This is a genomic window from Larkinella terrae (assembly GCF_009668025.1).
In the GTDB taxonomy this organism is placed as follows: Bacteria; Bacteroidota; Bacteroidia; order Cytophagales; family Spirosomataceae; genus Larkinella; species Larkinella terrae.
This window is the reverse complement of sequence record NZ_WJXZ01000009.1, coordinates 403,074-460,744: the sequence shown is the minus strand read 5'-3', so window position 1 is coordinate 460,744 and position 57,671 is coordinate 403,074. Positions and strand designations below refer to the sequence as shown.

Annotated in this window: 46 protein-coding genes (2 of these 46 cut by a window edge); 32 read left to right on the top strand and 14 right to left on the bottom strand. The window is 50.5% G+C overall.

All coding sequences use genetic code 11. The features are described 5' to 3' along the window. Positions 1-810, bottom strand: partial view of a sensor histidine kinase gene (locus GJJ30_RS16435; protein ID WP_154176249.1) — the 5' portion only. It extends 243 nt beyond the left edge of the window; the window shows 810 of its 1,053 coding nt (coding positions 1-810); it begins with the start codon at positions 808-810; its stop codon lies beyond the left edge, outside the window. Between the two features lie 192 nt (positions 811-1,002). On the opposite strand from GJJ30_RS16435, the gene GJJ30_RS16430 reads away from it, so the two are divergent. The 10 genes from GJJ30_RS16430 to GJJ30_RS16385 all read left to right on the top strand — a co-directional run bounded on the left by GJJ30_RS16430 (position 1,003) and on the right by GJJ30_RS16385 (position 15,372). Beyond that, the gene (locus GJJ30_RS16430; protein WP_154176248.1) at positions 1,003-1,863 is read left to right on the top strand and encodes a hypothetical protein; all 861 of its coding nucleotides are present in this window, start codon (positions 1,003-1,005) and stop codon (positions 1,861-1,863) included. Further along, on the top strand, positions 1,850-3,007 hold the full coding sequence (locus GJJ30_RS16425; RefSeq protein ID WP_154176247.1) for an acetyltransferase domain-containing protein: 1,158 nt from the start codon (positions 1,850-1,852) through the stop codon (positions 3,005-3,007). The genes GJJ30_RS16430 and GJJ30_RS16425 overlap by 14 nt, the downstream gene beginning before the upstream one ends. A 194-nt stretch (positions 3,008-3,201) precedes the next feature. After that, positions 3,202-3,660 (top strand): hypothetical protein, encoded by a 459-nt coding sequence (locus GJJ30_RS16420; RefSeq protein ID WP_154176246.1) that lies wholly within the window; start codon positions 3,202-3,204, stop codon positions 3,658-3,660. Positions 3,661-3,902: 242 nt separating this feature from the next. Continuing rightward, entirely contained in the window at positions 3,903-4,511 is a 609-nt protein-coding gene (locus tag GJJ30_RS16415) for an RNA polymerase sigma factor (protein ID WP_154176245.1), read from the top strand. A 256-nt stretch (positions 4,512-4,767) separates the two neighbouring features. Continuing rightward, positions 4,768-5,844, top strand: coding sequence for a FecR family protein (locus GJJ30_RS16410; protein ID WP_154176244.1), 1,077 nt, complete (start codon positions 4,768-4,770; stop codon positions 5,842-5,844). A gap of 175 nt (positions 5,845-6,019) precedes the next feature. Continuing rightward, entirely contained in the window at positions 6,020-9,448 is a 3,429-nt protein-coding gene (locus GJJ30_RS16405) for a SusC/RagA family TonB-linked outer membrane protein (RefSeq protein ID WP_170299206.1), read from the top strand. A gap of 16 nt (positions 9,449-9,464) precedes the next feature. Then, positions 9,465-10,919 carry a SusD/RagB family nutrient-binding outer membrane lipoprotein gene (locus GJJ30_RS16400; RefSeq protein ID WP_154176242.1) on the top strand — a complete coding sequence of 485 codons (1,455 nt, stop codon included), beginning with the start codon at positions 9,465-9,467 and terminating at the stop codon, positions 10,917-10,919. Positions 10,920-11,031: 112 nt separating this feature from the next. Then, the gene (locus GJJ30_RS16395; protein WP_154176241.1) at positions 11,032-12,273 is read left to right on the top strand and encodes a Gfo/Idh/MocA family protein; all 1,242 of its coding nucleotides are present in this window, start codon (positions 11,032-11,034) and stop codon (positions 12,271-12,273) included. A gap of 13 nt (positions 12,274-12,286) precedes the next feature. Beyond that, positions 12,287-13,657 (top strand): FAD-dependent oxidoreductase, encoded by a 1,371-nt coding sequence (locus GJJ30_RS16390; RefSeq protein WP_154176240.1) that lies wholly within the window; start codon positions 12,287-12,289, stop codon positions 13,655-13,657. Between the two features lie 605 nt (positions 13,658-14,262). Next, a complete protein-coding gene (locus GJJ30_RS16385; protein ID WP_154176239.1) occupies positions 14,263-15,372 on the top strand; it encodes a serine hydrolase domain-containing protein in 1,110 nt (369 codons plus the stop codon). A 54-nt stretch (positions 15,373-15,426) separates the two neighbouring features. On the opposite strand, the gene GJJ30_RS16380 is transcribed toward GJJ30_RS16385, so the two are convergent. Further along, positions 15,427-15,813, bottom strand: a complete 387-nt coding sequence (locus tag GJJ30_RS16380) for a hypothetical protein (RefSeq protein WP_154176238.1) — start codon at positions 15,811-15,813, stop codon at positions 15,427-15,429. A 674-nt stretch (positions 15,814-16,487) separates the two neighbouring features. Here GJJ30_RS16380 and GJJ30_RS16375 point away from each other — a divergent pair. Continuing rightward, positions 16,488-17,057 carry a DJ-1/PfpI family protein gene (locus GJJ30_RS16375; RefSeq protein ID WP_154176237.1) on the top strand — a complete coding sequence of 190 codons (570 nt, stop codon included), beginning with the start codon at positions 16,488-16,490 and terminating at the stop codon, positions 17,055-17,057. 202 nt (positions 17,058-17,259) lie between these two features. Here GJJ30_RS16375 and GJJ30_RS16365 read toward each other — a convergent pair whose 3' ends face one another. After that, complete coding sequence (locus GJJ30_RS16365) at positions 17,260-17,544, bottom strand: hypothetical protein (protein ID WP_154176236.1); 285 nt, start codon at positions 17,542-17,544, stop codon at positions 17,260-17,262. A gap of 301 nt (positions 17,545-17,845) precedes the next feature. Here GJJ30_RS16365 and GJJ30_RS16360 point away from each other — a divergent pair, with 301 nt between their 5' ends. Together GJJ30_RS16360 and GJJ30_RS16355 are read left to right on the top strand one after the other, a co-directional pair. Beyond that, positions 17,846-18,064, top strand: a complete 219-nt coding sequence (locus tag GJJ30_RS16360) for a hypothetical protein (protein ID WP_154176235.1) — start codon at positions 17,846-17,848, stop codon at positions 18,062-18,064. 184 nt (positions 18,065-18,248) lie between these two features. Then, positions 18,249-18,923, top strand: a complete 675-nt coding sequence (locus GJJ30_RS16355) for a DUF2461 domain-containing protein (protein ID WP_154176234.1) — start codon at positions 18,249-18,251, stop codon at positions 18,921-18,923. 118 nt (positions 18,924-19,041) lie between these two features. On the opposite strand, the gene GJJ30_RS16350 is transcribed toward GJJ30_RS16355, so the two are convergent. Continuing rightward, positions 19,042-19,446 carry a VOC family protein gene (locus tag GJJ30_RS16350; protein WP_154176233.1) on the bottom strand — a complete coding sequence of 135 codons (405 nt, stop codon included), beginning with the start codon at positions 19,444-19,446 and terminating at the stop codon, positions 19,042-19,044. Positions 19,447-19,857: 411 nt separating this feature from the next. Then, complete coding sequence (locus GJJ30_RS16345) at positions 19,858-21,162, bottom strand: serine hydrolase domain-containing protein (protein ID WP_154176232.1); 1,305 nt, start codon at positions 21,160-21,162, stop codon at positions 19,858-19,860. Between the two features lie 357 nt (positions 21,163-21,519). On the opposite strand from GJJ30_RS16345, the gene GJJ30_RS16340 reads away from it, so the two are divergent. Together GJJ30_RS16340 and GJJ30_RS16335 are read left to right on the top strand one after the other, a co-directional pair. Beyond that, a complete protein-coding gene (locus GJJ30_RS16340) occupies positions 21,520-22,074 on the top strand; it encodes an alpha/beta hydrolase (RefSeq protein ID WP_154176231.1) in 555 nt (184 codons plus the stop codon). Between the two features lie 192 nt (positions 22,075-22,266). Then, positions 22,267-22,782 (top strand): dihydrofolate reductase family protein, encoded by a 516-nt coding sequence (locus tag GJJ30_RS16335; protein ID WP_154176230.1) that lies wholly within the window; start codon positions 22,267-22,269, stop codon positions 22,780-22,782. Between the two features lie 182 nt (positions 22,783-22,964). Here GJJ30_RS16335 and GJJ30_RS16330 read toward each other — a convergent pair whose 3' ends face one another. Continuing rightward, positions 22,965-23,351: a hypothetical protein gene (locus tag GJJ30_RS16330; protein ID WP_154176229.1), complete on the bottom strand. Its 387-nt coding sequence runs from the start codon at positions 23,349-23,351 to the stop codon at positions 22,965-22,967. A gap of 83 nt (positions 23,352-23,434) precedes the next feature. Next, the gene (locus GJJ30_RS16325; RefSeq protein ID WP_154176228.1) at positions 23,435-23,773 is read right to left on the bottom strand and encodes a hypothetical protein; all 339 of its coding nucleotides are present in this window, start codon (positions 23,771-23,773) and stop codon (positions 23,435-23,437) included. 809 nt (positions 23,774-24,582) lie between these two features. Here GJJ30_RS16325 and GJJ30_RS16320 point away from each other — a divergent pair. The 14 genes from GJJ30_RS16320 (at position 24,583) to GJJ30_RS16255 (ending at position 45,294) form a co-directional block, all read left to right on the top strand. Further along, the gene (locus GJJ30_RS16320; protein ID WP_154176227.1) at positions 24,583-25,164 is read left to right on the top strand and encodes an RNA polymerase sigma factor; all 582 of its coding nucleotides are present in this window, start codon (positions 24,583-24,585) and stop codon (positions 25,162-25,164) included. 73 nt (positions 25,165-25,237) lie between these two features. Further along, positions 25,238-26,308 (top strand): FecR family protein, encoded by a 1,071-nt coding sequence (locus GJJ30_RS16315; RefSeq protein WP_154176226.1) that lies wholly within the window; start codon positions 25,238-25,240, stop codon positions 26,306-26,308. Between the two features lie 185 nt (positions 26,309-26,493). Next, the gene (locus GJJ30_RS16310; RefSeq protein WP_229313172.1) at positions 26,494-30,000 is read left to right on the top strand and encodes a TonB-dependent receptor; all 3,507 of its coding nucleotides are present in this window, start codon (positions 26,494-26,496) and stop codon (positions 29,998-30,000) included. Between the two features lie 14 nt (positions 30,001-30,014). Continuing rightward, positions 30,015-31,829, top strand: a complete 1,815-nt coding sequence (locus GJJ30_RS16305; protein WP_154176225.1) for a RagB/SusD family nutrient uptake outer membrane protein — start codon at positions 30,015-30,017, stop codon at positions 31,827-31,829. A 224-nt stretch (positions 31,830-32,053) separates the two neighbouring features. After that, complete coding sequence (locus tag GJJ30_RS16300; RefSeq protein WP_229313170.1) at positions 32,054-33,670, top strand: glycoside hydrolase family 43 protein; 1,617 nt, start codon at positions 32,054-32,056, stop codon at positions 33,668-33,670. A 78-nt stretch (positions 33,671-33,748) separates the two neighbouring features. Then, complete coding sequence (locus GJJ30_RS16295; protein WP_438821604.1) at positions 33,749-35,284, top strand: glycoside hydrolase family 43 protein; 1,536 nt, start codon at positions 33,749-33,751, stop codon at positions 35,282-35,284. A gap of 95 nt (positions 35,285-35,379) precedes the next feature. Continuing rightward, a complete protein-coding gene (locus tag GJJ30_RS16290) occupies positions 35,380-36,234 on the top strand; it encodes a sialate O-acetylesterase (RefSeq protein ID WP_154176461.1) in 855 nt (284 codons plus the stop codon). Positions 36,235-36,285: 51 nt separating this feature from the next. Beyond that, positions 36,286-37,446 (top strand): esterase, encoded by a 1,161-nt coding sequence (locus tag GJJ30_RS16285; protein WP_154176222.1) that lies wholly within the window; start codon positions 36,286-36,288, stop codon positions 37,444-37,446. A gap of 13 nt (positions 37,447-37,459) precedes the next feature. After that, positions 37,460-38,536 carry an esterase gene (locus tag GJJ30_RS16280; protein ID WP_154176221.1) on the top strand — a complete coding sequence of 359 codons (1,077 nt, stop codon included), beginning with the start codon at positions 37,460-37,462 and terminating at the stop codon, positions 38,534-38,536. 130 nt (positions 38,537-38,666) lie between these two features. Further along, entirely contained in the window at positions 38,667-39,782 is a 1,116-nt protein-coding gene (locus GJJ30_RS16275; RefSeq protein ID WP_154176220.1) for an alpha/beta hydrolase-fold protein, read from the top strand. A gap of 379 nt (positions 39,783-40,161) precedes the next feature. Continuing rightward, complete coding sequence (locus GJJ30_RS16270) at positions 40,162-42,009, top strand: alpha/beta hydrolase-fold protein (RefSeq protein WP_438821603.1); 1,848 nt, start codon at positions 40,162-40,164, stop codon at positions 42,007-42,009. A gap of 59 nt (positions 42,010-42,068) precedes the next feature. Continuing rightward, positions 42,069-43,121 (top strand): glycoside hydrolase family 43 protein, encoded by a 1,053-nt coding sequence (locus GJJ30_RS16265; RefSeq protein WP_154176218.1) that lies wholly within the window; start codon positions 42,069-42,071, stop codon positions 43,119-43,121. Between the two features lie 205 nt (positions 43,122-43,326). After that, the gene (locus GJJ30_RS16260) at positions 43,327-44,388 is read left to right on the top strand and encodes an endo-1,4-beta-xylanase (RefSeq protein WP_154176217.1); all 1,062 of its coding nucleotides are present in this window, start codon (positions 43,327-43,329) and stop codon (positions 44,386-44,388) included. Between the two features lie 168 nt (positions 44,389-44,556). Further along, a complete protein-coding gene (locus tag GJJ30_RS16255) occupies positions 44,557-45,294 on the top strand; it encodes a phytanoyl-CoA dioxygenase family protein (RefSeq protein ID WP_154176216.1) in 738 nt (245 codons plus the stop codon). Between the two features lie 50 nt (positions 45,295-45,344). Here GJJ30_RS16255 and GJJ30_RS16250 read toward each other — a convergent pair whose 3' ends face one another. Continuing rightward, the gene (locus tag GJJ30_RS16250; RefSeq protein WP_154176215.1) at positions 45,345-46,418 is read right to left on the bottom strand and encodes a sensor histidine kinase; all 1,074 of its coding nucleotides are present in this window, start codon (positions 46,416-46,418) and stop codon (positions 45,345-45,347) included. 179 nt (positions 46,419-46,597) lie between these two features. On the opposite strand from GJJ30_RS16250, the gene GJJ30_RS16245 reads away from it, so the two are divergent. After that, a complete protein-coding gene (locus GJJ30_RS16245) occupies positions 46,598-47,002 on the top strand; it encodes a hypothetical protein (RefSeq protein WP_154176214.1) in 405 nt (134 codons plus the stop codon). Then, positions 47,003-47,206 carry a helix-turn-helix transcriptional regulator gene (locus GJJ30_RS16240; protein WP_154176213.1) on the top strand — a complete coding sequence of 68 codons (204 nt, stop codon included), beginning with the start codon at positions 47,003-47,005 and terminating at the stop codon, positions 47,204-47,206. A gap of 135 nt (positions 47,207-47,341) precedes the next feature. On the opposite strand, the gene GJJ30_RS16235 is transcribed toward GJJ30_RS16240, so the two are convergent. The 6 genes from GJJ30_RS16235 to GJJ30_RS16210 form a co-directional block, all read right to left on the bottom strand. Further along, positions 47,342-49,114, bottom strand: coding sequence for a RagB/SusD family nutrient uptake outer membrane protein (locus tag GJJ30_RS16235; RefSeq protein WP_154176212.1), 1,773 nt, complete (start codon positions 49,112-49,114; stop codon positions 47,342-47,344). 16 nt (positions 49,115-49,130) lie between these two features. Beyond that, complete coding sequence (locus tag GJJ30_RS16230) at positions 49,131-52,697, bottom strand: TonB-dependent receptor (RefSeq protein ID WP_170299205.1); 3,567 nt, start codon at positions 52,695-52,697, stop codon at positions 49,131-49,133. A gap of 234 nt (positions 52,698-52,931) precedes the next feature. Continuing rightward, the gene (locus GJJ30_RS16225; protein ID WP_154176210.1) at positions 52,932-54,005 is read right to left on the bottom strand and encodes a FecR family protein; all 1,074 of its coding nucleotides are present in this window, start codon (positions 54,003-54,005) and stop codon (positions 52,932-52,934) included. 81 nt (positions 54,006-54,086) lie between these two features. Next, complete coding sequence (locus GJJ30_RS16220) at positions 54,087-54,698, bottom strand: RNA polymerase sigma factor (protein ID WP_154176209.1); 612 nt, start codon at positions 54,696-54,698, stop codon at positions 54,087-54,089. 82 nt (positions 54,699-54,780) lie between these two features. Continuing rightward, complete coding sequence (locus GJJ30_RS16215) at positions 54,781-55,503, bottom strand: 3-keto-disaccharide hydrolase (RefSeq protein ID WP_154176208.1); 723 nt, start codon at positions 55,501-55,503, stop codon at positions 54,781-54,783. 57 nt (positions 55,504-55,560) lie between these two features. Then, positions 55,561-56,931, bottom strand: a complete 1,371-nt coding sequence (locus GJJ30_RS16210; protein WP_154176207.1) for a Gfo/Idh/MocA family protein — start codon at positions 56,929-56,931, stop codon at positions 55,561-55,563. 394 nt (positions 56,932-57,325) lie between these two features. Between GJJ30_RS16210 and tkt the strand changes: the two genes are divergently transcribed. Further along, positions 57,326-57,671 carry the 5' portion of a transketolase gene (gene tkt, locus GJJ30_RS16205; RefSeq protein WP_154176206.1) on the top strand. Its footprint extends 1,664 nt past the window's final position, so only the first 346 of its 2,010 coding nucleotides appear in the window; its start codon is at positions 57,326-57,328; the stop codon falls past the right edge of the window.

Sequence of the window (57,671 nt, the reverse complement as noted above, 5' to 3'; positions counted from 1 at the left end):
GCTGAATCCCGGCGAGCTGGCTACGCCATGCTTAAAGCTGTTTTCCACCAAAGGCAACAGGAGTAATGGGGCGATCCGGAGATCATCGATGGGGGAATAAATATTAATGGCTACATCCAGTTTAGGACCAAACCTGTTTTTTTGGAGTTCGATGTAATGTTCAATATAGGAAACCTCCGTCGCTAAGGGCACCGTCACCTGATTGGATTCGTACAAATTGTACGCCAGAAAACCCGACAGATGAGCAATCAGCGATGCCATCTCCGGACTGGTTTTCAAAGCAGTTGCATACATGTTATTCAAGGTGTTGAACACAAAGTGGGGCTGAACCTGCGCTTTCAGCAGGTCTAGTTCCGCCTTGGTTGTCTGCTGTACCAACTGCTGAACCCGAAAACGTTCCTCATACCAGGACCGGATAAAATAGTACAAAGCATATAAACCGGTAATTGTGTAGAGGTTGACCAGCTCGACCAGCATTTTTCCCGCCGAAAGCAACGGCATATGCTGGGCCTGGGGAAAGTATTTCGGATAAATAAGATAATAATTGATACACCGCCTGATTGCCAGCAAAAAAAGAGAGCCGAGAACCAGATACACCCATTCGGTTGCTTTACCGGTTTGGGCCAACCGCTTCTTAATGAAAAAATGAACGGTCAGCCAGGAAAAGAGGAAGGCGACGGGCAGGGCCATGCAGGCGTTGATAAAGTAGCTGTCATAATCGCCATACAAAGACGCCAGACCTAGCCACTGGTAGAGAAAATACAGCAGCCAGAAAACGGTATTAAATGCAAGGTCCCGATTGAAGTTCATTTGTTCGCCATCTCGAACCAAGGTAAGCGTTTTAACGGTTGGAGAGCGGATGCGGTTCTCGATTTTCGATCAACGACCTTTTTTTTCGGTAAACGGTGAATACAGATGAATGGGGTTGTGTACAGACAATAAATCGGCGGGTGACGACTTGTGGCTATTTTTGAGCCTACCTCAATAACTACCCGAATCACCATGAGACTACTGGTACGGATCGGCCGGGCCTTCTATGCGATTGCTCTTTTTGTGTACGGTTGTCAACAAGTTTATTTTGGCAGCTTCCGGGATGTATTTTTTTCGGTCTATCAGCATCACCTTCCTTTCCTGCGTATGCTCGCTTCCCTTTTCGGACTCTATCTGATCATCACGGGCGCTTTCGTGGTTGGATCTGGAAGTGGAAAAAAAGCGGCTTTGCTGCTGGGGGCTGTCTGGCTGACGCTTTTCCTGGGAACCCATCTGACCTACGAGCTCATTTCGGAACCCAATAAACTGTATCACCTGGGCTTGTGGACGGCCCCGTTGAAGGAGCTGGCCCTGGCTGGTGGAGCCTTTGTGGTCGCCTATTCGTTTGAGACGCCATTAAATGGGCGGCTGGCAGTTTTAGAAAAAATCATGCCCTATGGCAATCTGTTTTTCCTCTATACCATGACCAGCTTCGGGGTCTCCCATATTATTTATGCGGAGTTTCTGGTCAAAACCGTTCCCGATTGGATGGCCAACCCCCTGTTCTGGGTCAACCTGACGGGAATAGCCTTAGTCGCTTCCGGCATAGCCATTATGTTGGGAATACGAATCCGGATCATCGCCCTGTTGCTCTCGCTGATGATCTTTTTATGGTTTTGGCTGGTGCATGTCCCCGGCGCTCATTCGGATCCGGTTGGTAACCGGGGCAATCTCCTGGCCAGTGCGTTTGATGCGCTGGCTTACAGCGGGGTGGCGCTCCTGATCGGCCTTACGATGAAGCGGCAGAAATGGGTAGAGGACATTGAACACTGGGGCAATGAATCTACCCATCGGATGGATCAACGAACTACCGGGAAACATGAAACGAAATAACAGCATTGATGTGATGCGCGGTCTGGTCATGATCATCATGGCATTGGATCACGTTCGGGATTTGTTGCATACAAGCTCGCTATCGCAGTCACCTACGGACCTGACCACCACCACACCGGCGTTATTTTTTACCCGCTGGGTCACCTATTTATGTGCGCCGACTTTTGTGTTCCTTTCCGGCACCTCGGCTTTTCTATCTATGAAGGCTAAAAATGATCGGGCCGGTACCAGGCGCTTCCTTCTTTCAAGGGGCATCTGGCTAATACTCCTGGAATTCAGTGTAGTCAATTTCGGCCTGTGGTTCGACCTGAACTTCAACGTTCTTATTTTTGAGGTAATTGCCGCGATTGGCGTAGGATTTCTGATTATCAGCATGTTATTGCCATTGCCTTCCCGGACAATTGGGTTGATGGGCGGTTTCATCGTCGCTCTTCATGGGTTAGTTACCTTGATCCCGGTTCCGGAAAACGTACTTTTAAAAGTGCTGCTTTCACTTTTCTCCCCCACGGTTTTTCCTTATGCAACCGGGAAACTCTTTCTGGTCGCCTATCCGCCGATACCCTGGCTCGGCATTCTGCTAATCGGATACGGAGCGGGCTATCTGTTCGCGTCACCCGAGAAGGTTCAACGAAGGGTTTTTCTAAAAACCGGTTTACTCTCATTGGGCTTATTTACTTTTTTACGGGTAGCTAACCTGTATGGTGATCCGATTAACTGGTCTGCCCAAAAAAATCCGGTTTTCACGTTATTATCGTTCGTCAACGTGACCAAATATCCTCCATCGCTGCAATTCTGCCTTCTTTTTCTGGGGATCATGTTTCTGCTACTTTCGGTGTTTCAGGGTCTGACAAATAAATGGGCGTTAATTTTGATTGTGTACGGAAAAACGCCACTGTTCTATTTTCTGCTGCACTGGTACCTGATCCATCCACTGGTTTTTGTGATGGTCTTTCTGCAGGGATTCAAACCTTCAGAGCTGGAATTCGGCGCAAACTTCGGTCGGCCCAAGACGGGCAGCGGTCTTGAGTTATGGTCTATTTATTTGATTTGGATTCTGATTGTCCTGGTGATGTACCCGATTTGTAAAAGGTACGGAGCCTACAAGGAGCGTCGTAAAGAGCAGGTTTGGCTCCGCTATATCTGAGCGGCCTCCCGTTGAGGTTTGTTCTCAAATAAAGCTTTTACGCGAGACGAAGGATTGTTCATGGCTCTTATCCACATAATTGGCCTAAAAAGAGACGGCAGATTCTGGCGTAAAATCATTAATTCGTTCAAAAAGTGTCGGTTTAAGGAAAGGTTTCCCTTGTTACCTTTAACTTTGAGAAAAACGACTCCTGTATGAAACGAATACTCGTCCTGTTCCTGGTAATGCTGGGCAGCTACCATGCCTTTGCCCAGATCGATACAACCAGCTATCCGAAAGAAAGGCAGGAAATCAGGGAACTCATGCGTCATCGCAAACCAGATGTTCCTATTGACTGCAATGACTTCATCGCGGTTGGCCCTAAAGGTGATATTTCGTTTTCCCATCAACAATGGCAGGGGGTACAGACGAAAGAAAAAGTGGTTTTTAAATCCGTTCGGCCAATACCCGGCCATGAATTTATCCGCATCTACGAGGGCAAAATGGCGGTGGTTAATTTTCTGGCCAACGTCCAACTGGTGGTAGACGGCCACGATGTGAATTTGAAGGTAAGACGATTGGAAGTTTATCACAAGATGGCGGGTGGTTGGTGTCGGGTAGCCGGTCAGGGTACCGAAGTAGACGAAAAGCTGTTTCCCATAAAAACGAATTGACCGGGTTTCAACGATCGCTTTCCTCGCCTAACACAAAAGATTAACCTGTTTTTGGTGAACAGACTCCTGATTTTTTACTTCTGAATACAGGAACCGCCTTAACCACATCTGGCAAATTAGCCGGCAGGTCATGCCGATGCAGCCGTTCCATTTTATTTCAATAAGTCAATTAAATTATATTTTATATAAATTTTATTTAATTTAGCGTTTTGCCGTTTGGCCAGCCCTAAACCGGAACGTGTATGCCTGCCTCTGATTCGTTTAAGAACGCCAATGAGAAAGCCCTTTGGGAAGCTTTGGCCCAGGGCGATCAGCAGGCATTTGAGATTCTTTACCGCCATTATTTTAAAATTCTGGTTAGCTACGGTTCCCGATTGACGCCCGATCCGCTCTTACTGGAAGATGCCATTCAGGACCTGTTTACGTACCTCTGGCGTCGGAAAGTTCAATTGGCCGCGATCACAGAACCGAAATTTTATTTATTAACTGCTTTACGCAATCAACTGAAGCGCAATACCCGCAACAGCATTTTCGACGAGGCCGAAGACATTGATGAATTTCTGGACTACCTGGTTCACCTCTCAGACGAGCAGGCGGCCGTTGAGCACGAAACCGCGCTGGACCGATCCCGCCAAATCCAGGGGGCCATTGCCCGATTGAGCCCACGGCAGCAGGAGGCTGTGAATCTTCGCTTTTATCACGGTATGAACCTGGATCAGTCGGCGGAGCTGATGGGTGTTTCCAAACAGGTCGTCAGCAATCTCCTCTTTAAAGCCTATTCGATGTTACGGATTATCCTGAAGGGGGTGTTTTCTCTCCTGATTTTTTTATTCCCTTTGCCCAACGCATAAGAGGCAGTCAAACCTGAAATTACACGCCCCCAACCCTCTGAAGGGGGCATTAATCGGTGGGCAAAAGCCCCCTTCAGGGGGTTGGGGCGTGTAATTTCAGGCAGAAAATGAGCTATTTATAGGCAGCCTCAAACCCCCGGCTTTTTTCGCGGCCAAAAAAGATTTTTATAAAAAAGCGAGAAATATTTCAATTTCACTGATTAATTTCAAAAAAAACGTGACTCTGTATTGTAGAGAGGGACCTAAAGGGTGAACGATGCAGTACAACGAGTTTACATTGCAGGATTTTTTGAACGATGACGCGTTTGTCCGGTGGGTTCTGTATCACGAACAGGATGCCTACTGGCAGCAGGTGCGGACGGATCATCCGGCCAAACGGCCAATCATTCAGGAAGCGGTTCAACTCATCCAGCAAATTCACCAGGCGGAGGCCAACCGAGCCTTACCCGTCGATGAAGAGAAGACCTGGCAACGAATCCGGTCAACGACCATCGAGGCAAATTCGCCGGTGGCATGGCCCCGAAAAAGACAGTGGACCAGCGTGGCGGTTTTGTGCGCCTTCGCCCTTTTCTTTATTGTCTGGAAATGGGTGGATCATTCCACTTCAAAAACCGTTTACACGAAGCTCGTCACGAAAGCTGCCGAAAAGAATTCGCTGATTGAGAAGGTCAATCGAAATGATACGCCCCTGGAAATCAGACTTGAAGACGGCAGTGTCGTGTACCTGAAAAAGAACAGCCGGTTCAGTTATCCCGCCCATTTTACGGCCCAATCGCGCGAAACGTTTTTAAGCGGGGAAGCCTTTTTTCAAATTGCGCCCAATCCCAAAAAACCGTTTTATGTCTACGCCAACGAGCTGGTGACCCAGGTTCTTGGAACAAGTTTTGACATTAAAGCCTTTGACGATGATCAGCAGGTGGAGGTCAAAGTACGCACCGGGCGTGTGTCGGTTTATAACCAGAAACCGATCCGGTTAGTCAGTGATGAACGGCAGAACCTTGTCCTGCTGCCTAATCAGCAGGTTATCTTCAATCGCCAGACTGAAAGTCTTTCGAAACAACTGGTCGCGGACCCCCTGCCCGTTCAACCCCTTGCTGCCAGTGAAAAGCAATATTTTGAGGAGGTACCGGCCACCACGGTTTTAAAGACCCTGGAGAAGCGGTATGGCGTCCATATTTTATACGATGAAGAACTGCTCTCGCACTGTATTATTACGACCACACTCAGTAACCAGTCCCTGAAAGACCAACTGGAAGTAATCTGTCAAACGATTGGGGCTACCTATAAAGAAATGGACGCTCAGTTAGTGATTGAGGCTACGGGCTGCCCGTAATTTTCCGTTTTTCCCATTGTATCCTAAATCCTGAAATCCTATGCAGTAAAGCATTCAAACCCCACGAACAAAAAAAGAGAAGATGCGCCAACACCTTCTCCCGAATTTAACCAGCACTGCTCCAGTAGCTGATCGAAATTGTCTTGTCCTGATCAGAACAAAACCAGTCAAAAGTATGTCAAAATCTTTTACCAAAAAAGAGGTTTTCGCGCTCATGAAAATCACTTTAACCCAATTGATCCTAGTGGGCGTGATTGTCGGCAATGCAGTAGCCTATCCCGTTGTGGCTCAGGAACTACTGAAGGAGCGCGTTAATCTAAGCCTGAAAAACAGCAACCTCCGCCTTTTTCTGCGTAGCCTCGAACAGCAGGTCGATGTCGTGTTTTCGTACCAGAAAGGTGTCATCGAATTAGACGAGAAACTAAACCTGACGATCCAGGGAGAAACCGTCGATAACGTCCTGAAACAGGTGTTGATTCCGCGACGTATACACTATAGGGTTATTAATTCCAACCAGATTATTTTAACTCGCATCGGCGACTTGAAAAGCGAGCAGGGGAAGGTAGAATCCATCAATCCACTTGAATTTCCGGACCACGAAAAGGGGGTGGATCGGGTCGTCACCGGGCGAGTGACGGACGAGAAAGGCGAATCTTTGCCCGGCGTCAGCATCCTGGTGAAAGGAAGCCAGCAGGGGACGACCACCGATTCGGAGGGTAAATTCCGGCAATCGGTGGTGGATGGCAACGCCGTTCTGGTGTTTTCGTACGTCGGGTATGTCAGTCAGGAAATAACCGTCGGCAATCAAACCGCCATCAACCTGACCCTGAAAGAAGACGCGAAATCGCTGGATGAGGTGGTGGTAACTTCCTTTGGGATCGAACGGGAAAAGAAAGCCTTGTTTTATGCCACGCAGGAGGTAAAGGGCGCCCAGCTCACCTCGGTGGGAAACCCCAACGTGCTAAATAGCCTGCAGGGTAAAGTGGCCGGTGTGTCGGTCCGGCTGAACAGCGGCATGCCCGGCAAAGCACCCCAGATCACCATCCGGGGAAACCGGTCCATCACGGGTAATAACCAGCCGCTGTACGTTATCGATGGGCTGCCCGTCGCGGGTGGAGTAAGGGTCAATGACCTGAATCCCAACGATATCGAATCCATGAATATTTTAAAAGGACCGGCGGCCTCGGCGCTCTACGGTCTGCGGGCTTCGAACGGTGTGGTGGTAATCAAAACGAAAAGCGGGGGGCGGTCGGGCAAACCAACCATCAGTTTCGACAGCCATTTCAATGTCGACGAGGTGGCCCGTTTGCCCAAAATGCAGGACGTGTACTCCCAGGGTTTGAACGGAAAATTCGATTTGAACCAGATCTGGACCTGGGGCGCTAAAATCAGCGACATCGGTACCTATACCAATGAATTCGGGGAACAGGAAGTGGCCCGGGCCTACGACAATGACCGGGACTTTTACCAGCGGGGGCATACGGTTTCCAACAACCTGTCGCTGGCCGACGGCGGGGAATACGGCCATTTCCTGATCGGAGCGGGGCAAACCAGCCAAACCGGGATTGTCGAGGGCTCCGGCCTGAAACGCTACAACATCAAGTTCAACGGGGAAATGACCAAAATCAAAAACGTAACGGTGGGACTTTCCCTGAATTATTCGGACTTGACGGTGGATGATTACCCGGAGCTGGGGGGCAACGACAACTATTTCCGGGGACTTACCGACGTGCCGCCTTCCTATAACCTGAAAGGAAAGCGCTATGCAAGCCCTGCCAATCCGTTCCAGCAGGTGTATTACCGGGCCGGGCAGAACAATCCCTACTGGGTGGTGAACCACAACTCGCGCCAGAACAAAACCAACCGGACCTTTGGTAACCTGCTGTTGCGGTACGACATCCGGCCGGAATTGTCGGTCACGTACCGGGTCGGAATCGATTATTTCAACAACAAAGAGGTTGATTTTCAGGAATTGGGAACGGCGACGCGGGGGCGCACCCTTCCGCCGAGCGGGGGTAGTCTGACCATTAATAATAGCAGCCAGAACCAGATCAACTCCAACCTGTTTGTGACCTACGACAAGAATATCGGCGAAAAGCTGAATCTGAATGCCATCGTGGGGAATGAACTGTACGATATCAACAGCAGCAATGACCGGACGGCAGGATCGGATTTTGTAACCGGTGGTTGGGCCAATCTCAACAACGCCACCAACGTGGTCGGTAGCAACTCGATTTCCAGACAACGGGTGGTGGGGTTCTATGGCAACCTGAGTCTAGGGTGGAACAAGATTCTTTTCCTGAATGCATCGGGCCGCAACGACGTAGCGTCCAACATGCCCACCGGCAATCGCTCGTTTTTTTATCCGTCCATCGGCGGCAGTTTCATCCTGTCGGATGCCCTGTCCTTTCAGAAACGCACGGTTTCGTTGATTAAATTACGGGCGTCCTACGCCGAAGTCGGGCAGGTAGGACCGGTGTATGTCAACAATGCCGGTTTTGTAAAAGGCAGCCCGGGCGGTTTTGTGTTTCCCTTCAACGGCCTGACGGGCCTTACGCAGAGTTCGACGCGAATTGACCCCAACCTGCGACCGGAGAATACGAAAACCATTGAGTTGGGGGCCGATCTGAAGTTTTTTAATGACCGGATTTCGCTGGAATACACCTACTTCAATTCCAAATCCGACGGACAGATTTACAGCGTTCCGGTGCCGCTTTCCACCGGTGCTTCGGCCGAAATCCGCAATGCCGGATCGATGCTATCCAAAGGCCATGAAGTGGTGCTGGGCATCACTCCGGTCACGACGGCGGCCTTCACCTGGGATTTGGGGATTAACTTTACGTCGTTTGATAATACGGTACAGAGTCTGGCGGAGGGTGTCAATCGGATCGTCTTATCCGACCCCATTGTGGCCGAAGCCGGGTATGCGTATCCCTCCATTTATGGCCGGTCGTACCTGAGAGATCCGGCCAGCGGCCAGCTCGTGATCAACAACGACACCAAATCATCGACCTACGGTTTTCCATTAACCGACAACAACCTGAAGGTAATTGGAAGCACGGTTCCGGATTTTGAACTGAATATTTCCAACAGCTTGCGGTACAAGAATTTATCCCTTAGTGCCCAGCTCGACTGGCGGCAGGGGGGCGTGTTCTGGAACCACGGTTTGGCCGAAGCCAACTGGCGGGGGCTTTCGGTCGGAACGCTGGATCGGGAGCAGGACGTCGTGCTGGAAGGTGTGCAGGGACGCTGGAACGGCACCCAATTGGTAGTGGAAGGCCCTAATACGATCAAGATCAAGAAGGAATATCCGTATTACAGCCAGTTGTGGACCAACTATGAGTCCCAGTTGTCGGATGCTTCCTTCGTGCGGTTGCGCGAGTTGACGCTGAATTACGCGGTACCGGTCTCAAAACTGGGCTTGAAATGGGCGAAATCCCTGTCGGTCTATTTGTCAGCCCGCAACGTATTCCTGATTTCCGACGCTTTCTCCGACCCTGAAGTGAATTACAGTGAGGGAGGAAACAATATCGCAGGATACGGTCGCAGCGGTATTACTCCGCAGACCAGAAGCTTCGGTGGCGGCCTTAAAATTTCTCTGTAATTAAAAACCGGACACCATGAAATTATACAGATTAGTGATCGCCCTTGCCATGTTACTGGCTACGATGGGTTCCTGTTCGGAGAGCATCATGAATGAGATCGACAGCAACCCCAATCAGGTGAACGATGCTCCGCTCAATACGCGTTTGCCGCAGGCCACGATGGGTTACGTCAAAGCCGTCGCGGGGAGTTCGTCCAACCGACTGACTTCCTATTACATCGAGCACCATACCAACGTTCTTGGCATGGGCGGCATTTATAACACCATGACCTCTTACAATTCGGGGGGCTGGTCGGGGGCGTACGCGGCCCTGAATGACATGAAACTGATGAAGGAGAAGGCCCTTGCCGCCGAAGCCTGGGGCTACGCGGGTATCGCGGACGTTCTAACGGCCTACTCTTACGCCAATCTGGTCGATTTGTACGGCGAAATTCCGATGAGCGAAGCATTGCAGGCGGGTGTCATCCGGCAGCCGAAGTTCGACAATGCGCAAGAAGTCTATAAAAACCTGCAAAGTATGCTGGACGAAGCCATCGGTAACCTAGACAAAGGAGCTACCGCAGCGGTCAAACCGGGCAGCGACGACCTGGTTTTTGCCGGTAACCTGGCCAACTGGAAAAAAAACGCCCATGCCTTAAAAATCAGGTTGTTCAATCGCCTGAGCAATGTTGACCCGGCCGGATCGGCGAACAATGTGCTGAGTCTTCTCGACAAGTCGTTTGCCAACGACACGGAAGGGTTTGTGTTTAAGCAGTATGCCGATAACCGCAACTACGAAAATCCTTATTCCGGGGCCCAGCAAGCCCAACCCGAATTTGCGATGGGCAACGGGATTTACAACGCGCTGGCGTGGTTCAGTTCGGGCACGAATGTGGAAGATGATCCGCGCACTGCGATCTGGTTTTCGCGAATCAGCGGAGCCATCAAACCGGCCCCGAACGGACTGGCCGGTGGCGATTTTGGAGAACCCCGGCTGGATGGGCGGTTTTATTCAAAGCCCGCCGTTTTAAAACTGCTGAATTCCCCGCAGCCGCTTGCCACCTACGCGGAACTGAAATTCATCGAAGCAGAAGCCCAGTTTCGCCTGAACAACCGGACAGCGGCTTATGCGGCTTACCAAACCGCCGTGCAGACGGCTCTGAAACAGGCCGCACTTTTCAATCCTGCTGTCGCTCTTTCAACCGAAAAGATCAATGCGTACCTGGCGTTGCCGAAGGTCTCGCCGACGGCCGCGCAATTGACGCTCCGGCACATCCTGTTGCAGAAGTACATTTACCTGTTTTACGACCAACCGCTGGAGGCCTATAACGACGTTCGCCGGGAGCTGTTCATCCCCATCACGGACCCCAGCGGTTTAGCCAACCGGGTGCCGTATCCGGATTCGGAAATTACCAGAAATCCGCAAGTGCCTAAGAATGTGACACTCACGACGCTTTTTGATCCAACTACCAAATTGTTCTGGGCCAAATGAGTCAAAGGGTTGGGATACGGTTTTGACCCGAAGCGTCGAGTGGGTCGTGTTCCAAAAACCGGTCGGTGAAACGGGCGGACACCTTTTGTCGAAAGGATAAAACAGCTTCACGATGGAATTGAACAGGCGATCATTTGTCAAAAAAATGGGTTTGGGGGCCGGGCTGTTGGCCCAACCGTGGCCGTCCGCTCACCCGTTCGTCGTTCCGATCGCGGACGATCCGATTCGGGTGGGGCTCATCGGCGCGGGCGCCCGGGGGAAGTGGCTGGCTAAAATCGCTTCAACTTTGCCCGTTTTCGACATCGTTGCCTGCTGCGATCTGCTGGAAACCAACAGCGCGGCTTGTCAGAACGAAATCGGGAAAAAGCTGGCGTTTTATGACGACTACCGCCGGTTGCTGGACGACAATCAGGTGCAGGCCGTGATCATCGCGACGCCCCTTTTTCTCCATTTCACTATGGCCAAAGCCGCTTTACAGGCCGGGAAACACGTGTATTGCGAAAAAACGATGACGCATAACCGGGCCGATTCGCGGGCCCTGCGACAACTGGCAACCAACTCGCGGAACGTCTTTCAGGTCGGTTATCAGCACCGATTCAACCCGATTTATACCGAGATCAAGTTCCTGCTGGAGAAGGAGTACTGTGGCCGGATCGAACGGGTGGAATGCACCTGGAACCGTCACGGCGACTGGCGACGGCCGTTGCCGACTGGCGTGACGTTTCGGGGCAATGCCGATTATCCGGACCTCGAACACCTGGTCAACTGGCGAATGTATCAAAAATACTCGGGAGGGCTGGTGGCGGAACTTTGCTCGCACCAACTGGACATTCTCAACTGGCTGCTCGACGACAAACCGGAGATGATAACCGGCCTGGGCGGCATCGATCATTGGAAAGATGGTCGCGACACCTACGATAATGTTCATTTGCTGGTGCAGTATGCAAAAGGGGTGAAAGCCAGCTTTACGGCCCTGACGACGAATGCCTGGCAGGGCTATTCCATCCGGATTCTGGGCGATAAAGGATCGGTGGAAGTGATGGGCGAGAATGGCCACCGGGCGAAGATTTATGCCGAAAATACTGAGACAGAAAAAGCCGTCGACGGGGTGTCGGGTGCTACCAAACTGGCCTGGGATAACCACGAGGGCGTGCCCATCCGGGTAAAAAATCCGGCCAAAGACGATGTGCTTCCAACGGAAGGCGCGTTGACGCACTTTGCAGCGTGCATCCGGGAGGACCGAAAACCGTTCTCCAACGCCGAAACCGGGCACCTGTCTGCGGTTTCGGTCGATATGGCCAATGAGGCCATTCAAAAAAAAGCAATGATAAACTGGTCTGATTCGTATAACTAAACAGCTTAAAAGCATGAAAAGAAGAGAATTGTTGGGCCTCGGAATCATGGGTTCAATCTTGCCGGTAGCCTCCTCAACCGGGCTAACCTGGGGCAACGAATCGAATAGACGCGGTGCGTCTGTTTTCCAGGAACCCGCCAAAAAACTGACCGTGGTGGAAGATGTCGACGTGATCGTCTGCGGGGGCGGACCGGCGGGTGTGGCTGCGGCCATTGCCTCGGCCCGGAACGGCGCAAAAACGCGGCTGATCGAGTTCCACGGTTGTCTGGGCGGGATCTGGACGGCGGGTTTGCTGTGCAACCTGATCGAACACGAGAACAAGGGCGGTATTATGCAGGAAATTCTCGACGCCCTGAACCGTTCCGGGGCGCAGGTGTCGGCCACCAATTACGACGCCGAAGCGATGAAGGTGATTCTGGACCAGCTTTGCAAGGATGCAGGAGTGGATGTCCGGTTGCACACGCGCGTCGTAGCGGCTTATACCAACAGCAAAAAACGGCTGGAAACGATCGTGACCGAAAGTCAGTCGGGGCGCGAAGCCTGGCGGGCCAAGACCTTCATCGACACCACCGGCAATGGCGACCTGGCAGCCCAGGCCGGTTGTAGCTTTGTGAAGGGGCATCCCACCACCGGTTTGGCGCAGCCCGCATCCATGATGGCCATTCTGACCGGAATTACCAAGTACGACATGGTGCGCCATAATCTGATTAGCCAGGCCGGGGTGAAGGGATCTCAGCACAAAATCAACCTTCGTGAAGAAATCCGGAGCGTTGGCATGGACCCCTCGTACGGTATGCCCACCCTGTTTTTGATTCGTGATGACCTGTTTGCGATGATGGCCAATCACCAGTACAACATGAATTCGCTGGATGCCCAGGATATTACGCAGGCCACGATGGAGTCGCGGTCGGAGGTCTATAACATGGTGGACAAGCTGCGAAAAAAAGGTGGAATCTGGAGTGACTTACGAATTGTGGCCACCTCGGAGCAAATTGGGCTGCGGGAAGGTCGGCGGATCAAGGGCTTGTATACGGTCAATCGGGAAGACCTTATTAAAGGATCACGGTTTGAGGATGCAGTTTGCCGGGTGAAGTTTGCCGTGGACATTCACTCAGTCGATGGCAAAGGCGATAAAGGCTATGGCAGCGAGGGCATTAAAGTTCAGCCTTACGACATCCCGTTGCGCTCACTGATTGCCAGTGAAGTTGGCGGTTTGATGATGGCCGGGCGCTGCATCAGCGGTGATTTTTTTGCCCATGCGAGCTACCGCGTAACGGGCAACGCCGTCGCGATGGGGGAGGCCGCCGGAAAAGTAGCGGCAAAGGCATCGCTCACGAATCGCCTGGCGCATGAAGTACAATGGAAGGAAGTGAACAAGGTGTAGAATCGATTGGCTTGCAATCTTGCATGAAACCGTTTCGAAGATTAAGTGAAATCAAACCACTGGTACACATTCGGTGAGATTTCCTATGAAAAGGTAATCACCAGGTGTTGGGTCGGTCATTGAAAACCGTATTCAGTAAAAGCACGACGAAAAATTGAAAATTGGCTATTTCTTACTAGCGCCCGGTTCTCTTAAAACCAAGAGGTCCGGGCGTTGATGTACCATCAAGCGGCAATCTTCCTCCGCAATTATCACCTTCTGCATCGGATCATTCTTACTGAATTGGTATGGCTTACCAGCCATACCGACTTCTTAACGGGGATTTTTTCGGTGATTTTTGTCGCTACTGTGATTCCGACCCCAGCAATCGTTGTTTCATTGATTTATTTGGGTAATTTCATCGACCAACCATTAATTATCGATTGAGACAGCGGTTTGATTGAAGTCATCTAACCAGCTGGATGGAAACAAAACATCAGAGCGGTTTATGAAATAGGAAAGGTCATAAAACTTTTAGTGAAGCTTGAAATATATGTATCTCTATTTAGCTGATAAACAGGCCGTCTTCCTGAAGTATAGTTAAGTTACTTTAATCCAGACATGCAATGGCATTAATTCCAATTCGGTTCACTGCCTGCTTCCTGATGCTGTATTTAGCTTCCTTTTTGGAAAGTTCTTTATTGGCACAATCAAAAATGGGGCAGCTTAAAGCCGCTCTGCCCTCTATGATGGACAGTACGGGCATTCCCGCCATTTCCATAGCGCTCATTGAAAACGGCAAGGTGACCTGGACCGACGGGATCGGAGTAAAAAATAAAGAGAAGAAGCAGCCCATCTCTAGAACAACTATATTTCGGGGTGCATCCTTGGGAAAACCCATTTTCGCTTATGCCGTCCTGCAACTTTGTCAGTCCGGTAAACTGGCGTTAGATACCCCACTACTCACTTATGTACCTCAATCGCATTTGGAAAAAGTATTCTTCAAGGGTCACATGAGTGATGAGCAAATAAAGCTCATTACAGCTCGAATGGTTTTGAGTCACACCAGTGGTTTACCAAACTGGCGATCAGAAGGCAAACCGATAACGACCATGTTTCCCCCGGGCAGTCGATATAGTTATTCGGGGGAAGGGTATTACCTCCTGCAGCATGTCGTTGAATATGTTACGCAGGAAGCGATTGAAACCTTTATGCAGAAGATAGTTTTCAAGCCCCTGGGCATGAACAGTTCCAGTTATGTGTATCATCCTGCCGATTCACTTTCCTATGCCAGTTCGTATGATCAGGCGGGGAAGCGGGTTCCTGATGAGGTAGAAGCTGCTAATGTGGCGCATACGCTTCGTACCACCGCCGAAGATTACGCCCGTTTCGTAGTCGCCTTAATGGATATGAATGGCATACCAGATACCGCAACCCGTGCAATAGTTAAGCCTCAGATTCCGACCGATATCTGTCAACCTGGTGCCGTTTCCTGGGGGGCCGGGTTGGCCATCCAACATACCGCAACCGGCAACTTTTTTTGTCAATGGGCAAAAAGCCCCTCCGCCAGTGGTTATGTAATTGGCTCTTTGACACAAAAAAAGGCCCTGATCTATTTTGTCAACATCGCCAACCAGGGTTTACGAATTGCCGAAAGGTTGGTGAAAATTGGCCTTGATTATCAGGATCCTTTATTTGCCTGTTTTGGAGTGAAACCTTACAATTATAAGCAGTAAGCAATGGCCTGAACCGGGTTAAGCAAGACCACAGTTAACGCACCATGTTCCTGGCTATTCAGGTTGTTTCGAACTGGGCGTATAGGTAAGGCGGAGCATTTTAACTTTTGTCGGTTGCTGGGTGTAGGGATTCAGGTCCGTCACGTATTCCAGTTGAGCCAGGCAACTGCGGGATTCGTGCCGGAATCTTGACGGATCGATCATTTTAAATCCGGTCTGAATCAGCCTATTTTTCAGCGTATCGGCCACCCAATTTTGTTGCATCATGGGATAACTCATGATCAGGTCACAGGCATTTTTGTTATCCTGGCGAAAGCGTAAAAAATGAGTGATATACAAATCGACCCGCTTACGGTTCGACTCCGGAGGACTGTAGGAAAGGGTCGTCGCATCACCCATCGGCGATGATTGCTCCTCATACCGGATTTGGTCTCTGCTCAATTGGGTTTGAACTTCTTTCAATGTCCGGCCCAAAAACTGTTCCTGAGCCCAACAAGAATCCCAGGTAAGAAAAAAACCAGCCATCATGAATAGTAACACTCTCATATTCTGCAGATTACTCTTCACAATATTGCTTCCAAAACAAAAAATCGCCCATATTACTCTGCAAGTCTCTAATGCTAAAATGCTAAGCAGGGATTCATCAAAGGCTTTTGTTTTCATTGCAGTGTATTACTGACGACCAACTAACCGCCCGGTTTTATCCGTAAAAGTAGCGACTGGAAATGGATGTTTCCTTCATACGCCATTGTGCCTGCGGGCATTCCAGAAAAAAAGAAAGCCAGACGACCGAAGTCACCTGGCTCTTGTTACCGCTTAATGGGTGGTTATTTTTTCAATCAGGTACCTTTCACAGTATCCCCACGCATCAGCGATTTATAAATACATAACGGGCAATACCGGAAAGTTGTTTAAAATTTTGGTGAAAAAATTTTCTGAATTTCGTCCACCGGCCTTAATTCCATCAATTGGCCGGTTTTTGAGCTCTTCTTATCGGATTACAATTGATATTGAATGGCTGTTCCAATTTAGGGTCTAATTATTCTCGGCGGGTTAATGGCTTAAACCAGATGAAAATGGCTACCTTAACACGCCTGTTTTAAATTCCTGAGTCCATGAATCGCAAAATTTTGATCGTCACCGGCGATGGTGGCGAAAGTTACGAAACCCTCTATGCCGTCCACCGCTTTCAGGAAGAAGGCGACCTGACGGTGATTGCCGCCCCCAGCAAACGCCGATTGAACCTGGTGATGCATGATTTTGAACCCGGTTGGGACACCTACATCGAGCGACCCGGTTATTGTCTGGCTTCAGACCTCACTATTGGCGAGGTAGTCGTAGACGACTATGAGGCCATTTTGCTGCTGGGTGGCCGCGCACCCGAATACCTGCGCAATCATGCCGGACTGTTGGAAGTGGTCCGTGAGTTTGACCGACAAGGCAAATGGGTCTTTGCCATCTGCCACGGCATCCAGATTCTGGTCACGGCCGGATTAGCCAATAACCGCACGCTAACGGCGTATGAGCATGTGCGCGCCGAAATTGAGATGGGTGGGGGTACGTATTCAACCCAGCAGGCCGTCCGCGACCGTAATATAGTAACGGCCCAGACCTGGCAATCACATCCCGAATTTTATCGGGAAGTCTTTGCCTGTCTCAAAAAAGCGGAACTCGTTGAAGAATGAAGCCGGATGGGGTTCTGCTCCGCCAATCGGCGGGGCTTCGTGCTGTTTGGCCAAATCCGTAAGCTGCGCCAGCATCTCCCGGACATCGGAGAGCCGGTAAGTTGCATTTTTGAAAACATTTGGTCACCGGGCGCTTATCCACGCTCATATTCAGCGGGATAATCAGCTGTGGGGCATTTTGCAGCCTCTTTTCACCGTTATTTTACTCGGTTGATGCCGACAGTAATCGCTGGTATTCCAATTCAATCGTCTTTAGCTGCTTCGAAATGCTGATACCATCAAAGACTTCAACGGGTAAATGCGTCCGGCTTCCTTTCTCATCCAGTAGAAAGGCGTACAGGAGTTCGTGTCCTGAGCCAATGTATTGGTTCAAAATATCCAGGAGAACTTCAATGTCAAAGGCAATCACACTGAGTTCGAGTAGTTCTTGCTTAGGGGTAATGACGGAATAATAGAGATACATCAGGGCATTTACTAGCTGGAGCAATTCGCTTTTTCGAAGGTAGGTTTTCTTGTTATAACTTATTGATTGTCAGAAATTTTTAACTGACTCTTAACTGAGATTAAGATTGGATGAAGGGCGAATGGCCACATAAACTATCTTGTTAACCCTTCTTCAACGATTGCCAAATAGCGGGTCATTTTTAAAATAAATCCCCCAGTTCTGACTGTCCAGGTTTTTACTGTAAGTTTAAACCCGGTTGTAAGTTTCCTGAAAATAACTCCAGATTGCGGGCGTTGCTAATAAATTACATCATCAAAATTGATACATGCCCATGCAATCACATATGACAAATGCCCTGCTGAAGACGATCCTTCCATTGGTGTGTCAAACCGCGGCTTCCCAACAAGTTATCTTGTCCAACCAGGTTCGATTGCTTTCGTTGCTAACCAACAGTGATTACAGCGCAATCATGCAAGAGCAGCAGCAATTGATTGAAAAACATGGAGAGAAATTAATGGAAATGGCGCTTCTGGAGGTTCGCAAATTAACGGATGAGATTTAATGGGAGTCAGCGGGCTCTCTACAGTAAACCCAAAACCGCCTTAAACGTTACAAGTGGCAAAAATGATTTCCGGAAGGGCCAATTGTTGTGTTGCCGCCCATCCTAAATTCACTGCAAAAGTTGATTGACTGGTAGGGCGACTCCTTCAATTATCCTTAGCTTTACCGCACCGACTGACAATCTTATGCTCAAGCCCGAAACCATTAGGTTCCTTTCTTCCCTCAGAAGCAATAACAATAAGCAGTGGTTTGATCAAAACCGACCAGCTTACGAAGCCGCCCGCGCCGATTTTCTAAGCCTGGTTGAACGAACGCTAGTCGGCCTCGAACAGACCGACCGGGAAATAGCTGCCTCACAACTGCAACCAAAATCATGCGTATTCCGCATTAACCGTGATGTTCGTTTCTCCACCGACAAATCTCCATACAAAACCAATTTTGGAGCGTGGTTTAATGCCGGTGGTAAAAACAGCCGATCAGCGGGCTATTACCTGAATGTTGAGCCCGGAAACGCGTTTGTGGCTGGCGGTATGTATATGCCCGACACGGACGTTCTGGCCGCCATTCGCCAGGAAATTGATTATAATCTGCCCGCTTTTGAGAGTATTCTGACACAACCCGCGTTCCGTTCCTATTTCAGTGGCCTAAACCGGGAAACCGCCCTGCAGCGACCGCCCAAGGGGTATGACGTGAACAATCCGGGCATTGAATACTTAAAGCTCAAAAGCTTTACCGTCAGCCATTCTATTCCAGATTCCATGTTGACGACGCCAGGCCTGTCCACCACGGTGCAGGCGGCTTTTGCCAGCCTGCAGCCTTTGGTGAAATATCTGAACCGGTCTTTGCCTCAATCTGACTAATGCGTTGAATTGCGTTGGTCGCGTTCTGAATGTTCAAACACAGCCTCAACGACACCATTGATATTAATCGGTATTCAACCATCAAAAGGTCATGAATCGGAGCACGAGAGATGATATCCTAGTCATCAAATTTTTTAAGTGCTTCCGGGCTAACCGGGGTGAAGAAATTCACCAGATTGCCATCCGGATCCCGGAACAGTAACGAACGATTTCCCCAGGGCATGGTGGTCGGTTTCTGGATGATCGTGTCGCCAAGGATGTCGGCCAGCCTTTGATACACTTCGTCCACATCCTGAACACGGAATTCGATAATCGCGGAGTAATTACTGGCCGCCCTGGCTACGTCGTCACCTCCAAAGAGTTGCAAGGTGCGTGTGCTGCCGATGGCCAGCGTGGCTAAGGGGGTATGTAATTCAGCGAAATCTTCCGTATACTGCCTTACCGGCAGGCCCGTAACCTGCTCATAAAAACGAACCAGGGGCTTGATATCCGCAGTAATAATTCGAACGGAGACAAAATTCATAGCGTATTAGCGTTTGAGTTGAGTCGGCAAAGTAAACGACGTCCGCTGACAACAGTATGTCAGCAGAGCCTGGCGAATACCGTTACTCTAACACTAACTTATTTGCGGCATTCAATCCTATCCATAAAGCGAGTGTTTGTGAGGTTAAAACCGGTCTAACTCGCGATCATCTTCCCCGTCAGTCTTTGAAGACATTGAGGCTTTCATTTTGTAACTGGCGGTTCTGTAAAAACCATTATTTTCAAATCTTATTCAGCCGCGATCAGCGTTTGTGGGGCGGCAACCAATACTATTTGAGAAATACATCCAGGCGTTTACCTGAATTGTAATCGCTGAGGAAAGATCGATTGATTGGTAAACAATTTTACGGGTTGTCAATATATTTTTTGGCTAACGAATTCAGCTTATTCATCAATCGTTGATTGCCTGATAAACCAGCGGTTTAAAAGCTTTATCGGTATTCGTTACGTACGGTCCCCACATTTGCCGGTAAATTAAAACCAGCATATCTTCTTTAGGATCAACCCAATAGGAGGTTGAAAAGACGCCACCCCAGGAATACGTGCCCACCTGACTGGGCGTGAACGGACTCCCCTTTTCAGAAATGACTAAAAACCCAAACCCGAATTTATTATCGCGGGCATGCTCACCAACGTTGGGGTTCAGGTCGCCAATCTGATTCATGGTCATTAGCCGCACCGTATTGCGAGACAACAGCCGCACGCCATTATATTCTCCACCATTTAACAGCATCTGGAGAAAAACCGCATAGTCATAAATGGTAGTCGACAAACCACCTCCTCCAGAAAAATAATCGTGTTTTTGGATGGGGTAGTTCATGTTGAGCGCTCCGCCAAAAACCGCACTCTGCTTCTGGATTCGCCCGGTCGAATCACCGAGAAAAAAATTGACCAGCCTGGTCGCCTTTTCGGGTGGCACGTTAAAATACGTATCTTTCATTCCAAGGGGCTGACAGATCCGCTTCAGAAAATAATCCTCCAATGTCAGACCAGACCACTTTTCAACCAGATACCCTAACACATCCGTACTCAACCCATACTTCCATTGTTCCCCGGGTTGAAAAAAGAGTGGCTGACTGCCCAGCCGCGTCATGGCGTCGGAAAGGGTTTGATCCTTTACACCAACTCCTCCGGTTAAATTGCCTTTCGCGTAAATGGCGTTTTCTGCCGGGGAACCAATCGCCGGGTAACCCAGGCCCGATGTATGAGTCAGCAGATCGCGAATGGTGACGGGTCGTTTTGCCGGAACGGTCGTGTACGTAGTATCTTTTTGATTGAAGGTCGCCAGCACTTTTTGATTGGCAAAAGAGGGAATGAACCTGGAAACCGGATCTTCCAGCGAAAATTTACCTTCCTCCCACAGCATCATGGCGGCAACCGTCGTGAGTGCTTTGGTTTGCGAGGCAACCCGAAAGATGCCGCTTTTGCTGAGAGGTGTCTTGGTCGCTGGATCATTGTACCCGTGCGCTTTGTAGAAAACAATTTTGCCATGGCGGGCAATCAGGACAACGGAACCGTTCACCCATTTCTGTTGGACCCAGCGATGCATTCCCGAATCCAATCGAGCCAGTCGGGATGCCGAAAAACCGCCTGCTTCCGGAGCCGCTTCTGTCAGGATTTTTGCCTGGGCCCGGGCCGCGCCTGATAACATGACGGATGAAAATAAACTAAGCAGTACGATTCGGTAGCGGTTCATAGGAGGAATTGTCAAAAAAGAGATAACTATAGACACGCGTCAATCACTACCAGCGTAGGAGCGATCCTATCGTAGATCCTGCCAACATCTGATGCGAAATGTAACACTTTTTCAAGTTCACCGAATGAAGACTTTTCAGAATTTGGAAAGGGAGAAAGGCATGCAATCAGGTCGGAATTCCGGCTTTCGGACACTGTCTTTTTTCAACTCCCAAAAGAGTTTCACCCTGAGGCCGGTTATTGACTCAGAAAATGGTTAAAAAGTCGCAAACTACCCTTCTTTTTGACGTAAATGCACCTGCCGTAACCTGAGCGTTTGCGTTAATTTTACCCGACACAAATCTGAAACTCAACGTTCATGACCAGGACCAACAAACAGGTGCTTTTTATTCAGGGAGGGGGAGATAAACAAGATTATGAAGCTGATAAACAGCTAGTTGATTCGTTACAGGCCGGTTTAGGGAAAGCCTATAGCCTGCACTATCCGCGCTTACCGACTGAGTCTACCCCCGACTTTGGTCGAATGAAGCAGATTGGCCGGGAAATTTCCCGGATGGCTGGCGGGCTGATTCTGGTGGGACACTCTTTAGGCGCTTCCATGTTGCTGAAATATTGTTCTGAAAATGAAGTCAGGAAAGAGGTGTCGGCCCTTTTTCTAATTTCTACGCCGTTCTGGAGCGGTGATGAAGATTGGAAAGATGGATTTAAACTGCGTGAAGATTTTGCTGAAACATTGCCCAAAAACGTTTCCATTTTTTTTTACCATTGCCGGGATGATGAGGAGGTGCCGTTTGACCACCTGGCTATGTATAAACAGCAGATTCCCTGGGCCACTTTCCGCGAAATCGACAACGGTGGCCATCAACTGAATAACGATCTCCGGATTGTTGCGAACGATATCCTTTCGGTGTGAACTTCTACGGGAAAGTGTACAGGATTGAAACCCACTTTTAGGGAAGCCAGTCTTCCATTGCTTTCAGCTGTGGAAAACCGGTTATTGTCGAAATAGGAAAATCAGGCTGCTGTTGACCGTCAGCCAAGGAAGGAAAACGGTTATTAAAGAGACAGTCTTAATGACAGATGTAAAAAACTAACCACTAAAAAAATGAAAATCAGCGTATATATAGCGGTTTCGACAAACGGCTTTATCTCTAACTCACGAAACGTTCCCGACTGGTTGTCGGAAGAATACGGGCAGGGACTTTATGCAATCTGCCAACAAGGTAATGCCGTTATCATGGGTAAGACCACCTATGATATTCTGGCACCGGATTATCTTCCCCTGAAAGAGCAGGGCACAACGGTTGTCCTGACCACTGACCAACAGGCCAAAACCGCTAACTCAACCGTCGTTTTCACCCAGGTGACTCCCGCTGAAATAGTCCGGATGCTTACGGACAGAGGACACACCGAAGCGGTTATCATTGGAGGGGCAATGACAATGAGTAACTTTTTCGAGGCAGGACTCGTGGATGAGATTTATTTTGTCTTCGAGCCCGTCCTTTTTGGAAATGGCTTGTCCCTGCTAAAAGGAGTGGAGACTGATTTTAAGCTAAATCTGCTGGATATTAAAAAAATCAATAACAACTCCGTTCAACTGCATTATTCGGTACAAAAATAAGAGAAAGGAAATCAGGACTTATTAGTACCACGAATTCGCTTTTTGATCCTGCTGAGCGATTGAATTTTAGGGCGCTACATGGCTTATTCACAGTTTTGATTTCCGCCCAGCTTGTTTGTGTATCAATCGGATTGGCTAACATTACCTTGTTAACTCGTGTAATCACTTTTGGGGCTGTAACCTCAAAAACAGCCGCAATAACAAGACATGGTGGCACGCCCGGGCTTTAATCGATGTACCTTGGACTGTGAACCGACAGTATAGCTCAGGATAAGCGTTGGATCTTTGGAAGTCAGTTCACCGGTTATTTCGATGGGAATGGAGGCATACTCAACTCCATTGAAGGAATAGTACCTTCCGCTCACCTTAAAGGAACCCTTTGGGGCCTTGTCGATCAATGGAAAGACGGCATAGGCGCAACACATACCGCTTAAACGGTATTCGCCTTGATTAGTGGCTAATTCGACGCAGCCTTCTGACCAGGTGTCGGTTGGAAAAACGTCGGTTTGGGACTGACAGCCGGAAACGATCAGTACCGTAATCCACCAGAAAGCTTTCAGTTTTTTCATAAAAGAGACATTTCCCAAATGACCCTGAAAGCGAAAAACCGGTTGGAATGAACGATAGAATGTTTGCGATCTTCGTTCCTTCGCTAAGCCAGGTGCTCCGGCACTTCCAGGTTATTCGTTTTGGCCACGTTTTCAGAAACCGTCATCAGGCAGTCAATGATGATTCGAATCATTTCATCGGTCATCGTTCCAATCTCAGACTTGGGGAAAAACAGCGTCGTGACCTCATCCGGGCCAATTTTTATGTCGAGGCTAAAGACCTGGCCGTAATAGGAGAGGTCCGCAAACAGGAAATTCTTGAAATAAAAAGACTGATGAACCAGCCAGTTGATTTGTTCCAACTCAAGTTGGTCCCAGACCAGGCGAACGGAATGATCTAACAGGCGATACTTTTCAGGAGCAGGCAATGGTTGGTACTTCATAGTTTGGCAGGTTGGTTCTGCAAATTTCCGAAATCCGGCCTTCAATACCTGAAATTATTTTATGTTCATGCCAACCCGTTTGCTTACAGGCTGTTGTCAAGGCAGATATCATACCGGACTTTCTCTTTTAGCATCAAACCGATAAACCGGGGTCTGGGAGCGGCAAAACCAAAGAGATACCCGAAACCATGTACAGTTAGTAAGTCAGCACCCAAAGAACCACCAGGGAACTGATACGTTTTAAATTTTATCTCCAATTAATTGAAATTTTCCCGGAACAACTTCCCGGTATAATTCTATTATTTTTTCAGATAAGAAAAATTTTTGAAATTTTTCTTAGTTGTCTTATTGACAATTAAAAAATAAGCGTCAAATTTACAATTATTAAAAAGTGTCAGAATGACACAATCGTTCGGGGCCTGCCTGCTTAAAATTTCACGACAGGCCACAGATTTTATCATGGCATAACCAACCTACATCCTATGATAACTATTGCCTTAAGGGATAATATGTACTTTAAAGAGAGTGAGTCCTTCGGTTTCGAATTTCCTAAATCCAGGAAAACGCTGGCATTTCAATGGTATAACCCCGATCTGATCATCGGTGGAAGAACTTTGAAAGAGCAGTTTCGATCCTCGTTCAGCCCTTGGCCGGCAAACATTCAGCGGAGTGTAAGAGACTTTCGCAGCTTCATCGTGGAAACGATCAGTCGGTGAGTTCTGGATTACCTTCTGCCGCGTTCAGGCGGAAGGTCATTCAGTCTAGCAATTCGTATTACGCTTTTATCCGTTTACAATCCACCAAGTTCTATGGCTTTTCAGGTTCACGACCACGCGTTATGGCGCTCCTTTCGTGAAGGAGAAAAAAAGGCATTGGGTCAATTGGTTGAACGCTACTATCGCTCGCTGAAGCACTATGGGTTAAAATTCAGGGTGGATGAAGCCGTGGTGGAGGACGCTATTCAGGAGCTTTTCCTGCAACTCTGGCAAAACCGCCTGCAAATCAATGAAACCGAGTCGGTTAAACATTATTTATTAAAAGCCCTCCGGCACCACATCCTGCAGCATGTTCGGGTGCAGAAACGGCTGGCTTTTGAAGAACTGGATTGGGATACTACCATTCTGGAAGATGTTGATTCCGAAACAGTATTGATTCATCAGGAATCGTTCGCTAGCCTGACCAAAACCATACAGGCCCAGTTGGCTGCCTTACCAGCCCGCGAACGGGAAGCCTTATATCTTCGCTACTACGAGAATTTGTCCATTCCCGAGATTGCCGAAACGATGCAAGTTAATCGGCAATCTGTTTCTAATTTTCTGCAAAAGGCACTCACCAAGCTACGTACCCGGTGGCTGGTCCCACTGGCCTACCTGAGTTGTATTATTTTTTAAAAAAATTTCCTTTCAGAAGGGTATCGTTGGGTGCATTCTTCATACTATCAATACTATTAAGCGAAAAGTACCAATGGAGCTTCCGGATGAAACTCTTTCGAGCGTTGACGATTTCCTGGGAAATCAGGCTTTCCGGATCTGGGTCACGGAACGACGACCGGAAGATCAAGTCCTTTGGCAAACCTGGTTAGCGCTGCATCCCGAACGGAGAGAAATCTATGAGGAAGCCGTGGCGACCTTTTGGGTGATCCAGGGAAAAAGGGTTGACGTTACGCAGAAAGAAATACGGGAAAAAACCGCCGAAATTCTGGATCAACTGCCTGCTTCTCCCGCGCGCAGGCTCCAAATTCCCAGGGTGTGGGGGCAATGGCTGTCGGCAGCAGCCGTCGTAGGTCTGCTGGTTTGGTGGCAGTTCGGCAAAACCATTTTTCTGCCAGCTACGATAAACCGAACCGTCGAAGAGCAAGCAACGCGGGCAGTAAGCTGGAAACTGGTGAAGAATACAACCAATCAGAGCAGGGTCGTTTTCCTGCCGGATCATTCATCGGTCTTGCTGTCGTCAGGGAGTCAATTGCGGTTTCGGAAACAGATGGACGCAGGATTGCGGGAAGTTTATCTGGAAGGAGAAGGCTTTTTTGAAGTAACTAAAAATCCGGACCGGCCGTTCGTTGTCTACACCCACAATCTGACTACCAAGGTATTGGGAACCAGTTTCCTGGTGCGTTCATTCGATCAGGAGAAAACCGCATTTGTCAAAGTGAAAACGGGCAAAGTAATGGTTATGACTGCTAAAGCACCGGAAAAACCGGTTTTGCTGACGGTGAATGAAGAACTTAACATTAGTGGACATTCCAGACAAGTCGTGAAGCGGAAAAACCTGTTGGCCGAAGAACCCGCATTCTTCCCTGTCGCGCAACACTATGCGTTTAATTATAAACCGGTAACGGAAATTTTTGATCAACTGGAAGCGGGTTACCACATGCCGATTCAATATGAACGGGACTCATTAAAGAATTGCACGTTCACCGGCCAACTGAATGACGTCCCTTTTCTTGAAAAAGTCCGGTTGATCTGTCTGACCATTGAGTCAACCTATGAACTGGTCGACAACCGGATAATTATACACAGCCGGAGCTGTGATTAATCGAATTTCCATTCTTAACCATCCTAATCCTATGATCGAAAAAATGTTCTCTTTCCTCCTCTAAACGGGTATTTATCCGACCTCATTCCGTTTTACGGCCCTATTTATCGTAGGCACACTTTCCCCTTCCAACCGGGGGCTGGGAATTATTTTGCAATTTTTTGAAGACAAAAACGCCAACACCAATGCACTATTTTATAACCAATCGCAGCGTTTGGATCCGGATGATGAAAATTTCGAGTTTACAAATCCTGCTTGCGCTCACCCTGATGAACATCAGCTTTGCGTTTGATGGTAAAGCTCAGGAACTGCTGAACCGGCGCATCAGTCTTTCGATTCAAAATCAGGACGTGGAGACCACCATTAAGCAGATTGAAGAGCAGGCTAATGTTCAGTTTCTGTTTAGCCGCGAAATCATTCAATCCCGGCGGAAAGTTACGTATCAAGTTAAAAATGAGCAGCTTCATACCGTTCTGGAGCAGATTTTGACTCCGCTCAACCTCAGCTATGAGGTTGTCAATCAGCAGATTGTGCTCAAACGAATGGCTTCACCGGCCACCCTTTCCCCCAGTAAGGCGTCCAGCGAAGTGATGACCGATCAGGCTCAGGATGTGCAGATTACGGGTCGTGTCACGGGTGATAACGGGGAAGGCCTACCGGGCGTGACGATTCAGATCAAGTCGGCGACCCGGGGAACCACCACCGACGGCAATGGGGATTATCGGCTTTCGGTGCCAGCGGGCAACGGAACGGTTCTCGTTTTCTCGTTCATCGGCTATACCACAAAAGAAGTAATCGTTGGAAATCAGACGGTTATTAATGTCGCACTGGCTGTGGATAATAAAACGCTGGAAGAGGTCGTGGTCGTGGGATATGGGGTCCAACGGAAACGGGATGTAACGGGATCGGTCGTTTCGGTCAATGAAGCCACTTTGAAAGAGGTTCCGGCACCGAACCTGGTGAATCAGTTAAAGGGCCGGGCGGCCGGAGTTTCCGTCATTAGCAACGGCTCCACGCCGGGTTCTCAGGGGCAAATCCGGATCCGGGGAAACCGCACACTGACCACGAGTTCCGGATCGAGTGACGGGCTGGACGGCCCGCTGGTCGTGGTCGATGGAATACCCTATGGCGGACTCAATGACATTAACCCCGACGATATTGCGAACCTCGAAATTCTGAAAGATGCATCCGCTACGGCCATTTATGGGTCGCGTGGATCGGGGGGCGTTATTCTGGTAACGACCAAACGGGGTAAAATCGGAAAACCGGTTTTTAGCTACGACGGCTACCACGGAGTGACCAACATCATGGGCAAATTTAACGTCATGAACGGACCGGAATACGCCCGGTTTAAAGACGATGCGACCAAATACAACCGCACCAGCCCCGGCACGACCGCTTATCCGCTGACCCAGAAAGAAAAAGATGCCCTGGCTGCCGGTATTTCGACCGACTGGCAGGATTTACTGTACAAGCCCGGGTTCAACACCAACCACCAGCTGAGCATGGTCGGCGGGGTTGAGAACACGCAGTATTCGCTGGGCCTGGGTTATTTCAATGAAACCGGTATTATTCCCAGTCAAAAGTTCGAACGGTACACCGTCCGGGCAACGGTCGACCAGCGCATCGGCAAGCACATCAAGATTGGGTTGAATACCCTGAACACCCTGACTTATACGAATACGCCGGGTGGTGGCGGTGTTCCGGGGGGGCTCGTACGGCAAACACCCCTGGCCGCGCCTTACAATGCCGACGGTTCGGTCAACCTGTTCCCGGCGGAAGGCTCCATCGATGCCGCTGGGGTCAGCCCTCTGACGATCATCACCAAAAAGGATTCGTACCTGGGGCGCACCCGGGCCTTACGAACGTTTAATAGCATCTATGCGGAGGTAGCTATTTTGCCCGGGCTGCGGTATCGGATGAATGCCGGGTTGAACTTCAGCCAGTCGAACTACAATGGATACAATGGCCCTCTGACTTATTTTAACAGTGCGACGGTTCAGTCGTCCTCTAACGCCGAAATCAGCAATACCGAATACTGGGATATCAACCTCCAGCACCTGCTGTACTATGACAAGACCTTTGGAAAGCATAAAATAGGTGTGACGGGGCTGTATGAAATTACGAAAAATCACTCGCTGGGCAGCCGGTTTACCATAACCGGGGTTCCGGCCGATTACATCAAGACGTCTAATTTCTCGCTGGCGTCCGGAACACCGGTTGCCAACTCGGACTTCGGCAACTCATTTTCCGAAACCGGTCTACTTTCCTATATGGGTCGGGTAAATTACAGTTACAATGACCGCTACCTGTTGACCCTGACGCTGAGACGGGATGGTTCTTCAACTTTATCACCTGGTAATCAGTATTTTAATTATCCAGCGATTGGGGCCGGGTGGAATGTCATCGAAGAAGGCTTTATGAAAAGTGCTTCATTCATTTCGAACCTGAAATTACGGGGTAGCTGGGGGCTGTCCGGTAATCGAAACGTTGGAGCCTACGCAACGCTGGGGGCATTGTCGGCCGGATATTACAATTTCGGTACAGGTACAGCCGGTCAGCAGCTGGCGTATACGGTTACCAGTCTGCCGGCCACCGGTCTGGGTTGGCAATCGACCTCCCAACTGGATCTCGGGATTGACTTTGGCTTCCTGAATAACCGCATTACGGGGTCGGTCGATTGGTATCACCAGCAAACGAAAAACATTCTGCTGTCCGTTCCGCTGCCGCCGAGCAACGGGGCCGGTTCGACCCTGAAAAACCTGGGACGGACGGAAGGCAAGGGGCTCGAAACCGCGCTGACGTTTGATATTTTCAGAAGCTCGAAAGGCTTCAACTGGAGTGCCGACGTCACCTATTTCTTTAACCGGGAGAAAATCACCCAGCTCACCACGCCGACCGAACTCTCCAACTTAGGGGCAGGCTGGTTTGTGGGTCAACCGTTGTCGGTCATTTTTGACTACAAAAAAATAGGCATCTGGCAGACATCGGATAAAGAAAATGGAACCCTGGCCAAACAGACTTCCCCGGCACAGTTCCCCGGTCAGATCCGGGTCGAAGACCTGAATGGCGATGGGAAAATTGACGCGGCCGACCGGCAGATTCTGGGCAATTTCCAGCCAAAGTGGGAGGGAGGCATCACCAACCGGTTCAGCTTCAGAGATTTTGATCTGTCGATCGTCACCTTTGCCCGGATGGGAATGAAAGTGATCGTACCGTATCTCACGGGTAATTCCACCGGTTCGGGCGGTTTTGCTTTCTACAACCAGGGCCGGGTAAATCAGGTGAAAACCGATTACTGGACCGAAACGAACCCGACCAATGCGTTTCCGGCGCCGGATGCCGGAAGTGCGGTTGCATATTTTGGCTCAACGCTGGGCTACTACGACGGGTCGTTCATTAAAGTCAGAAGCATCAACCTGGGGTATACGTTTTCCAATCAGTTGATCCGGAAAGTCGGCATGAACTCGGCCCGGGTGTATTTCAACGCCACCAACCCGCTGATTCTTTATTCGCCTTTGGTGAAACAGAATCTGGCCGTCGATCCGGAGGGGAACAGCTACGCCAGTGGCCAGTCGACGCTGAATCCGCAGGGAGCCAGCGAACGCGGAACGCCGGAGCGTCAGATCGCCGTAAACCTGAACAACCCGCCCGTACGGCAATTCACGCTTGGGGTCAATTTTAAATTCTAATCAGGGATAGAACGATGAAAACAATAAAAGTCTGGTCCATCATTGGCCTTACCGCGTTGCTCAACACGGGCTGCGAAAAAATACTGGAGGAGAAACCCCAATCCCAGATTGTTCCTTCCTACTTCAATAGTCCGTCCGGTGTATTGGGCGGTATTGCCGGGGTCTACAACGACATCCGGGGGCAGTGGGGCACGGAAGGGTTCACCGTGGAGATGCAGGCCGGAACCGATGAGTTTTTGCAGGGAGCCAGCAGCGGTGGCGTTCCGCCTTATACGTATAACGGATTGAACAGCAGTAACTTCGGCTCGGCCTGGGGTGTTGCCTTTCAGGATATCAATACGCTGAACGGCGTCCTCAAATACGGCCAGACGACCGATCTGCCGGAGGCAACCCGCAAGCAGTACCTGGCCCAGGCGAAATTTCTGCGGGCGTTCTGGTACTTTTACCTGGTCCAGACCTGGGGTGATGTGCCCCTCAGCACTGAATTTATTACGGTACCTTCCCAGGCCGCTGCCCGTCAACCGGCGGCTCAGGTATATGAGCTGATCATCAAGGATTTGACGGAGGCCGCTGCCGATTTGCCTAACGTGCCTACCGCACCATTTTTGGGGAAAGCCGCCACAAAACCGGTGGCACAACTGCTGCTGGCTAAAGCCTACCTGACCCGGGGCTGGCTTACCAATACGGCGGCTGATTTTGCGCAGTCGGCTGCGATTTGTGCGGATATTATCGCCAATAAAGCCGCCTACGGGCTGGATCTGTGGCAGGATTTTGGCGACGCATTTGTACCGGCAAACGATTACGGCAAAGAAACCATGTTTGTCAGCGATCACATGCTTGACCCGAAATATGGCTATTATGCCGTGGGTGCTGCCGCCGGTGGGGGTGCCGCTCAAAATCTGACTCCCTGGTTTACCAACTGGAATTATCCGAATAACAGCGGTATCAATTCCTTCAAAAGCGCTGCGGGAGCCTACGTGAACAGCGGAACCTCGTTGATGATCCGGGATTCGCAATACGGACGACCCTATACCCGGATGCGCCCGAATAGCTACAAATGGCCGTCTGGTGCCAATGCCGGTAAGAATTACTTTCTGGATCAGGCATTTACCAATCGGACGGTCGATTCCCGGTTTATCAATTCATTCTACACGGTTTATATTTCCAACACGGCGGTTACCAATACGGCTACAGCCGCCAACAATAGCCGGGGAATCAGTTATACCACCGTCGTGGGGGCAGATACCGCCGTTTGGTTACCCGACTTTGAGGTAGCTGGCGCACCCCAGTTCATTGGTACAAGGCCTTTTAAAGGGCTGGTAGTCCCGCCCAGCTTGTGGGATAACGGTATTTTTCCGGCCCTGAAAAAATTCATGGACCCCAGTCGGGGAGCCAACTTCAACGATCCATCGACCCGGCCCTGTGTGCTGTACCGATTTGCGGACGTCTATTTAACAGGTGCTGAAGCTTATCTGAAAGCGGGCGATGCCACCAAGGCGGCTGCCCTGCTGAATACGGTTCGGCAACGGGCGGCTTTCCGGAAAACCAATACGGCAGCTCAAAATGCAGCTGCCGTAACGGCCATGACCATTACCCCGGCTGATGTAACCGTAGACTTTATCCTGGATGAACGCACCCGCGAACTCTTTGGCGAATGGCAACGGTGGCACGATCTGGTTCGGACCCGTTCGCTGGTGCGACGCGTAAAAGCCTGGAATCCAGAAGCGGCACCCTATATTCAGGATTATCACATGCTGCGGCCCATTCCGCAGGCGCAAATTGACCGGGTCGTGGAAGGACCTAAATTTCCGCAGAATCCGGGTTATTAAGTAAGTAAAATGGTAGATGCTAGGTGAAATCGTAGTGTAAAATGTAAGGAAATTTTCATTCTCCTACATTTTTGATTTAAATCCTGAACATTCCGGCCTGGACCGGAAAAGTATAAATATTGGTGAGCCGGTAAATGATTGACTGTAACCGAATGATGAACATGATAAAACGTTTTTGCGCGGCCGTATTAACGGCATTTTGTTTCATTCTGAGTAACTCCGCCATGGCTCAGACGACGCTGGTCAACCCGATCCTGACCGGTTTTTATCCTGACCCGAGCATCGTAAAGGTAGGGGCGGATTATTACCTCGTTAATTCCACATTTTCGTATTTTCCCGGCATCCCGGTTTTTCACAGCCAGGATTTGAAGAACTGGAAACAGATCGGGAACGTCATCGACCGGCCTTCCCAGATGGATTTCATGGGCGAAAAGCTGACTCGGGGCCTGTTTGCTCCGGCCATCAGTTATTACAAAGGCACGTACTACCTGACCTGCACTGACATCGATCACGACGGCAATTTTGTCGTAACGGCGAAAAATCCGGCCGGTCCCTGGAGCGATCCGGTGAAGATTCCGTCGGTCCGGGGCATCGATCCGTCGATTTATTTTGACGCGGAAACCGACAAAGCCTACATCCTTTACAACAGCGACGCCCCCGACCGAAAACCGCTGTACGCGGGTCACCGGACCATTCGGATGTATGAGTTTGATTACCGGAATCTGAAAGTGGCTGGGGAAGAAAAACAGTTGGTAAACGGCGGAGTGGACCTCAGCAAAAAACCGGTGTGGATTGAAGCGCCCCACATTATGAAACGAAATGGCTGGTATTACCTCTACGCGGCCGAAGGCGGAACCTCAGTCAACCATTCGGAGGTGGTGCTGCGAAGTAAGGATGTTTGGGGGCCGTATGTGCCTTTTGAGGGCAATCCGATCCTGACCCAGCGCGAATTACCCGCCGACCGAAAAGACGCCATTACATCGGCGGGTCACGCCCAGTTTGTCGATGGACCCGATGGTAAAATGTATTGCATTTTTCTGGCCGTCCGGCCCTATGAAGGCGATTTTTACAACACCGGCCGGGAAACGTTCATTGCGCCCGTCACCTGGCAAGACGACTGGCCGATGATCGAGCACGGCGAGAAAGCGATTTCGTACCGCTACCCGGTTTCGTACAAGGAAGTGAAACTCAAGGGCGCGCTGCCGCAGTCGGGCAACTTTGCCTACACGCTGACCTTCGACAAAGAACTGGACCCGACGCTGCTGTTTATGCGGACGCTGGATAAAAGCTGGTATTCGCTTTCGAAGAAACAGGGACTGACGCTGAAACTCAAGCCCGAAACCGTTATGGACCCGGGCAATCCGGCCTTCATCGGAAAACGGCAGCAGCACCTGTTCAGCACCGCCGAAACCGAGCTGGCATTTTCGCCCCAATCAGAAAAAGAAAAAGCCGGTTTGATCATTCTTCAGGATGAAGACCACTTCTACTGGCTGTGCCATTCACAAGCTCAAGGGAAGGACGTGCTGCAACTCTTTCAAAGCAAGCCGCGATCGAAAGAGATGGAACTGCTGACCGAAGTGCCGATGACAACCAAAACCGGGAAGGTGGGGCTGCGCATCAGTTCGCAGGGAGACACCTACAGCTTTCATGTTTCGACCGATGCCAAAACCTGGAACTTGCTGAAAGACAAGGTTGACGCCAAATTTTTGAGCACCAAAGTTGCGGGTGGGTTTATCGGGTGCCTGTACGGATTGTACGCGACCTCGTCCGGGCAGCAATCGGCCAACACGGCATCGTTCCAATACCTGAAATACGCGGGAAATGACCCGATGTACAAATAATTGTGTGTATTAGTGATTGTGTGAGTGAATAAGGATAAAATGAAAAGGCAGTTTCTTCTGGCGGTTTTAGTCACAATAATGCTGCTGGGTACGGTTTTGGGGCTGAACGCCCAGACCGCCCGGAATCCGATTCTCTTTGCCGACGTGCCGGATCTGGCGATGATCCGGGTGGGTAAAACCTATTACATGAGCAGCACGACCATGCACCTGAGTCCGGGACTGCCGATTATGAAATCGAGCGATCTGGTCAACTGGAAGTTAGTAAATTACGCCTACGACACGCTTGCGAGTGTCGATGCGCTGAACCTGACGAATGGCAAAAGCAGCTACGGCAGGGGTTCGTGGGCCAGTAGCCTGCGGTATCACAACGGCACGTACTATGCAACCACTTTTGCCCAAACGACGGGTAAAACGTACATCTATAGCACCAAAAATATTGAAAAAGGGCCGTGGAAAGCGACGTCGTTCAAACCCGCCTACCACGATCACAGCCTGTTTTTTGATGATGATGGCCGGGTGTACCTGATTTATGGAGGAGGCAAAATCCGGCTGGTCGAGCTGACGGCGGATGCGTCGGGCGTCAAACCGGGGACGACCGAGCAGGTGCTCATCGAAAATGCCAGCACGCCTTCGGGCACGAACGGCGGTTTACCCGCCGAAGGTTCGCAGCTCTTTAAAGTGAACGGAACGTATTATCTTTTCAACATCACCTGGCCCAAAGGCGGGATGCGGACGGTGGTGATCCACCGGGCCGACCGGATCACGGGGCCGTGGGAAGGCCGCGTCGCACTCCAGGATTTGGGGGTGGCGCAGGGCGGTTTGATCGATACGCCGGACGGGAAATGGTATGCTTACCTGTTCCGGGATTTTGGCGGGGTCGGGCGCATTCCGTACCTGGTTCCGGTGACCTGGGCAGACGGCTGGCCGGTGCTGGGAATCAACGGCAAAGTACCCGAAACGCTCGATCTGCCCGCCAGCAAAGGCCTGATTCCGAGCTTGGTAGCTTCCGACGAATTTACCCGAAAAACCGGTGACCGGGCCTTGCCGCTCGTGTGGCAGTGGAACCACAATCCTGACAACAGCTTCTGGTCCGTTCGCGATCGGAAGGGCTTTTTGCGGCTGAAAACCGGTCGCGTCGATACCTCATTCGTGCTGGCCCGCAACACCCTGACGCAGCGAACCATCGGCCCGGAATGTTCGGGTTCGACGGCGATCGACGTCTCCAACCTGAAGGATGGGGATTTCGCCGGGTTGAGCCTGTTGCAGAAAAACTACGGGCTGGTGGGCGTCAAACGGGAGAACGGCCAGACTTTCATCGTTATGGTGAGTGCCGCTTCCGGAAAACCGGTGGAGGTCGAGCGCGTTTCGCTGAAGCAAAAAAACGTCTACCTGAAAGCCGAGTGCAACTTCACCAACCGGGCCGACATCGCGCAATTCTATTACAGCCTGGTCGGAAAAGCGTGGCAGTCCATCGGCGAGCCATTGAAGATGCCGTACACCATTCCGCATTTTATGGGATACCGGTTCGGGCTGTTTGCCTACGCCACCGCGAACCCGGGCGGGTATGCCGACTTTGATTTTTTCCGTGTGACGGATTCGCTTACAAAAAAATAAAGCTTCATTCTGCTTCGAGACTTCAAAACCAGGATAAATCGAAGAGAAAATAATACCTTGAATCCAGATGAAATAGCTGTTAAATCTTACTGATGATGAAAGTACTGATTCCGCTTTTTCTGCTTGCCCAGCTGTTGTTGACGGCTAAGACCGCCGTTGCCCAGGATCGCAACTTTCATATTTACCTCTGCCTGGGGCAATCCAACATGGAGGGAAACGCCAAAATTGAACCACAGGATACAATCGGGGTAGACCGCCGGTTTCAAGTGATGGAGGCCGTCAACTGCCCGGACCTGGGCCGGACGATGGGGCACTGGTATACGGCGGTTCCGCCCCTGTGTCGGTGCCGGACCGGTCTGACCCCCGCCGATTATTTTGGTCGGGAACTGGTCGCAAATCTTCCCGAGAAGGTCCGGGTGGGCGTCATCAACGTGGCTGTAGGAGGTTGTAAAATTGAGTTGTTCGACAAAGATCACTACGAGGCATATACGGAAAATGTGCCGGGCTGGATGAAAAATTTCCTGAAGGAGTACGATGGAAACCCGTACGCACGGCTGGTCGAAATGGCGAAGCTGGCCCAGAAAGATGGGGTCATCAAGGGTATTCTGCTGCACCAAGGCGAGTCGAACACGGGCGACACGCTGTGGACCAAAAAGGTCAAGGTGGTCTACGATAACCTGATGCATGATCTGAACCTGAAACCGAAAAAGGTGCCGCTGCTGGCCGGTGAAACCGTAAACGCCGATCAGGGCGGTATTTGCGCGAGCATGAACAAGATCATTGCGACGCTCCCGCAATCCATCAAAAACGCCCACGTCATCTCCTCGGCTGGCTGTACCGACGCGGCTGATAACCTGCACTTTAATGCCGCTGGTTACCGGGAACTGGGGAAGCGATACGCGGCTAAAATGCTGGATTTGATGGGCTATAAGGACCAAAAAACCGAATAAATAAACCGTTTGCTTTCTTTCACCTGTCACTAATCTCTTAACCCTTTACTCATGCGAAGACGTTCAAAAAACCGGATCTGGCTCCTGTGGGCCATTCTTTGCGTTGCGGCCCCGGTGCTGGCCCAGCCCCCGCGCGGGCCGCTGGTGGTATCGCCCCAGATCAACGCCGACAAAACCGTTACGTTTCGTTACCTCGCTCCCCAGGCCAATGAAGTGAAACTCAGTGGCCAGTTTGAAAAAGCGCCGGTGGCAATGACGAAGGGGGAGCAGGGCATCTGGAGCGTTACCGTCGGACCTATCAAACTGGATATTTATCCGTACAGCTTTCAGGTGGATGGTGTGACCGTCATGGACCCCGCTAACGTGGCCTTTTTTCCGAACGAGCGGTTTAAAGCCAGTCTGGTGGATGTGCCCGGCGACACACCGTTGGTCCACGCGATGAAAAATGTCCCGCACGGTTCCATCAATTACGAGTATTACCCGTCGCTGGAAGGTACTACCGGCTCACTGGTGGTGTATACGCCCGCGGGTTACGACCAGAATCCCGCGACAAAATACCCGGTTTATTACCTCATCAGCGGCACCACGGACACGGAAGAAACCTTCTTTAAAGTCGGCAAAACCAACCTGATTCTGGACAACCTGATTGCGGAAGGCAAAGCCAAACCGATGATCATCGTCATGCCCTACGGCAACATCGCGGCCCGCGTGGCCGAGCAGAAAGGCGGTACCAAACCTGCCGATCCGACGGTGCGCGACGGTGCCGATGCGGTCAAAAGGGCAAACGATTTCGCGACGGATCTGGTGAGCCGGGTCATTCCATATGTCGAGAAAAACTACCGGACCTTCGCCAACCGGGAAAACCGGGCCATTGGCGGTTTTTCGCGCGGGGGCGGGCAAACGCTCCGCACGGCGTTCAGCAACATGGACAAATTTGCCTGGGTGTGCGCCTACAGTTCGTACCTGTCGCCGGACGAAATGGAACGCAGCTATAAACCCCTCGTCACCAACCCCGACAACACCAACAAACAGTTGAAGCTACTGTGGGTGAGTGTTGGCAGCGACGATTTTCTCTACAAAGGCACGGTGGAGTTCATAGACTACCTGAAGGCAAGAAAGGTGAATTATAAGAGCCTTATTACCGACGGTGGTCACACCTGGATGAATGTCAAGCATTACGTGGCCGAAACCACGCCCTTACTTTTCCGATAGCCCGCTGACTCTCATGAAACGCCTTATCTACCTGCTGCCAGCCCTGCTATTTTTTTCGGTGACGGTGATCGCCCAACGGCCGCCCGCCATCAGTTCGCCCGACGTGCATCCGGATCACAGCGTTACGTTCCGGTATTTTTCCAAAAAAGCGCAGAAAGTAACGCTAAGTGGCGAATTTCTGAAGTCTCCGGTCGCCCTCACGAAAGATACCTCCGGCATCTGGAGCGTGACGGTTCCGCCCGTCAAACCGGACATTTATCCGTACAGCTTTTGGGTCGATAGCGTCCAGATTGCCGACCCGAACAATACGTACATCTTTGCCAATGAACGCTTTAAGCGCAGTATCGTCGATGTGCCCGGCGACCAGCCGCTGGTGCATTCGCTCCAGAACGTGCCGCACGGCAAAATCAGCTACCGGTATTACAATTCGGGTACGTTGGGAACGACCCGGCAACTCCTGGTTTACACCCCGCCCGGTTTTAATCTCAACGGCAAAATCAAATACCCGGTTTTGTACCTCATTCACGGCGGTTCGGATACGGAGGAAACCTGGACCAAAGTGGGCCGGGCCAACCTGATTGCCGATAACCTGATTGCGCAGGGCAAAGCCAAACCGATGCTCATTGTGATGCCCTACGGCAATGTCCGCCCAAGTCCGATGCCGGACTTTACGAAAGACATGGTCAGCGACATCATTCCGTTCGTGGAAGCCAACTATCCGGTCAGCAAAGACAGCAAAAGCCGGGCGGTGGCCGGTTTTTCGGTGGGCGGTGGCCAGACCCTGAACATCGGGCTGACCCACCCCGAGACATTCGCCTACGTGTGCTCGTACGCGCCGTACACTGCCACGGAGGAGTTTAAGAAGAACTTCAGCGACTGGTCGCCGAACGCTGATCAGTTTAATAAACAACTGAAATTATTTACGATCAGCGTCGGAACGGAAGATTTTCTGTATGAGCCGGTGAAGCAGAACATCGCGATGTTCAGGGATAAGGGCCTGAAGCTGGATACGCAAATTGTACCGGGCGGCCATACCTGGATGAACTGCAAGCTCTATCTGGCTACCACGCTTCCGCAATTGTTTAAGTAGGATTAGCCCCAACCCCCTAAAGGGGGCTAAAAAGTGGCAGAGCTTAGCCCCCTTCAGGGGGTTGGGGTAACAGTCGAACGCTACACACATTTTCAACATTACATCCATTTTCACCTTAACCAATCTCCCAATGACTCGTCACACACTCGCGGTTTTTGTTGCAGCCGCATTCACGAGCGCAACCTGTTTCGCGCAGGGCAGCCAAACGGTTTTGGAGGATTTTAAACCCTCTACGCTCAACCAGCCGGGGCAGGAGTACCCGCAGGTCAACTCCCAGGGCTACGCCCGCTTTCGGATCAAGGCTCCCAAGGCCGACAGCGTGAAGGTCAGCCTGGGGCTGGGCGGCCGGGGAGGCACCAGACTCACCAAAGGCGAAGACGGTTTCTGGACCGGCACCACCGAAGGACCGATGGACGAAGGCTTCCATTATTACCACCTGACGGTCGACGGCGGCACGTTCAATGACCCCGGCGCTTTGAATTATTACGGATCGGTCCGTTGGGAAAGTGGTATCGAGATTCCCGCGCACGATCAGGACTTTTACGCCCTGAAGAATGTGCCCCACGGCCATGTGCAACAGATCCTTTTCCCTTCCCCCAGCACCCAGACGTCCCGCCGGGCGTATGTGTACACCCCGCCGGGCTATGAGAAGGAGAAATCGAAAAAATACCCGGTGCTGTATCTGCAGCACGGCTGGGGCGAAGACGAAACCGCCTGGAGCAACCAGGGGCACGCCAACCTGATCATGGACAACCTGATTGCGGAAGGTAAAATTAAGCCCTTTATCATTGTGATGACCTACGGCATGACCAACGAAGTGAAATGGGGCCGGATGAAAGAATTTCGCATAGAACCCTTCCAGACGGTTTTGGTCGATGAGCTGATTCCATACGTCGACGCCAACTTCCGAACGCTGGCCGACCGGAACAACCGGGCGATGGCGGGCCTGTCGATGGGCGGCATGGAAACCCACACGATTACACTCAACAAACCGGATGTTTTTGGTGCGTACGCGCTGCTCAGCGGGGGCATCTATAACTCAGAAGAACTGAAGGATAAGTCAAAAGCCAAGCTGATTTTTCTGAGTTGCGGCAGCAAGGAAAACCCGGATCGCGTCAATAAAGCCGCTGCTGAGTTAAAAGCGGCTGGTTACAACGCGGTTTCGTTTGTTTCCGAAAAAACCGCCCACGAATTCCTGACCTGGCGTCGCAGTCTGCACGAGCTGGCACCGTTGCTGTTTAAGTAGGAATTGCTTATTGCCCCCCACCCCCTCTAGGGCAGGGCTGTTAAGTGCTCGTGTGGTTATCATTTAAAGGGCCAATTTCCGGGCCCTTTTTGCCCCCAACCCCCTAAAGGGGGCTCTCAAATCCGGATATTTAAGCCCCCTTTAGGGGGTTGGGGGCAAATTTTAACAGCACTTAACAGCCCTGCCCAAAAGGGGGCTTTTTCAGACTATTAAAAGCCCCCTTTTGGGGGTGGGGGGCAATAAGAAGGGGAATCTAAAAATTAAACAGCCAGTAAACCTTACCTAAAACATGAAGCATAGTTTATTCTTGAAAAAGGCGTGGATCGCCATTTTACTGGTGATAGGGACAACAGCCTATTCGCAGACCATCGACAAGGAAATGCCGCAGGGCTTCGATCAGGTTCGGTCGGGGATTCCGACCGGGAAACTGGATTCGGTTACGTACGCGTCGAAAACCGTCGGAACAACCCGCAAAGCCCTGATTTACACCCCGCCCGGTTATTCGAAAAAGAAGAAATATCCGGTGCTTTACCTGCTGCACGGCATCGGCGGGGACGAAAAGGAGTGGCTCCGGGGCGGCCATCCGCAGGTGATTCTGGACAACCTGTACGCCGATAAGAAACTGGAACCGATGATTGTGGTGATGCCCAACGGCCGGGCCATGAAAGACGACCGCGCCGTGGGCAATGTGTTCGACAAAGACAAGGTGGAAGCGTTCGCGACGTTTGAAAAGGATTTGCTGAACGACCTGATTCCATTTATCGAGAAGAAGTACGCCACCCTGACCGACCGCGAACACCGGGCCATTGCCGGGCTGTCGATGGGTGGAGGGCAATCGCTGAATTTCGGGCTGGGCAATCTGAATAAATTCGCCTGGGTGGGCGGTTTTTCGTCGGCCCCGAACACCAAAAAACCGGAGGAACTGGTGCCGAATCCGGACGAAGCCCGGAAGCAGTTGAAGCTGCTCTGGATTTCGTGCGGGGATGCCGACGGGTTGATCACGTTCAGCAAACGCACCCACGATTACCTCTACGAGCACAACGTTCCGCACGTGTATTACATCGAACCGGGCGTCCACGACTTCAAAGTCTGGAAAAACGGCTTGTACATGTTCTCGCAGTTTCTCTTCAAACCTGTCGACGTAGCTTCCCTGCCGAAATATTCTCTGCTGGGTTCACCGGCCACCACCAACATCCGCTCCGCCAAATACCCGCAGATTTTACCCGATAACCGGGTGATCTTCCGTGTAAAGGCACCGAATGCGCAGAAAGTGCAGATCGATCTGGGCAAAAAATACGAAATGGTGAAAGACACCAGCGGTTTCTGGACCGTCACGACGGATTCCGTCAGCCGGGGCTTTCATTATTACTCCTTACTGATCGAGGGCGTGGCGGTGGTCGATCCGGCCAGCGAGACGTTTTACGGCATGGGTCGGATGGCGAGCGGCATCGAAATTCCGGATCGGGACGGCGGCTATTATGCCATGAAAGACGTGCCACACGGCGATATCCGGATCAAACGCTACCTGTCGAAAGCCTCGAACACCTGGCGAGAGATGTACATTTACACCCCGCCGGGCTATGATCAGTCGAGCGAGAAATACCCGGTTTTGTACCTCCTGCACGGCGGGGGTGAAGACCAGCGCGGCTGGGCGACGCAGGGAAGAACGGACCTGATTCTGGACAACCTGATTGCCGAAAAAAAGGCGAAACCAATGGTCATTGTCATGCTGGATGGCAATGGAAACAATCCGGGAGGACTGGCCGGTTTCAACGAAAACGTCCTGCGGGCGTTCGAAAATGAATTGAAACAGGGAGCCATTCCGTTTGTGGAAAGCAACTTCCGGGTGGCTACCGACGCGAAAAACCGCGCGCTGGCTGGCTTGTCAATGGGCGGTTTGCAGACGCTGTACGCCGGTATCAAGAACACCAATCTGTTCTCCTCGCTGGGCGTGTTCAGTTCGGGCTGGTTTGCCAATAATCCCAAATTGTCGGACCCGCAGTATGAATTCATGAAGGCCAATGCCAGCACCATCAACAGCAATCTGAAAAATCTTTGGATTTCGATGGGCGGCAAGGAAGACATTGCGTACCAGAACTGCCAGGTCATGCTGAAAAAGTTTGACGACATGGGCATCAAATACCAGTACAGCGAATACGCGGGCGGACACACCTGGCCGGTCTGGCGGCACGATTTGTTCGGGTTTGCCCAAATCCTGTTCAAATAAGCACTTGAGCTTAGCTGATCGATAAATTTATTTCGTTAACCCTATGTGCAATAGTTTTTATGAGACGGATCTACACAATTCTAATTCTGCCAGCGTTGATGGGATACTCGCTGACCAACCTCGCGCAAACCAGCGGGGGTAAAACGCCGATTTCGCAACCGCTCGTGTCCCACATTTACACGGCCGACCCCTCCGCGCACGTTTTCAATGGCAAAATCTACATTTATCCTTCGCACGACATTGATGCGAAGAACGTCAAGGAGGACGATGAGGGTGGCCATTTCGCCATGCGTGACTACCACATTTTGTCGATGGATAAAATAGGCGGGCCCGTGAAGGACAATGGTGTGGCACTCGACCTCAAAGACATCCCCTGGGCGGGCCGTCAGCTCTGGGCACCCGATGCGACGTACAAAAACGGTATTTATTACCTGTATTTCCCGGCCAAAGACAAACAGGATATTTTCCGGATTGGAGTTGCAACCAGCAAAAGCCCCACCGGGCCGTTTAAGGCCGAACCGGAGCCCATCAAGGGAAGTTACAGCATCGACCCCACGGTTTTTCAGGATACCGACGGCAAGGCATACCTGTATTTCGGGGGAATCTGGGGGGGGCAATTACAACGCTGGGACAACAACCAATACAACCCGAAAGGCGCTTTAAAGAAGAAAGACGAGGTTGCTTACCTGCCGAGCGTGGCCCGGTTGAGTGCCGATATGAAAAGCTTCGCCGAGCCGGTGCGGGAGGTGCAGATTCTGGATGAAAACGGAAAACCGTTCCGGGAGCAGGACAACGACAAGCGGTTTTTTGAAGCCGCCTGGCTGCATCAGTACAAGGGTAAATATTACTTTTCCTATTCAACCGGCGACACACACAACCTTTGTTATGCCATCGGCGACAACCCGTACGGACCGTTTACGTACAAAGGCGTCGTCTTAAAACCGGTACTGGGCTGGACTAATCATCACTCCATTGTGCAGGTTGGCAGCAAATGGTACCTGTTTTACCACGATGTCCAGCTCTCGGGTAAGACGCACCTTCGGAACGTCAAAGTAACCGAACTGACCTACAATCCGGATGGGACGATTAAAACGATTGACGCTTACAAATAAGTATTATTTGAAGTTCACACCGAGTTCAAACCTGTAAAGTCTTGAAGAAGCAGTCTAAAATGTAGAAGTTCCCTTGCTTCGTTCTGCCCCCCACCCCCTAAAGGGGGCTTTAATCGGTATTTCAAAGCCCCCTTTAGGGGGTGGGGGGCAAAAACATATAAAATTTAGAATTAGACCTTACAGGTTTTCCTAACCCATTTTTACCATGCGTAAATTAAGCTTTTATGGATTGATTGCGTTGACAATCGCCTTCGTAGCGCCCGAAAAAGGACTGAAAGATTATTACAAAAACTACTTCCCGATTGGGGTAGCCGTCAACCCACGGATGGTGCAACCCGGCCCGGATGCCGAACTGATCAAAACCCATTTCAACAGCATGACGCCCGAAAATGCGATGAAGATGGGGCCGATTCATCCGGAGGAAAACCGCTATAACTGGAAAGACGCCGACGCCATCGCTGATTTCGCGCAGCAGAATAACATCAAACTGCGGGGGCACACGCTCTGCTGGCACAACCAGACACCCCGCTGGTTTTTTACCGATTCAACGGGAAAAACCGTAAGCCGGGAGGTGCTGCTGGCCCGTTTGAAACGGCATATTTCGGATGTGGTGGGCCGTTACAAGGGTAAAATTTACGCCTGGGACGTGGTGAACGAAGCCGTTCCGGATGCGGGCCCTGACCTCTACCGAAAATCGAAGTTTTACGAAATTATTGGCGAAGATTACATCGAGAAAGCCTTTGAATTTGCCCACGAAGCGGATCCGGCGGCCCAATTGTTTTACAATGATTACAACACCGAAAATCCGTCGAAGCGGGACCGGATTTATCAGTTGGTGAAGAAACTAAAAGACAAGGGAGTCCCGATTAATGGGGTAGGGCTCCAGGCGCACTGGTCAATTTATGAGCCTTCCGCCCAGGAGCTCGAAGCTTCCATTCTGAAATTTGCCAGCCTGGGGCTGAAACTTCAGTTTACGGAAGTGGATATGTCCGTTTACCCCAAAGAACACGAGCGCAGGGACCATCGGGATACGGACAAAAGTGAGTTTACGCCGGAAATGGACGAAAAGCAAGCTGCTCAATACAAAATGGTATTCGACCTGTTTCGGAAGCACCGCGATAAGATTACGGGTGTTACATTTTGGAACCTGTCCGACCGCTCCTCCTGGCTGGACAATTTTCCGGTTCCGGGCCGTAAGGATTATCCGTTGTTGTTTGATCAGAACGGACGGCCCAAGAAGGCGTTTGATCGGGTAGTACAATTTTGAGAAATCGGGTCGTTATTGATGCGCCGGGAGCAATCGTACCGATTGACATTGAACACAGTAAGTAGCAAATCATTACTTTTAAAGGTTTTCTAACTCATTCTCCATTGCTATTTCCCTTTTTGGCCTAGTTTATTTTACAATTCATTCAGATCATCAAACGCTGTTGCCATGCTTACCCAGGAGGAGATCGATTTTTTAGATACGTACGGTTACCTGAATTTAGGGCAACTTTTGACTCCCGAACGGGTAAACCAAATCAATGACCGGTTGGCCCAGTTAATGGAATCGGAAGGGGAGGATGCGGGAAATGAACTGGCTCAGTCGAAATACATCCGCCATCCCAAAGAAGAGGGCGCTGATCGGTTGGCCGATTTGGTTAATAAGGGGCAGGTTTTCGATGTGTTTTACACCCACCCCCGTGTGCTTGCGGGCATTGAAGCCGTTTTGGGGCAGGAATACAAGCTGTCGTCACTGAACTATCGGGCCGCCAAACCGGGTAAAGGACATCAGAAACTCCATGTCGATTGGAGAAATACGGTGGTCAACGGCTCCTATCAGGTCTGCAACAGCATCTGGTTATTAGACGATTTTACGGAATTCAACGGCTCCACGCGCATCGTTCCGAAAACGCATAAGATCGGCCTATTGCCCGATGAAGCGATGGCTGATCCAAGTGATAAACACCCCGATGAAATCCGAATTATTGCACCTGCAGGTTCGGTTTTTATCTTTAATTCGCACGTTTGGCACGGTGGTACCACCAATCTGACTGATAAAGACCGGCGTAGCATTCACAGTTATTTCTGTACCCGGGACCAGCCTCAGCAAATCGACCAAAGCCGATACATAACCGAAGAGACGCGGCAACGCATTGGCGAAAAAGGAAGGTATATATTAGCGGTTTGAAGGGGGCGGTTTTTAAGTCGTTCGATCTTTGGTAACCTGGTTGCGATCTCTTAATCCGCCTTGATGAGCTGAAGCGTCACGATAAACTCACTGTTAGCTTCCTGAATGTCGGGCGCGGGCTGGCCCAGCATCGCATATTTCGCCAGAATATTACTCAGTCCCACGCCGTTGCTCAGCACCCGCATTTGCTTCCGCTGAATGTTGTTGTGAACCTGCAACGTACCCCGCTCGTCAGTGCTAATCTGAATTCGTAACGGTTGTTCGGGTAACGTACTATTGTGTTTTACGGCATTTTCAACCAGCAGTTGCAAGGTAAGGGGAGGAAGGAGATAGGGGCCAAACCGCTCATCGACGCGAATGCTCAGATCCAGGCCGCAGCCGTGACGCGTTTTCAGCAAATGATAGTATGACTGGATAAACCTCAATTCCGAGTCCAGGTCGGTCAGGTGTTGAGTTAAGTCGAGCACGTTGCTGCTCGGACCCTCGCTGCGGTTGGTTCGCAACACGTACCGATACACTGAGCTGAGTTCTTCAGCAAAGGACTCCGCCTGGCCGGGGTCCTCGCCAATCAGGGCAATGAGTGAGTTGAGACTGTTGAACAGAAAGTGGGGATTGACCTGTTGTTTCAGCACATCGAGTTGTTGCTGGGTATTCAGTTGCTTTAATTCGTATTCCCGCACCAGCGTCTGCCGCCATTGGCTGTGAAAATAGATGGCTTCAAAAATGCTCGCTGACAGCACGTTGAACACGGTACCGAGGAGGGCCATACCGCCAAATTTAGCCAATGAGAATTGGTAACCGGGTGAATCGGCCAGTTCATAAAACCAAAAGTTAAGCGCGCAAAGAAACCAGGTCAGGACGATATAAACACTCAGCGATGTCGCAATCCGTAGGGTGGACTGATTCAGGGCCGGAAAGCGGAATAGGATGTATTTGCGCCAGCTGTCCATCAGCCAGACAAACAAAAAATACGCCAACGCTGTGGAAATCGTGATGAACCAAAATAATGTAGCATCGGTGAGGTACGGTTCCCCGAGCATAAAATAGTTAACAAACGGCAGGACCGGGTACTGTCCCAGAAGAAGCAGCCAGTCACTCCGATCCAGGATAAACCATTGTTTCATACGTATTGGATAAGATACGGCAAATATATTTAAAACCGTTCAATGAACCGGTTTACCCCACTGCGCTCGAGGGGCGGTATTTAGGTGATGAGCTAATAATTCTAAGTTTCAAATCTTTGCTCACTGTTAGTTGTTTTGTAAAGTTTATGGTACATTTAGACTTATAAACTTTACATATTATGAAGAACCTATTCGCCGTGTTCGCTTACTCTTACTATATGAAAATCGTAGGGATACTCTGTATCCTGTGGGGACTGTTCTCTTTTTTTATCAATTACAGGCAACACCAAATTATTGACCTGAATTTGCTGACCGGTCTTTCCTGCTGGGGATTGGTATTTATCTTTTTCTCCAGGGAGAAGGTCGATGATGAGCGCATTCATCAGCTCAAGTTTCACGCTCTTACCTGGGCATTGCCGGTAGGTTTGGCTGTCACGCACCTGATCAATTACTTCTTTCTGAATGCCCAGGAACCCGATTCAGGAAAACCGTATCAATCTATTTCGGCCTATCAGTCACTGGTTCTAATTTTGGTGTTAGCCACCAGCCTGTTTCATTATCTAAAACGTAGACAGGAACAGTGAATGAAAAACCTGATAAAGGTTGAGCGGGCCCGCCAAAACATGACGCAGGCGGAATTGGCAGATCGCGTAAAAGTTTCGCGCCAGACAATCAACTCAATTGAAAGTGGCAAATTCATTCCATCCACGCTGTTAGCCTTTAAAATTGCCACCGTTTTACAGGTAGCAGTGGATGTGATTTTTCAGCTGGAAGATTCAGATTGGTAGAAAATTTTTCCGATACTTACCTGATAACGAAGGTGATATCTCCCCAGTCACTCTTTTATTTAGAAAGTGACTGGAGAGATGGCGTGTTAGCTCACGGGGTTATTCCTCGAATGAAGAGGAAAGTCTGTTTCGCACTCAATAACCAGGATTCTGTTTTAAGGTCGGTTTTCCATTTACGAAACTCTGGGTAATCGCATAATCCGGAATAGGCTGATATTCACTCTTGTTTTTAGTGAACTTCACCCCATTTCCCAAGGCCAGAGACCGGCGGAGGCTTTCTTTTGGTAGGTATTCATTATTTATAACCTGATCGGCGATTCCCCAGCGGACCAGATCGAAGAAGCGGTGACCTTCCATCCCTAATTCGATTCTTCGCTCAAATCGTACCGCCTGACGGGCCATCGCCTGACTCGCCCAGGCTGTTGGATACGGGTTTACTACATACTTGGCGGCATTGGTTCCGTCGGTTGTTTTAACGGGTGAGGCCGCGGCCCTCGCCCGAACCCGATTGACGTATTCACGCGCTTTCTCCAGGCTACCTACCTCCACTTCGCATTCAGCCGCCATCAGCAGGACATCAGCAAACCGCATCAGGTCATAATTCAGCGCGCTGGCAATCCCAAAACTTGCCCGAGCCACCTGCCCCGCACTAAACTCCGCCGATGAAAAAACGTGTTTTTTCCCTGTAAATGGTCCACCATTGGTGATCGACTCGCCCGGAGGAGCCGTGAAAGCCAAACCGCTCATCAAGCCCCAATCCAGGTAAGGAATGCCCCGACGCCCGACGGTGTGATCTAAACGAGGGTCCAGATTGCCCGCATAAGGTGTAAAGGGGCTGGCATCCGGAACCGTCTCATTCGAGGTAACATCCACGTTGTTATAGGTATCGAGCAAGGGCAGGCCATTTTCGTCGGTACGAAACGCATTGACCAGGTTTTGCGATGGCCGGTAAAACCACGAGTTTGTTCCCCCGGCAATACCGTTGGGATAACACAGAATCGCTTCCCGAAAACCGTTCGTATTGTCGCCGGCACCATCGCCAATCGCGCTTTGCACCTCAAACATCGCTTCTTTACTGTTCTGAGTTGCGATGCGGAAGTTCTCGCCAAAATTCGCGGTCAGGTCCAGCTTAACTCCCTGACTGGTTTTGCCTTGTCCGATAATCTGGTCGAAAAGGGCTTTGGCCTCGGCGAATTTATTCTGGTACAAATAAGCCTTTGCCAGATAAGCTCCAGCCGTCCATTTGTTGACCCTGCCTTTGCCCGTTTTCACTTCGTCCAGATTCTCGTAAGCGAATTTGAAGTCCGTTTCGATTTGGGGCCAGCTATTGATGTAATTGCCACTCGCATCGGTATTCTGGATTTTATAATCGGTGGCTTTCTCATCCACAAACGGAATGTTACCAAAGATTTTCTTTCCCTCGAAATGGTGGAAAGCCCGCAGGAAACGGGCCTCGGCAGCTACCTGTTTTTTCACGGCCTCGGTCAGAGCCGGGTCAGTTGCCTTGGCCAATGCCTGCAATACAATATTGGCCCGGCCAATGCCATCGAAAATACCGTTCCAGCGGGCGAGCAATTGCGAGTTTGTGGTAGGAGTGGCGTACTGCATCACCTGATTGATTTCGCTTTGGTCGGTGAAGTTGGTACCGCCCTTATACGCATCGCCCCCGGCTATGCTTCCCCAAATCCAGTTGTATGATCCGCTGAAGCCCAGAAAATTAGCAGCCTGCGAACCATCCAGCGTAGCGTAGGCATCGATCAAAAAACCATCGACTCCCTTTTTGCTCAGTAAATCGCTTTCACTATAAACGCCCTGGGGACCCAGGTCAAGGAATTGCTGCTTACAGGCAGAAAGCGTAACGATCGAAAGTAGAAAGGAGAAAACCGTATATTTTAGAATCAGTTTCATGGCAAAATTGCGGGGTTTAAAAGGAAACGTTTAGGCCCAATAAAAACTGACGCGGATTCGGATAGCCCGAATAATCGACGCCCAGATTCTGATCGCTGCTGGCCGTTTGTTCAACCGATGCACCCGATACCAGTCCTAAATCGGGGTCGGCGCCGGTGTATTTCGTGATGGTGAAGAAGTTCTGCGCCTGCGCATAAACCCGCAGGTTGCTCATTTTAACCGTTTTCAGCCACGTCTTCGGGAAGGAGTAGCCAAGCTGAATGGTTTTGCCCCGCAAATAGGACCCATTCTCCACGTAAAACGAACTCGAATTGCCCGTTACAAAAGCCGTATAGCCATTGGCGGCACCCACCCCCAATTGCGGTGTTTTGGCGGTTGCAGCCGTTGCGGGCGTCCAGCCGTCATATAGTTTGCCGGAAGCAACCGAACCACCCAAAACGCCCATGTACGTAAAGTATTTGGTGTAATTATAGAGCTGATTGCCCTGATTCCAGAACACAAAACTACTCAGGTCGAACCCTTTCCAGCTGAATCCGAGGTTCAATCCCATCTGGAATTTGGGATGGGGCGACCCCAACACGGTTCGGTCGGCCGTCGTGATGTTTCCATCGCCGTTCAGGTCTTTGTATTTCCAGGACCCAACCACACCCGAGGCTCCGTTTATTCTAGGGCCTGCATCGACCTCGGCCTGGCTGTTATAAAACCCATCAATTTGATACCCATAAAAGGACGAAACGGCCTGTCCCTGCGCCGTAATCAGGGCGTTGGTGATCCGGCTGGCCGCTACCAGTTGCGCCGTATTCTCGTTATTTAGTTTGGTCAGGCGGTTTTTGTAGTGGGTAACCGTCAGGGTGGCATCGTATTTCAATTCGGACGTGATATGTCCCTGGTTGGTGAGTTGCAGATCGATACCCGTGTTCCGCATCGTTCCCAGGTTGACCAACGGTTTGGTTACCAGCAATTCCAGGCCATTGCGCAGGCTCGGCACCAGCAAATCCCGGGTGTTTTTAGTATAAACATCGACGGCGATACTCCATTTTTCCCGCAAAATACTGGCGTCCAGCCCAATGTTCGTCGATTCGGTGGTCTCCCATTGGGTTTGCAGGTTTCCCTGTGAGTTGGCCCCATACCCCTGGGTAGAGCCAATATTAGCCCCGTTAATATCGTAAAAATTATTGCCGGGTGCCGCGCTATAGGTAGAATACTGGTTGAAGGCCGGCACATTGGAAATACTGCCCATTTGCCCCCAGCCAGCGCGTAATTTTAAGTCATCCAGCCAGCCAAACGATTTCATAAACGCTTCGTCGGAAATGCGCCACCCCACCCCCACAGAAGGGAAATTGGCATACCGGACATCGGGACCGAAGAGGGATGAGCCATCCCGGCGGAACGTTGCGTTCAACAAATACCGGTCTTTCAGACTGTAATCGAGCCGACCGAAATACGAAAACATCGAACTGCGCGACAGCAGGGAATTTCGGTTGATGTCGGCGTCGTTGGCGCTGATGTCGCCCAGCGACTGGGGCAGGCCCGTGTTGAGCGACAGGAAGTTAGTTGATTCGAAGTCGTAATTACTCTTGGAACCAAACAAACCCCGCCCGGCATTTTTAATGGCTTCGGTGCCCACCAGCACCTTTACATCATGAATCTGCGCAAACTTTTTCTGGTAGGTCAGCGTATTGCTCCACGTCCAGCTCAGGAAATTGTTGGTGGCTTCGGTCAACTGGGTGACGCGCCGGGATTGGCTGGCTTCGTATTCTTTCAGAAAGGCCCGCTGAAGTGTTCCGTTGCGGGTGTCCACCCCAAAAGAAGTTCGGAAGGCCAGGGCGGAATTGAAATCCACCTGCGCAAACACATTGCCAAAAGCCCGCAGGTTTTGATTGAACCAGTCTTTCCGGCGATCCAGATACGAAACCGGATTGTACCCAACTCCGGCTGTACCTCCAATTAATGAACCGCCGTAACCGCCTTTTATGTCATAAACCGGTATAAACGTCGCGCTGCGTATTGCGTAACCCCAGGCGCTGGTTTCGCCAATGACAGTTGCATCGCCCCGCCGGTTGTCGTACGATACCTGAAGGTTTTCGCCCACGGTCAGGAAATCGGTGGCTTTAAACGATGAGTTCAGCCGCATGGAATACCGGTCATAACCCGTGTTTTTGAAGGTACCCTGCTGATTAAAATAGTTCATTCCCAGCGAAAATGTAGATCGGTCGTTGCCGCCACTGGCCGAGAGCTGGTGGCTCTGGATGATGCCCTTTTGCGACATCGCATCGAACCAGTTGGTACCGGGACTGGTCTGAAAAATCTGGTACGGATTGGTGTAGTCGGCAATCGTATATAAATCAGGATTAGCCCTGGGATCGCTCGCCGACACGCCCCCTTTGAACGCATTGCTGACCACATATCGGTCCGGAATTGCAAAGGAACCATGCTGGCCAAAAACCGGGTCGGCAAACGTGGTAGCCGTTGTTTTATCCAGGTAGGTCAGCAACTCACTCGTGTTTAACAACTTGGGAATCCGGTTCAGTGGCGTTGCCTGAATGCCATAATAGGTATCGTACGACAGGGTTGTTTTACCGGTTTTGCCCCTTTTGGTGGTGATAATAATGACGCCATTGGCGGCTCGGGCTCCGTAGATCGAGGCCGAAGAAGCATCTTTCAGGACCTGAATCGACTCGACATCCTGCGGATTGATGCGCGAGGCATCGGTGGTCGGCATTCCATCGATAACGTAAAGCGGATTGTTATTGCCGTACGAGGCAAACCCCCGAATTCGGATGGAAGCCGAACTGCCGGGATCGCCGGTGCTGCTCACTGTCACGCCAGCGGCCCGTCCCTGCAACTGGGCTACCAGGTTCGCCGAAGGCGTGGCGGTCAGATCGCTGGCCTTCACGACGGACACCGCCCCGATGATGTCTTTTTTCTGCTGCGTGGTGTAGCCGGTTACAACGACCTCGGTCAGTTGATTCGTCGTCGCTTCCAGTTGAACATTGATTTCTGTTCGATTGCCGACGACAATATCCTTCGCCGTATAACCGACAAAACTGAACGTTAAAACCGTGTTCGCGTCCGGAACGCCAATTCGGTATATACCCTGCGCATCCGTTGTGGTACCCCGACTGGTTCCTTTTACGATGACGGTAACACCCGGCAACGCTCCACCTTTTTCATCCGTAACGGTCCCGGAAACCGATAGCTCGGCAAGTGCTTCATTCTGGATAGGCAGTTCATTTTGGGTTCCGAGGTTTTCGGTTTTCGGCAGCAGGGGTGACAGAATAATCTGATTTCGGATGACTTTATATTTGAGCTGTAAGGGTTGGAGCAGGCGGTCGAGCACCTGGCCCAGGGATTCGTTGACAATCGTGACCGTTATTCGTTGGGTTGCAGTCAGGAGTTTAGGGCGGTAGGTAAACTTCACATTGGCCTGTGATTCAATACCCGTCAGGACATGGATAAAATCCTGGTTCGCTACCTGAATGTTTATTTTTCGGTCTAAGAGTTCTTGGGCTGTTACATCCCGGGCCAAAGATACCCCCGCGAAAATGATCGCTATCGTAATATGCAGGAGCGATAGTTTCATGAGGAGAATCAGTTCTTTTTGGAATCGTACTGTTTTTTTCATTGATTTGACAGTTTTTGTAAGTAGAAGACACAAAAACGACCTTCACACCCGCTGGAACGGGATACTGTTTGTGAGAGCAGCGAAGGTCAGGTAGAGGCCGGTAACGCTGGAACCGTTACCGGTTTTTTATTGAGTTGACCGGTTTAACTATACGAGCATAGGCAGTTTGGTTTGGAGGTTGTCGGAATAGATTTAGTCGCAGCCTTTACTGTCGAGAATGATCCGCGCATCGACCAGTTTATAACTGGCACCAACAGCTTCACAGATGATGTCCATTTTTTCAAACAGATCTTCGCTGCCCAATGACGTGGTCAGTCGGCAATTACTCAGTCGTTCTTCGTCGAAAATGATCTCTACCCCGTAGGTTTTTTCAATGGCCTGCAAAATTTCAACCAAGGGGGCATTCCGAAATGAAAAAAGCTTTACCTCGGCCTGAGGCAGAATCGGAGACGGTTTTTCAACAAGGGTGCGGGAAAGGTGGGCGTCCTCTTTCGTAAAGGTAGCTTGCTGATTGGGCGTCAAAATCAACCCATCCTTCTCCGGGTCAGGGTGTTTATTGCTTTGCGTGGAAAAAACCGATACCCGACCGGTTTTCACCATGACATTGATCTGCTGATCCTGGTCATAGGCTCTGACCCGAAAACTGGTCCCCAGTACCTTCGTCGTGATCGCATTCGCATGGACCAGAAAGGGCTTGTCCGGATTTTTTTGCACCTCAAAAAAAGCTTCGCCTACCAGATAAACCTCCCGGATGGTATCGGCAAACGGTTTTCGATACTGGAGTTGGGTACGCGGCTCTAAAGAGACCCGGCTTCCGTCCGGAAGGCTTACGGTCAATACTGCGGATGTATTGTTGCTGACTTGTTCGAGAAGACCGGAGGCAATCTGACCCGCTGGCTCAACGTGGTCAACCCGGTGGTTGTTTTTCTGCGTGAACCACCAGGCACCTAACCCAACCAATATGCTAACGGAGGCAGCTGCCAACCAGACGGGCCATTGCCGCCAGGAACGCACCGGTGTTTCCTGCGCGCTTTCCCAAATACGCTTATAAAGCGAATCCACCTGCTGTTCCGATGGAAGATCAGCATCGATCTGCTCATTCAACGTTACCAGCAACTCCCGGGCCTGCCTGATGGTGTCCCGTTGTTTTGGGTGGTTCAGCAGGAAATCCGCCCAGAATGCATCGTCACTGGGCTCTCCCTGCAATACCCACTTGCGGAAAGCGCGATCCTGCAAAAAATCATCAGTCGTATAAGTCGGATACAACGGTACAGTCCTTTTTAGTGGGAAATTTGTATTATTTCAATTCACTAAGCAAGAGACTGCATTTCGTTGTTTTAAACCTGTTTACCGGAAAAAAAAATTTAATAGCCAGCCGAGACCTAAAAGGCAAATCGTGAGTGCCAGTCGGCGGAGGGTATGCAGTGCCTTTTGAATCATGTTACGCGCCCCCTGTTCACTTATATTCATGATTGCCGCGATTTCGGCATAGCTGAATTCCTGGTAATAGCGCAGGATCAATGCCTCGTATTGCCGGGCCGGTAAATAGGTAAGCCAGGATTTCAACCGGGCAGACTGTAACGCAATTTCTTCATCGGAAATCATATTGGCTTCCACCGAAGCCAGCGTGGGCTGCCAATGCTCTGTTTCTGCATTAAATGGCTGGGAATTTTCAACCTCCGGGCGAAGCGATCGATGAATTTTACGGCGTAACGACCGGAACAGGTAAAACCGAACGGACTCAGCTTCGGCCAATTGCGAACGTGTGCGCCACAAATCGGTGAACATATCATGAATGGCATCTTCCACCAGATTCGAATCGCGGTTAATTTTCATTCCATAGCTATACAACACGCGGACGTAGCGTTGATAGAGCCAGGAAAAAGCGACCTCTTCACCATTCCTGAAACGATTCCAATAGAGTTGATCTTCCTGATCGGTTGCCCCAGTAGCTTTCACGGAACAAAATAATGCGAATTTTCCCTAATATACTTCTAATTATTTGTCTGGGTACCGAATTTGAATCGGGAATCTACAGCTGCTATAACAAAGTATACCGGATATGTCGGATGGCCACTGGTCCATGGTCGCCCTGAAACATCAGAGGACCTAAAGGCCGCTCATCTTCAAATGCCGCTGATCGGGTGGGGCCCGTCACTTCCACATTCTCGTGAATCACCACACCGTTGAGCAGGACTTTGACGAATCTCGCATTCTCCGTTTTTTCGCCATTTTTGTCAAACCGGGGAGCACGGAATACGATTTTGAAATGCTGCCACTCGCCAGGAGCTTTGCTGGCATTTTGGGCAGGCGCCTTGCCTTCAAACCCATTTTTGGAGGTCCGGTTTTTATCCCAGCGTTGATAGATTCCCCCACAATCATAAAAAGCGGGGGTCTTAACTCCCCAGCTATCGTAAATCTGAACTTCGTAACGCCCCTGGAAGTAAACACCGGAATTCGACTTCTTGGCGATGGTAAAGTCAAATTCTACTTCAATGTCACCGTGATGCATTTTTGTAAACAAATGGCCGGTATCGGGCTTAGCGGGCAAATTGAGAACGATTCCCTTTCCCGGTTCAAAGCTATTTTCATCCGTAGACGGACTGAAGCGAACCGCTCGGGCCAGCTTCCAGTTGCTTGTTGTCGGATTGAATTCGCTCAAATTATTCAGGGAAACGGAATGTGAAGCGGTTTTTTTTTGAGCTTCACGTTCCCACGAACAGAAAAAAACAACGCAAAACAGACCGATAATAGAAAATTTCATTTTCTGTGGAATAAGAGGATGGGTTTAGTTTTATTGCTGCATTGCCAGGAATGCTGTTTATACCTTGTATTTTCGGTAGAGCTCTCCCCAGGGTTCCCGCATGATGCGGGACCGTAACTGATTCGCAGCGAAATTCCCCACAAACTCCTCTTTTTCCGGATTCCACTTCAGATCCTGGTTGAGCAGCAGGGCAATGTTTCCGAGATGGGCAAGGGTGACCGACCGGTGGCCGACTTCCGCCGGAGCTGCCGTCGGTTGCCGGGAAACCACACAGTCGATAAAGTTGCGGTAATGATTTTCACTTTTATAGAGGTGGATTTCCTGGTCGCCGATTACCGTTCTGTCGATCTTTTCGGGAGTCACTTTGTAACTGCCCCTCGACACCCAGATAGTCCCTTCCGAACCGTGAAAGGTAATGCCTCGGGGTGCCACGGCGGCATCCGATCCTACAATCAATTTCACGCCATTTTCGTAGATACACTCAAAATAGAATTCCACCGCCGTGTTCCAGACCGGATCGTTTGACCACTTCGCTTTGGGGTTTTTAATTTCCACTGGCCCGGTATGATCCGTTCCGATTCCCCATTGGGCAATGTCCAGGTGATGCGCTCCCCAATCCGTTACCATCCCCCCTGAATAGTCCAGATTCCATCGAAAGTTAACGTGGGTTCGTGCCGGGCAATACGGAACTTCGGGGGCGGGCCCCAGCCAGGTTTGGTAGTCAAAATCCTTTGGAACGGCCGTTGGAGCGGTCAAATGCCCGGTTTTTCCAAAATCAGGCGTTCCGTTGGGTAAGCCACAAACCACCTTTTCCAGTTTGCCGATCCGGCCATTTCGGACCAGTTCACACGCCCGGAGAAACTCGGGTCCCGATCGTTGCTGACTGCCAGTCTGAAAAACAACCCCGTATTTCTTCACGGCATTACTCATGGCCCGGCCTTCTGAAATCGTGAGCGACAGCGGTTTCTGGCAGTACATCGCTTTGCCTGCCCGGGCCGCCATCAAAACCGGTATGGAATGCCAGTGGTCGGGTGTTAACACCGCCACCGCGTCGATGTCTTTGCGATCAATAACTTCCCGGAAATCAAGGTATCCTCTGGTCGATTTGTACGGTTTGTTGTTCTCCTTACTGTAAAAATCATTGACCAATTCCATGAGGTATTCACGACCACCAACCCTGCCGTCCCAGTAACCCGTGCTTTTTTTATTGACGTCGCAAATGGTGGTTATTTGTACCCGCTTGTCCGGGAGAAAACCTTTAACGTCATTTTCGGCCTGGTTGCCTGCTCCAATAAAGGCCAGATTGATCCGATCCGACGGATTGACAAATCCGTTTTTCCCCAGGGCCGAAGCGGGAATCAAGGTTGGGAGAGCAAGGGCCGAGGTGACAGCGCCAGCGGTATTGCTGATAAAAGTTCTTCTTTTCATGCTTATTTATGATTTCTGATCAAGGGTCCGGCTGCCATTCAAAAGCAACACCCGTTAATATCCGGAATTCTGTCCACTTTTCTGCATTTTCGGGTTTCTATCCATTTCGGATGATAGCGCTCAAAAGAACTCTTCCCGAATCCTTTTGAAATTTTTTACATTCGGCTCTACGTTCGCCTTCCACTTAGAGCCACCGGATTGGGAAAACCGGTACTAGTAAGTCGGTTATTTCGCGGAGTTCAGCGGAGAAAAAAGAAATTCCCTCCGCTTAACTCCTTTTTCCTCCGCTGAACTCCGCGAAATAACGTTCTTTAAAGTCGATATAATCAAATCTTAATGAACAAACCGTTTTAGCGACAGGTTAAACCAATTTACAAATGATCCCCGTACGTCAATGAAAACCATGACTCAATCGATTGAACAGCTTAGTATCAATACCGTTCGGGTGTTGGCCGCTGATGCCGTTCAGAAGGCCAATTCCGGCCACCCCGGTTTACCCATGGGTGCCGCTCCAATGGGCCATATTCTCTGGTCGGAAGCCATGAACTACAATCCGGAAAATCCGGATTGGCCCAACCGCGACCGGTTTATTCTGTCGGCGGGCCACGGATGCATGCTGCAGTACTGCTACCTCTACCTGACCGGTTATGCGCTGAGTATGAACGATCTGAAGCAGTTCCGGCAGTTGGATAGCCAGACGCCGGGCCACCCCGAATACGGTTTGTCGAAGGGCATCGAAA

Coding starts and splice junctions, on each gene's coding strand:
- GJJ30_RS16410 (WP_154176244.1), top strand. CDS start 4,768: ATGCAGTACAACGAGTTTACATTGCAGGATTTTTTGAACGATGACGCG.
- GJJ30_RS16270 (WP_438821603.1), top strand. CDS start 40,162: ATGCCGCAGGGCTTCGATCAGGTTCGGTCGGGGATTCCGACCGGGAAA.
- GJJ30_RS16255 (WP_154176216.1), top strand. CDS start 44,557: ATGCTTACCCAGGAGGAGATCGATTTTTTAGATACGTACGGTTACCTG.
- GJJ30_RS16240 (WP_154176213.1), top strand. CDS start 47,003: ATGAAAAACCTGATAAAGGTTGAGCGGGCCCGCCAAAACATGACGCAG.
- GJJ30_RS16360 (WP_154176235.1), top strand. CDS start 17,846: ATGACAAATGCCCTGCTGAAGACGATCCTTCCATTGGTGTGTCAAACC.
- GJJ30_RS16260 (WP_154176217.1), top strand. CDS start 43,327: ATGCGTAAATTAAGCTTTTATGGATTGATTGCGTTGACAATCGCCTTC.
- GJJ30_RS16345 (WP_154176232.1), bottom strand. CDS start 21,162: ATGAACCGCTACCGAATCGTACTGCTTAGTTTATTTTCATCCGTCATG.
- GJJ30_RS16315 (WP_154176226.1), top strand. CDS start 25,238: ATGGAGCTTCCGGATGAAACTCTTTCGAGCGTTGACGATTTCCTGGGA.
- GJJ30_RS16305 (WP_154176225.1), top strand. CDS start 30,015: ATGAAAACAATAAAAGTCTGGTCCATCATTGGCCTTACCGCGTTGCTC.
- GJJ30_RS16245 (WP_154176214.1), top strand. CDS start 46,598: ATGAAGAACCTATTCGCCGTGTTCGCTTACTCTTACTATATGAAAATC.
- GJJ30_RS16230 (WP_170299205.1), bottom strand. CDS start 52,697: ATGAAACTATCGCTCCTGCATATTACGATAGCGATCATTTTCGCGGGG.
- GJJ30_RS16340 (WP_154176231.1), top strand. CDS start 21,520: ATGACCAGGACCAACAAACAGGTGCTTTTTATTCAGGGAGGGGGAGAT.
- GJJ30_RS16430 (WP_154176248.1), top strand. CDS start 1,003: ATGAGACTACTGGTACGGATCGGCCGGGCCTTCTATGCGATTGCTCTT.
- GJJ30_RS16215 (WP_154176208.1), bottom strand. CDS start 55,503: ATGAAATTTTCTATTATCGGTCTGTTTTGCGTTGTTTTTTTCTGTTCG.
- GJJ30_RS16400 (WP_154176242.1), top strand. CDS start 9,465: ATGAAATTATACAGATTAGTGATCGCCCTTGCCATGTTACTGGCTACG.
- GJJ30_RS16390 (WP_154176240.1), top strand. CDS start 12,287: ATGAAAAGAAGAGAATTGTTGGGCCTCGGAATCATGGGTTCAATCTTG.
- GJJ30_RS16265 (WP_154176218.1), top strand. CDS start 42,069: ATGAGACGGATCTACACAATTCTAATTCTGCCAGCGTTGATGGGATAC.
- GJJ30_RS16310 (WP_229313172.1), top strand. CDS start 26,494: ATGCACTATTTTATAACCAATCGCAGCGTTTGGATCCGGATGATGAAA.
- GJJ30_RS16415 (WP_154176245.1), top strand. CDS start 3,903: ATGCCTGCCTCTGATTCGTTTAAGAACGCCAATGAGAAAGCCCTTTGG.
- GJJ30_RS16210 (WP_154176207.1), bottom strand. CDS start 56,931: ATGAAAAGAAGAACTTTTATCAGCAATACCGCTGGCGCTGTCACCTCG.
- GJJ30_RS16295 (WP_438821604.1), top strand. CDS start 33,749: ATGCTGCTGGGTACGGTTTTGGGGCTGAACGCCCAGACCGCCCGGAAT.
- GJJ30_RS16405 (WP_170299206.1), top strand. CDS start 6,020: ATGTCAAAATCTTTTACCAAAAAAGAGGTTTTCGCGCTCATGAAAATC.
- GJJ30_RS16355 (WP_154176234.1), top strand. CDS start 18,249: ATGCTCAAGCCCGAAACCATTAGGTTCCTTTCTTCCCTCAGAAGCAAT.
- GJJ30_RS16420 (WP_154176246.1), top strand. CDS start 3,202: ATGAAACGAATACTCGTCCTGTTCCTGGTAATGCTGGGCAGCTACCAT.
- GJJ30_RS16350 (WP_154176233.1), bottom strand. CDS start 19,446: ATGAATTTTGTCTCCGTTCGAATTATTACTGCGGATATCAAGCCCCTG.
- GJJ30_RS16335 (WP_154176230.1), top strand. CDS start 22,267: ATGAAAATCAGCGTATATATAGCGGTTTCGACAAACGGCTTTATCTCT.
- GJJ30_RS16275 (WP_154176220.1), top strand. CDS start 38,667: ATGACTCGTCACACACTCGCGGTTTTTGTTGCAGCCGCATTCACGAGC.
- GJJ30_RS16320 (WP_154176227.1), top strand. CDS start 24,583: ATGGCTTTTCAGGTTCACGACCACGCGTTATGGCGCTCCTTTCGTGAA.
- GJJ30_RS16325 (WP_154176228.1), bottom strand. CDS start 23,773: ATGAAGTACCAACCATTGCCTGCTCCTGAAAAGTATCGCCTGTTAGAT.
- GJJ30_RS16300 (WP_229313170.1), top strand. CDS start 32,054: ATGGCTCAGACGACGCTGGTCAACCCGATCCTGACCGGTTTTTATCCT.
- GJJ30_RS16290 (WP_154176461.1), top strand. CDS start 35,380: ATGAAAGTACTGATTCCGCTTTTTCTGCTTGCCCAGCTGTTGTTGACG.
- GJJ30_RS16250 (WP_154176215.1), bottom strand. CDS start 46,418: ATGAAACAATGGTTTATCCTGGATCGGAGTGACTGGCTGCTTCTTCTG.
- GJJ30_RS16235 (WP_154176212.1), bottom strand. CDS start 49,114: ATGAAACTGATTCTAAAATATACGGTTTTCTCCTTTCTACTTTCGATC.
- GJJ30_RS16375 (WP_154176237.1), top strand. CDS start 16,488: ATGAATCGCAAAATTTTGATCGTCACCGGCGATGGTGGCGAAAGTTAC.
- GJJ30_RS16330 (WP_154176229.1), bottom strand. CDS start 23,351: ATGAAAAAACTGAAAGCTTTCTGGTGGATTACGGTACTGATCGTTTCC.
- GJJ30_RS16385 (WP_154176239.1), top strand. CDS start 14,263: ATGGCATTAATTCCAATTCGGTTCACTGCCTGCTTCCTGATGCTGTAT.
- GJJ30_RS16285 (WP_154176222.1), top strand. CDS start 36,286: ATGCGAAGACGTTCAAAAAACCGGATCTGGCTCCTGTGGGCCATTCTT.
- GJJ30_RS16395 (WP_154176241.1), top strand. CDS start 11,032: ATGGAATTGAACAGGCGATCATTTGTCAAAAAAATGGGTTTGGGGGCC.
- GJJ30_RS16280 (WP_154176221.1), top strand. CDS start 37,460: ATGAAACGCCTTATCTACCTGCTGCCAGCCCTGCTATTTTTTTCGGTG.
- GJJ30_RS16425 (WP_154176247.1), top strand. CDS start 1,850: ATGAAACGAAATAACAGCATTGATGTGATGCGCGGTCTGGTCATGATC.